Annotated in this window: 40 protein-coding genes and 2 pseudogenes; 28 read left to right on the forward strand and 14 right to left on the reverse strand. The window is 68.0% G+C overall.

What is annotated here, in order from left to right; translation table 11 throughout:
- Positions 1–26 precede the first annotated feature (26 nt).
- From ACK4IU_RS14270 to ACK4IU_RS14335, 14 genes and pseudogenes are all read left to right on the forward strand, one after another.
- Entirely contained in the window at positions 27–1196 is a 1170-nt protein-coding gene (locus ACK4IU_RS14270) for an MFS transporter (protein ID WP_409736438.1), read from the forward strand.
- Between the two features lie 91 nt (positions 1197–1287).
- Positions 1288–2310: an aspartate-semialdehyde dehydrogenase gene (locus ACK4IU_RS14275; RefSeq protein ID WP_409736363.1), complete on the forward strand. Its 1023-nt coding sequence runs from the start codon at positions 1288–1290 to the stop codon at positions 2308–2310.
- A 36-nt stretch (positions 2311–2346) separates the two neighbouring features.
- Entirely contained in the window at positions 2347–2781 is a 435-nt protein-coding gene (locus ACK4IU_RS14280; RefSeq protein WP_409736365.1) for a hypothetical protein, read from the forward strand.
- Between the two features lie 57 nt (positions 2782–2838).
- On the forward strand, positions 2839–3663 hold the full coding sequence (locus ACK4IU_RS14285) for an aldo/keto reductase (RefSeq protein WP_409736367.1): 825 nt from the start codon (positions 2839–2841) through the stop codon (positions 3661–3663).
- A 101-nt stretch (positions 3664–3764) separates the two neighbouring features.
- A complete protein-coding gene (locus ACK4IU_RS14290) occupies positions 3765–5396 on the forward strand; it encodes a DUF4139 domain-containing protein (RefSeq protein ID WP_409736369.1) in 1632 nt (543 codons plus the stop codon).
- A gap of 224 nt (positions 5397–5620) precedes the next feature.
- Positions 5621–6010 (forward strand): MerR family transcriptional regulator, encoded by a 390-nt coding sequence (locus ACK4IU_RS14295; RefSeq protein WP_409736440.1) that lies wholly within the window; start codon positions 5621–5623, stop codon positions 6008–6010.
- A 52-nt stretch (positions 6011–6062) separates the two neighbouring features.
- Entirely contained in the window at positions 6063–7835 is a 1773-nt protein-coding gene (locus tag ACK4IU_RS14300; protein ID WP_409736371.1) for an acyl-CoA dehydrogenase C-terminal domain-containing protein, read from the forward strand.
- Between the two features lie 77 nt (positions 7836–7912).
- Positions 7913–8550 (forward strand): annotated as a pseudogene (locus tag ACK4IU_RS14305) (glutathione S-transferase family protein).
- On the forward strand, positions 8547–9758 hold the full coding sequence (locus ACK4IU_RS14310) for an acetyl-CoA C-acetyltransferase (protein WP_409736373.1): 1212 nt from the start codon (positions 8547–8549) through the stop codon (positions 9756–9758). The pseudogene ACK4IU_RS14305 and the gene ACK4IU_RS14310 overlap by 4 nt, the downstream one beginning before the upstream one ends.
- A 159-nt stretch (positions 9759–9917) precedes the next feature.
- A complete protein-coding gene (locus tag ACK4IU_RS14315; protein ID WP_409736375.1) occupies positions 9918–10343 on the forward strand; it encodes a hypothetical protein in 426 nt (141 codons plus the stop codon).
- Between the two features lie 49 nt (positions 10344–10392).
- Positions 10393–10863 carry a cupin domain-containing protein gene (locus ACK4IU_RS14320; protein WP_409736377.1) on the forward strand — a complete coding sequence of 157 codons (471 nt, stop codon included), beginning with the start codon at positions 10393–10395 and terminating at the stop codon, positions 10861–10863.
- Complete coding sequence (locus ACK4IU_RS14325; RefSeq protein WP_409736379.1) at positions 10860–11318, forward strand: hypothetical protein; 459 nt, start codon at positions 10860–10862, stop codon at positions 11316–11318. Before ACK4IU_RS14320 ends, ACK4IU_RS14325 begins: the two co-directional genes overlap by 4 nt.
- Positions 11319–11601: 283 nt before the next feature.
- Positions 11602–12054 carry a hypothetical protein gene (locus ACK4IU_RS14330; protein ID WP_409736381.1) on the forward strand — a complete coding sequence of 151 codons (453 nt, stop codon included), beginning with the start codon at positions 11602–11604 and terminating at the stop codon, positions 12052–12054.
- Complete coding sequence (locus ACK4IU_RS14335; RefSeq protein WP_409736383.1) at positions 12051–14240, forward strand: FAD-dependent oxidoreductase; 2190 nt, start codon at positions 12051–12053, stop codon at positions 14238–14240. Before ACK4IU_RS14330 ends, ACK4IU_RS14335 begins: the two co-directional genes overlap by 4 nt.
- A 54-nt stretch (positions 14241–14294) precedes the next feature.
- Here ACK4IU_RS14335 and ACK4IU_RS14340 read toward each other — a convergent pair whose 3' ends face one another.
- Genes ACK4IU_RS14340 through hmgA form a run of 6 tightly spaced genes read right to left on the reverse strand, consistent with a single transcriptional unit; the run spans position 14295 to position 19832 of the window.
- Positions 14295–14495: a DUF2783 domain-containing protein gene (locus ACK4IU_RS14340; protein ID WP_409736385.1), complete on the reverse strand. Its 201-nt coding sequence runs from the start codon at positions 14493–14495 to the stop codon at positions 14295–14297.
- Positions 14489–16117, reverse strand: coding sequence for an FAD-dependent oxidoreductase (locus ACK4IU_RS14345; protein ID WP_409736387.1), 1629 nt, complete (start codon positions 16115–16117; stop codon positions 14489–14491). The genes ACK4IU_RS14340 and ACK4IU_RS14345 overlap by 7 nt, the downstream gene beginning before the upstream one ends.
- Before the next feature lie 21 nt (positions 16118–16138).
- Positions 16139–17089, reverse strand: a complete 951-nt coding sequence (locus ACK4IU_RS14350) for an MBL fold metallo-hydrolase (protein WP_409736389.1) — start codon at positions 17087–17089, stop codon at positions 16139–16141.
- Positions 17090–17092: 3 nt separating this feature from the next.
- Entirely contained in the window at positions 17093–18349 is a 1257-nt protein-coding gene (fahA, locus tag ACK4IU_RS14355; RefSeq protein WP_409736391.1) for a fumarylacetoacetase, read from the reverse strand.
- Positions 18349–18474: a hypothetical protein gene (locus tag ACK4IU_RS14360; protein WP_409736393.1), complete on the reverse strand. Its 126-nt coding sequence runs from the start codon at positions 18472–18474 to the stop codon at positions 18349–18351. Before ACK4IU_RS14360 ends, fahA begins: the two co-directional genes overlap by 1 nt.
- Positions 18471–19832 (reverse strand): homogentisate 1,2-dioxygenase, encoded by a 1362-nt coding sequence (gene hmgA, locus ACK4IU_RS14365; protein ID WP_409736395.1) that lies wholly within the window; start codon positions 19830–19832, stop codon positions 18471–18473. Before hmgA ends, ACK4IU_RS14360 begins: the two co-directional genes overlap by 4 nt.
- A gap of 100 nt (positions 19833–19932) precedes the next feature.
- On the opposite strand from hmgA, the gene maiA reads away from it, so the two are divergent.
- Positions 19933–20595, forward strand: coding sequence for a maleylacetoacetate isomerase (gene maiA / locus ACK4IU_RS14370; RefSeq protein ID WP_409736397.1), 663 nt, complete (start codon positions 19933–19935; stop codon positions 20593–20595).
- A complete protein-coding gene (locus ACK4IU_RS14375; RefSeq protein ID WP_409736399.1) occupies positions 20592–21056 on the forward strand; it encodes a MarR family winged helix-turn-helix transcriptional regulator in 465 nt (154 codons plus the stop codon). The genes maiA and ACK4IU_RS14375 overlap by 4 nt, the downstream gene beginning before the upstream one ends.
- Before the next feature lie 4 nt (positions 21057–21060).
- Here ACK4IU_RS14375 and ACK4IU_RS14380 read toward each other — a convergent pair whose 3' ends face one another.
- The 4 genes from ACK4IU_RS14380 to ACK4IU_RS14395 all read right to left on the reverse strand — a co-directional run bounded on the left by ACK4IU_RS14380 (position 21061) and on the right by ACK4IU_RS14395 (position 25442).
- The gene (locus tag ACK4IU_RS14380; RefSeq protein ID WP_409736401.1) at positions 21061–22413 is read right to left on the reverse strand and encodes an aminotransferase class III-fold pyridoxal phosphate-dependent enzyme; all 1353 of its coding nucleotides are present in this window, start codon (positions 22411–22413) and stop codon (positions 21061–21063) included.
- Entirely contained in the window at positions 22410–23066 is a 657-nt protein-coding gene (locus ACK4IU_RS14385) for an HAD-IA family hydrolase (protein ID WP_409736403.1), read from the reverse strand. The genes ACK4IU_RS14380 and ACK4IU_RS14385 overlap by 4 nt, the downstream gene beginning before the upstream one ends.
- A complete protein-coding gene (locus tag ACK4IU_RS14390; protein WP_409736405.1) occupies positions 23063–24544 on the reverse strand; it encodes an aldehyde dehydrogenase family protein in 1482 nt (493 codons plus the stop codon). The genes ACK4IU_RS14385 and ACK4IU_RS14390 overlap by 4 nt, the downstream gene beginning before the upstream one ends.
- Positions 24545–24650: 106 nt before the next feature.
- Positions 24651–25442 (reverse strand): IclR family transcriptional regulator, encoded by a 792-nt coding sequence (locus ACK4IU_RS14395; protein ID WP_409736407.1) that lies wholly within the window; start codon positions 25440–25442, stop codon positions 24651–24653.
- Positions 25443–25559: 117 nt separating this feature from the next.
- On the opposite strand from ACK4IU_RS14395, the gene ACK4IU_RS14400 reads away from it, so the two are divergent.
- From ACK4IU_RS14400 to ACK4IU_RS14430, 7 genes are read left to right on the forward strand one after another with little or no spacing between them, the layout of a single operon-like run.
- A complete protein-coding gene (locus tag ACK4IU_RS14400; RefSeq protein WP_409736409.1) occupies positions 25560–26495 on the forward strand; it encodes a tripartite tricarboxylate transporter substrate-binding protein in 936 nt (311 codons plus the stop codon).
- 21 nt (positions 26496–26516) lie between these two features.
- On the forward strand, positions 26517–27056 hold the full coding sequence (locus tag ACK4IU_RS14405) for a tripartite tricarboxylate transporter TctB family protein (protein ID WP_409736411.1): 540 nt from the start codon (positions 26517–26519) through the stop codon (positions 27054–27056).
- A 7-nt stretch (positions 27057–27063) separates the two neighbouring features.
- On the forward strand, positions 27064–28554 hold the full coding sequence (locus ACK4IU_RS14410; protein ID WP_409736413.1) for a tripartite tricarboxylate transporter permease: 1491 nt from the start codon (positions 27064–27066) through the stop codon (positions 28552–28554).
- Entirely contained in the window at positions 28547–29824 is a 1278-nt protein-coding gene (locus tag ACK4IU_RS14415; RefSeq protein ID WP_409736415.1) for an aspartate aminotransferase family protein, read from the forward strand. Before ACK4IU_RS14410 ends, ACK4IU_RS14415 begins: the two co-directional genes overlap by 8 nt.
- Positions 29821–30780 (forward strand): phosphotransferase enzyme family protein, encoded by a 960-nt coding sequence (locus ACK4IU_RS14420; protein ID WP_409736417.1) that lies wholly within the window; start codon positions 29821–29823, stop codon positions 30778–30780. Before ACK4IU_RS14415 ends, ACK4IU_RS14420 begins: the two co-directional genes overlap by 4 nt.
- Complete coding sequence (locus tag ACK4IU_RS14425) at positions 30777–32021, forward strand: Tm-1-like ATP-binding domain-containing protein (protein ID WP_409736419.1); 1245 nt, start codon at positions 30777–30779, stop codon at positions 32019–32021. Before ACK4IU_RS14420 ends, ACK4IU_RS14425 begins: the two co-directional genes overlap by 4 nt.
- Positions 32018–32809, forward strand: a complete 792-nt coding sequence (locus ACK4IU_RS14430; RefSeq protein WP_409736421.1) for an SDR family NAD(P)-dependent oxidoreductase — start codon at positions 32018–32020, stop codon at positions 32807–32809. Before ACK4IU_RS14425 ends, ACK4IU_RS14430 begins: the two co-directional genes overlap by 4 nt.
- A gap of 14 nt (positions 32810–32823) precedes the next feature.
- Here ACK4IU_RS14430 and ACK4IU_RS14435 read toward each other — a convergent pair whose 3' ends face one another.
- The 3 genes from ACK4IU_RS14435 to dapA form a co-directional block, all read right to left on the reverse strand.
- Positions 32824–33702 (reverse strand): DMT family transporter, encoded by an 879-nt coding sequence (locus tag ACK4IU_RS14435; protein WP_409736423.1) that lies wholly within the window; start codon positions 33700–33702, stop codon positions 32824–32826.
- Positions 33703–33743: 41 nt separating this feature from the next.
- Positions 33744–34772, reverse strand: a complete 1029-nt coding sequence (locus ACK4IU_RS14440; RefSeq protein WP_409736425.1) for a trans-3-hydroxy-L-proline dehydratase — start codon at positions 34770–34772, stop codon at positions 33744–33746.
- A gap of 120 nt (positions 34773–34892) precedes the next feature.
- On the reverse strand, positions 34893–35765 hold the full coding sequence (dapA, locus tag ACK4IU_RS14445) for a 4-hydroxy-tetrahydrodipicolinate synthase (RefSeq protein WP_409736427.1): 873 nt from the start codon (positions 35763–35765) through the stop codon (positions 34893–34895).
- A gap of 136 nt (positions 35766–35901) precedes the next feature.
- On the opposite strand from dapA, the gene ACK4IU_RS14450 reads away from it, so the two are divergent.
- A complete protein-coding gene (locus ACK4IU_RS14450) occupies positions 35902–37836 on the forward strand; it encodes a transglycosylase SLT domain-containing protein (RefSeq protein ID WP_409736429.1) in 1935 nt (644 codons plus the stop codon).
- Positions 37837–37849: 13 nt separating this feature from the next.
- On the opposite strand, the gene ACK4IU_RS14455 is transcribed toward ACK4IU_RS14450, so the two are convergent.
- A complete protein-coding gene (locus tag ACK4IU_RS14455) occupies positions 37850–38290 on the reverse strand; it encodes a potassium channel family protein (RefSeq protein ID WP_409736431.1) in 441 nt (146 codons plus the stop codon).
- A 49-nt stretch (positions 38291–38339) separates the two neighbouring features.
- Here ACK4IU_RS14455 and smpB point away from each other — a divergent pair, with 49 nt between their 5' ends.
- The 4 genes and pseudogenes from smpB to ACK4IU_RS14475 form a co-directional block, all read left to right on the forward strand.
- A complete protein-coding gene (gene smpB / locus ACK4IU_RS14460) occupies positions 38340–38819 on the forward strand; it encodes an SsrA-binding protein SmpB (RefSeq protein WP_409736433.1) in 480 nt (159 codons plus the stop codon).
- A 132-nt stretch (positions 38820–38951) separates the two neighbouring features.
- Positions 38952–39248 carry a hypothetical protein gene (locus ACK4IU_RS14465; RefSeq protein ID WP_149589265.1) on the forward strand — a complete coding sequence of 99 codons (297 nt, stop codon included), beginning with the start codon at positions 38952–38954 and terminating at the stop codon, positions 39246–39248.
- 92 nt (positions 39249–39340) lie between these two features.
- Entirely contained in the window at positions 39341–40204 is an 864-nt protein-coding gene (gene sseA, locus ACK4IU_RS14470) for a 3-mercaptopyruvate sulfurtransferase (RefSeq protein ID WP_409736436.1), read from the forward strand.
- A 63-nt stretch (positions 40205–40267) separates the two neighbouring features.
- A pseudogene (locus ACK4IU_RS14475) lies at positions 40268–40401 on the forward strand (aromatic amino acid aminotransferase); the annotation flags it as partial.

Genomic DNA, 40401 nt, shown 5'->3' on the forward strand with positions numbered 1-40401 from the left:
GCGCTGGACGCACCGAAAGTTCCGCCATGCGCATCGGCATCGCCGCCCTGATCCTCGCCTATGTCCTGAGCCAGTTCTACCGCGCCTTCCTCGCGGTGCTGTCGCCGGTCCTGACGCGGGAACTGGGGGTGACGGCGGCCGAGCTGGCCTCGGCCTCGGGCTGGTGGTTCCTGGCCTTTGCGGCGATGCAGATCCCGATCGGCGCCTGGCTGGACCGGGTGGGGCCGCGGCTGACCTCGGGCCTCTTGATGGCGGTGGGGGCCGGGGGCGCGGTGCTGTTTTCCCAGGCGACGGGGGCAGGGCAGATCAAGATCGCCATGGCGCTGATCGGGGTGGGCTGCGCGCCAGTCCTGATGGCGAGCTATTTCATCTTCGCCCGCCAGTTCGCGCCCGCTGCCTTCGGCACGCTGGCGGCGCTGACCCTGGCGGTCGGGACGCTGGGCAACGTTGCCTCGTCGCTGCCCCTGTCCTGGGCGGTCACGGCCTTCGGCTGGCGCGCGACGGTGCTGGGTCTGGCGGCAGTCACCGGGGCCGTGGCGCTGGCGATCCTGGTCCTGGTGCGCGATCCCGAACGGCTGGCGGGCGCGCGCGACGGCTCTCTCCTGGAGCTTCTGCGGATGCCGCTGCTCTGGCCCGTCCTGATCATGATGACGGTCTGCTATGCGCCGATCGCCGGGCTGCGGGGGCTGTGGATCGGGCCCTATTTCGCCGATGTCCACGGCGCGGACCAGCTGGAGATCGGGCGGATCAGCCTGTGGATGGGGCTGGCCATGGTAGCGGGCAACTTCGCCTACGGGCCGCTCGACCGCTGGTTTCCCAGCCGCAAGCTGCTGGTCATCCTCGGCAATACGGCGATGCTGGTCTGCCTCTTCGGCCTCTGGTGGTTCGCCGCCGCGCCGCCGATGGTGGCGGTGGTGCTGCTGCTTGCCGCGGGCTTCTTCGGGGCGAGCTTTCCCATCGTGCTGGCGCATGGCCGGACCTTCGTGCCGGCACATCTGACCGGGCGGGGGGTGACGCTTCTGAACCTGTTCGGCATCGCGCCGATCGGCATCGCCCAGATCGTGACCGGCCGCATCCATGCCGCGACCGAGCCTGTCACCCCGGCCGCGCCATACGCGGCGGTGTTCCTGTTCTTCGCGCTGGCCACCGCGATCGGTCTGGTTGTCTATCTCCTGTCACGGGACCGCGCCGACTGAACCGGGGCGGACGAATCCGCTTTTCCGTAGCGCGGCCTTGCGCTATGGCCCGCCCGTCCCCGAAGGGCGGGGGCGGACAAGGAGAACCCCGATGGGCTACAAGGTCGTCGTCGCGGGTGCCACGGGCAACGTGGGCCGCGAAATGCTGAACATCCTCGCCGAGCGCGAGTTCCCGGTTGACGAGATCGCCGCGCTGGCGTCGCGCAAATCTCTGGGCACTGAAGTCAGCTTCGGCGACAAGACTATCAAGACCAAGGATCTGGACACCTTCGACTTTACCGGCTGGGACATCGCGCTGTTCGCCGTGGGGTCCGAGGCGACCAAGGTCTATGCGCCCAAGGCGGCGGCGGCGGGCTGCGTGGTGATCGACAACTCGTCGCTCTATCGCTACGACCCCGAGATCCCGCTGATCGTGCCGGAAGTGAACGCCGATGCGATCCATGCCTACAAGAACAGGAACATCATCGCGAACCCCAACTGCTCGACCGCGCAGATGGTGGTGGCGCTGAAGCCCCTGCATGACCGGGCCAGGATCAAGCGGGTGGTGGTGGCGACCTACCAGTCCGTCTCGGGTGCCGGGAAGGAGGGGATGGACGAGCTCTGGAACCAGACCAAGGCCATCTATAACCCGGTCGATGACGTGCCGCCGAAGAAGTTCTCGAAGCAGATCGCCTTCAACGTGATCCCGCATATCGACGTCTTCATGGACTCGGGCGAGACCAAGGAAGAATGGAAGATGGTGGCCGAGACGAAGAAGATCCTCGACCCCTCGATCAAGGTCACCGCGACCTGCGTGCGGGTGCCGGTCTTCGTCGGCCATTCCGAGGCGATCAACATCGAGACCGAGGAGTTCCTGGACTGGCAGGAGGCGCAGGACATCCTGCGCGAGGCGCCCGGTGTCATGCTGATCGACAAGCGCGAACCGGGTGGCTACATCACGCCGATCGAATGCGTGGGCGAGTTCGCGACCTATGTCAGCCGCGTGCGCCAGGATTCGACCATCGAGAACGGGCTGAACCTGTGGTGCGTCAGCGACAACCTTCGCAAGGGCGCGGCGCTGAACGCGGTGCAGATCGCCGAGCTGCTGGGCCAGAAGGTCCTGAAGAAGGGCTAAGGGTTTCTTAACCCTGATGCGGGAGGGTCTTGGCTTATGGCCGAGACCCTTTTTCATTGCGATGACCTCTTGTGGCGACGATTCGCGGCGCTGTGCCAGGAGCGGGACGAGACACCCGGTGCGGTGTTGCGGGATCTTGTCCGGCTGGAGGTTCAGCGTTGCGAGCGCCACAAAGCGAGGAGTGACGAAGTCATCGACGAGCGGCTCCTCGTGCGCCTTCGGCTTCTCGTCGCCGAGGCCCTGGCGGGTTCGGAGACTTGGGGGCAGTTGCAGAAGCTGCTTGCCGAACGGGGATTGAGGTTCGTTCCTTCCGGCGGCGGGCTTGTGCTCGTCGAGACCGCAACCGGAAAGGCCATCGCGAAGTCCAGTCAGGTCGGCCCAGCGTATCTCGACCTCGTCCGCCGCTTCGGAGCCGGGTTCCCCGGACATCCACGGCCGGGTCTCGCCGTCCAGGCGCTTGCCCGTCCCTGACGCCTTGCACCTGCCCGCCGCACGGGCTTTCCTGTCCACCCCGACAGGAGACCCGCGATGACCCCGATGCTTTCCCTCAATGACGGCCGGCAGATGCCGCAGCTGGGCTTCGGCCTCTGGCAGGTCCCTGCCGCCATCACGGCCGAGACCACGGCCACCGCCCTGCGGCTGGGTTATCGGCTGGTCGATGGCGCGGCGATCTACGGCAACGAGGAAGGCCAGGGCGAGGGTATCCGGCGGTCGGGCCTGCCGCGAGAGGACATCTTTGTCACGACGAAGGTCTGGAACAGCGAACAGGGCTTCGACAAGGCGATCCGCGCGGCCGAGGCCAGCCTGAAGCGTCTTGGCCTGGCCCATGTCGACCTGGTTCTGATCCATTGGCCCTGCCCGGCGCAGGGCCTCTATCTCGACACCTGGCGCGCGCTGATCCGGCTGCGCGAAGAGGGCAAGGCGCGATCCATCGGCGTCTCGAACTTTCAGGAGCCGCATCTGGAGCGCATCATCGGCGAAACCGGGGTCACCCCGGTCCTGAACCAGGTGGAGATCAACCCGCGCCTGCAGCAGCCCGCCCTGCGCGCCTTCCATGCGGCGCACGGAATCGTCACGCAAAGCTGGACGCCGCTTGGCCAGGGCCGCAGTTTCGACGCCGCCCCGGTGCAGGCCGTCGCGCGCCGCACCGGCAAGAGCCCGGCCCAGGTGATCCTGCGCTGGCACCTCCAGATCGGAGCCTCGGTCATCCCCAGATCCACCCGCGAGGCCGGGCTGCGCGAAAACCTGGACCTCTTCGACTTCGCGCTGACCGACGCCGAGATGGCTGCCATGGCCAGCCTGGACGAAGGTGCGCGCTGCGGGCCCGATCCGGCGCGGTTCGAAATGATGTGACGCCGGCCGGCAGCTGATCCTTGGGAAGGGTTTTGCCGCCTTGCCCGCCCGGGCAGGGCCGCCCTAACCTGCGGGCGCATGTCAACCGAAAGGCATCGTCCATGCGCGCCCTGATCGTCGCCCTGCTCGTCACCACCGCCCCGCCCGCCTGTGCCGACACCATCGCGGCGACCAGCCGGATCACCGCCGTCACCGTCTATCCCGATGGCGCCCGACTGACGCGCGAGGTCAGCTTCACCGCCCCCGAGGCCGGACCCCATGAGCTTCTGGTGACAGACATGCCGCTGGACAGCGATCCCGGCCTGATCCGGTTGGTCGGCTCGAAGGGGTTGCAGGTCGGCGCCTTCGCGCTGCGCGCCGACCGCCTGCCCCCGCGCGAAACGCCGCTGACCGACGCCCAGCGCGCCGCGAAGGCCGACGTGGAGGCGGCCGAAGCCGAAGCCGTCCGCGCCCAGCTGGCCCTGGAGGCGATTCAGGCGAAGGTCGAGGCCGCCGAGGCGCAGGTGCGGTTCCTCGCCTCCTTTTCGGGCGCGCTGCCCGACGGGGCCACGCCCGAGACCATCAAGGCGATGGCCGGGATGATCGGCGCCGAGACGCTCGCCGCGCGGCAGGCTGCGCTGGCCGCGCGGGCAGAGCTTCCGCCCGCCGAGAAATCCGTGGCCGAGGCGCAGGAAAGGCTGGCCAAGGCGCAGGCGGCCCGTGATGCGCTTCCCTCCGCCGACATGGACTATACCGCGCTGTCGGTCGCCGTGACGGCGGGTGCCGCCGGCGCGCAGACCCTCACGGTCACCCAGTATCTCGGCAATGCCAGCTGGCAACCGGTCTATGACCTGAACCTGACCCGGCAGGGTGGCGACCGGCTGACGCTGGACCGATCGGTCCTCGTGACGCAGCACACCGGCGAGGACTGGGACGGCGTGGCGCTGACCCTGTCCTCGTCGCGCCCTTCGGAACAGGCGGCGCCGTCGCAGCTCTGGCCCGAACTGCGCAGCATCGGGCCGGAGGTCGAACCCGAGGCCTTGGCGCGGAAGTCGCTGGGCGGGGCGGACATGGCGATGCAGGACGCGCCGGTGGCCGAGGCCGCGCCCGCCCCGGTCACCGCCGGCATGGCGCTGGAGGGCGACACGGTCGTCTACAACTATCCCGAGCCGGTGACCGTGGCGACGGGGGCCGAGAACCTGCGGCTTGCACTGGACAGCCTGGACTTCACGCCGGTGGTGAAGGCGGTGGCCGTGCCCCGGCTGGACCGGACCGCCTTCGTGACCGCCCGCTTCACCAACGGCAGCGACGAACCCTTGTTGCCCGGCCAGGCGATGCTGTTCCGTGAGGGCGTGCTGGTCGGGCAGACCTGGCTGGACGTGATCGCGCCGGGGGTCGAGACGGATGTGGGCTTCGGGGCGCTCGAGACGCTGCGGGTCAAGCGCGAGATGCCGAAGCGCGCCGGGGGCGAGACCGGGATCTTCGTCAGCGCCAACCGGCAGAGCGAAAGCGCGCTGATCACCGTCGAGAACACCGGGCCCGAGGCCTGGCCCGTGCGGATCCTGGACCAGGTGCCCTACAGCGAGCAGGACGATCTGGAGATCGCATTCGCGGCCAGCCCGAAACCTTCGGAAACCGATGTTGACGGCCAGCGCGGCATCCTGGCCTGGGAGTTCGATCTGCCTGCCGGGGGCAAGCAGACGATCACCCTCGAACAGACCCTGACCTGGCCGGAAGGCATGGTCCTGCGCTGATCGCTCTGCCCCGCACGGGCGCCGCGGGCCGGGTCGGCGAGGCCCGGCCCTTGCCGTTGCGTCACCCGCGCGCCGCGTCCGCGCCGATCTGACTTCACGTCAGGCGCGATTCTGACGTGACGTCACAGTGACGTTAACGTCAACTGCTCTGGTAATCCTGTCTGCGGGTTCGCATCTGCGCCGGCAGTGATGCCTTTATGACGAGTGCGACCATGACGACCGAGATATCGAGTGACGTGATGACCATCCGCGAGATGTGCGAGACCTACGACGTGACCCCGCGCACCTTGCGGTTCTACGAGGCCAAGGAACTGCTGACCCCGATCCGCGTGGGGACCAAGCGGCTGTTCACCCGGCGCGACCGGGCGCGGCTGGCGCTGATCCTGCGCGGCAAGCGGTTCGGCTTCAGCCTGGAGGACATCCGGCAGACGCTGGACCTTTACGACCGCGAGGGCGGGCTGACCGCCCAGCGCCGCAGGGCCTATGAGCTGGCCGTGAAGCGGCTGGCCGAGATGGAGGCCCAGCGCGCCGAGCTGGACCTGGCCATCGCCGAGCTGCGCGCCGAGTTGCGCGAGGCCGAGGCGAAGGGGCTGGTGCCGCAGAAGGCCGCCTGAAGACCCGCGCCCCTGGCGGGCGCGGCACAGCATGTGGGAAGAGGAGACGACCATGCCGAGCTATACCGCCCCCGTGAAAGACATGCAGTTCCTGCTGCACGATCTTCTGAAGATCAGCGAGGCGGACATTCCCGGCTACTCCGACCTTGACCGCAGCTTCACCGAGGCGGTCTTCGACGAGGCGGCCAAGGTCGCGCAGGACATCCTGGCTCCGCTGAACGTGGTCGGCGACGTCGAAGGCTGCAAGCTGGAAAACGGCGTCGTCCGCACTCCGAAAGGGTTCAAGGAGGCGTTCCGTACCCTGTCCGAAGGCGGCTGGATGTCGCTGGATGCCGCCCCGGAATACGGTGGTCAGGGCCTGCCCTACCTGATGCACACCGCGGTGAACGAGACCTTCGTCTCGGCCAACATGGCCTTCAACATGTACCAGGGCCTGACCCATGGCGCCTATTCCGCGATCCTCGTCCACGGGACCGAGGAGCAGAAGCGGAAATGGCTGCCGAAGCTGGTCACCTGCGACTGGACCGGCACGATGAATCTGACCGAGCCGCATTGCGGCACCGACCTTGGCCTCTTGCGCACCAGGGCCGAGCCGCAGGCGGATGGCAGCTACAAGATCACCGGGCAGAAGATCTTCATCTCGGCCGGCGATCACGACATGGCCGAGAACATCGTCCATCTGGTACTGGCCAAGGCCCCGGGCGGCGGCGAGGGAACGAAGGGGATCAGCCTCTTCATCGTGCCGAAGTTCCTCGTGAACGACGACGGCTCGCTGGGGGCGCGGAACGCCGTGTCCGTGGGCAAGGTCGAGGAAAAGATGGGCATCCACGGCAACGCGACCTGCGTGATGAACTACGACGGCGCGACCGGCTGGCTTCTGGGCGAGTTGCACAAGGGCATGCGCGCCATGTTCACGATGATGAACGAGGCGCGGCTGGGCGTGGCTTTGCAGGGCTATGCGGTGGCCGAGGCGGCGTATCAGAACGCGCTGGCCTATGCGAAGGACCGCCTGCAGGGCCGCGACGTGACGGGGGCGAAGAACCCGAACGGTCCGGCTGACCCGCTGATCGTCCACCCCGACATCCGCCGCAATCTGATGGAGCAGAAAAGCTTCGTCGAGGGCGCCCGGGCGCTGACCTACTGGGGCGCGACGCTGATCGACCGGGCTCACAACGGTGACGCGGCGGCGGACGGGCTGGTGGGCCTTCTGACCCCGGTCCTCAAGGGGTTCCAGACCGACAAGGGTTTCGAGATGGCGGTGCAGGCCCAGCAGGTCTATGGCGGTCATGGCTATATCGAGGAATGGGGCATGTCGCAGTTCGCCCGCGATGCCCGGATCGCGATGATCTACGAAGGCGCGAACGGGGTGCAGGCCCTGGACCTGGTGGGCCGCAAGCTGGCCCAGGATGGCGGCAAGCATGTGATGGCCTTCTTCGAGATGGTGAAGGCCGAGTGCAAGGCGCATGACGGCGACGAGCGGATGACGGGCTTCGTCGAGCCGCTGAAGGCCGCGTCGAAGCAGTTGCAGCAGGCGGGCATGTTCTTCATGCAGAATGGCATGAAGAACCCCAACGCGGCGCTGGCGGGCTCCTACGATTTCATGCACATGATGGGGCATGTCTGCCTAGGCCTGATGTGGACCCGGATGGCCAAGGCCGCCTACGCGGCGCTGGACGCGGGCGCGACCGACCGCGACTTCTACGAGGCCAAGATCGCGACGGGCCGGTTCTACATGGCCCGTCAGCTGCCCGCCTGTTCTATGCACCTCATGCGCATCGAAAGTGGTGCAGATACCGTCATGGCGCTTGCCGCCGAGGCGTTCTAGGCTTCGATCCTGGACGGACCCGGCGGGGAAACGCCCCGCGGGTCCGGTCCGTGGCACTGGCTTTCGGGGAGGAAGGCATGAAGCTCTACTGTTTCGGCGAAAGCGGCAACGCCTACAAATGCGCGCTGGCGCTGGAGCTGGCCGGTCTTGAGTGGGAGCCGGTGCATGTCGATTTCTTCAAGGGAGAGGCGCGGAGCCCGGAGTTCAGGAAGATCAACGAGATGGCTGAAGTCCCGGTTCTGATCGACGGCGACACCACACTGACGCAGTCAGGGGTGATTCTGGACTACATCAGCTCCAAGACCGGCAAGCTGGGCGGGAGGTCGGCGGCCGAAAGGCGCGAGGTGTTGCGCTGGCTGTTCTGGGACAACCACAAGCTTTCGACCACCATCGGCACCTGCCGCTTCCTGATGAACTTCCTGCCGCCCGAGAAACGCCCCGAAGGCGTGGTCCCCTTCCTGCAGGCTCGCCTCAAGGCCGCCTACACGGTGCTGAACGACCACCTCGCCGCCCGCGACTGGATCGTCGGGGAGGCACCCACGGTCGCCGACCTCAGCTGCTGCGGCTATCTCTACTATCCCGAGCCCTTCGGCTTTGCCCGCGCCGACTGGCCTCACATCAACCGCTGGCTTGACCGCATCGCCGCCCTGCCGGGCTGGCAACATCCCTACGACCTGATGAGCCGGGCCTTCCCGGCGTAAGGAGACCACCATGACCGACGCCTACATCTACGACGCAGTCCGCAGCCCGCGCGGCAAGGGCCGGCCGGACGGGTCCCTGCACGAACTGACCTCGGTCGCACTGTCGGCCAAGGTGCTGAACGCGATCAAGGAGCGGAACGGGCTGGAGGGCCATGCGGTCGAGGACGTGATCTGGGGCAATGTCACCCAGGTCGGCGAACAGGGCGGATGCCTTGCGCGGTCGGCGGTGCTGGCCTCGGACCTTGACGAACGCATTCCGGGCCTTGCGATCAACCGCTTCTGCGCGTCCGGCATGGAGGCGGTGAACCTGGCCGCGAACCAGGTGAAGGGCGGCGCGGGCCACGCCTATATCGCCGGCGGGGTCGAGATGATGGGGCGCGTCCCCATGGGCTCGGACGGGGCGGCGATCGCTGTCGATCCGGGTCTGGCGATGAAGACCTATTTCGTGCCGCAGGGCATTTCGGCCGACATCATCGCCACCGAATACGGCTTTACCCGCGACCAGGCAGATGCGCTGGCGATGGAATCCCAGCGCCGGGCGGCGGTGGCCTGGGCCGAGGGCCGCTTTGCGAAGTCCATCCTGACCATCAAGGACCAGAACGGCCTGACCATCCTCGACCGCGACGAATACATGCGCCCCGGCACCGACATGCAGGCGCTTGGCGCGCTGAAGCCCGCCTTCAAGGACATGGGCGAGGTGATGCCGGGCTTCGACAAGGTGGCAATGATGAAGTATCCGCATCTGGAGCGGATCAACCACATCCACCATGCCGGGAACTCGTCCGGCATCGTGGACGGGGCGGCGGCGGTGCTGGTCGGCAACGCCGAGTTCGGCCGCGCGCATGACCTGAAACCGCGCGCCCGTATCCGCGCCACGGCGAAGGTCGGCACCGACCCCACGATCATGCTGACCGGGCCGGTGCCGGCGACGCAGAAGATCCTGAAGGACTCGGGCCTGTCGATCCGCGACATCGACCTGTTCGAGGTCAACGAGGCCTTCGCCAGCGTCGTCCTGCGCTTCCAGCAGGCTTTCGACGTGGAGCCCGCGGTGGTCAACGTCAACGGCGGGGCCATCGCCATGGGCCACCCGCTGGGCGCGACCGGCGCCATCATCATCGGCACGCTGCTGGACGAGCTGGAGCGGCAGGACAAGGAACTGGGCCTTGCCACGCTGTGCATCGCCTCGGGCATGGGCGCGGCCACGATCATCGAGCGGGTCTGACAGGGATGCAGGACCCCACGGTCGCAGAAGGCTTGCGCGCGTTGCAACGCCGCGTCGATGTCGCATCTGGCGCATCACATGTCGCAATCCTACGTCGCGGTCGGGGTGATTCTCCCAAGATGGTCGCTTCTTCAAATCGGTTTGAGAGGCGATCCCGCCATGCATTCGCAGATCGAAGCGCATTTCCGTTTCCGGGGCAACCTGCTTGTCTCGGGTCGTATCGACGAGCTTCTGGACAGCTATGTCTTTCCGCTGCCCATATTCCTGCCGAGCGAGCGCCTGCTTCTGTCCGGCCCGCAGGAGGCTCGGGTGCTTTTCGCACTCATGCGGGAGGCGCTGATCAAGGACCGGATCGTCGCGCTGCGGCCGGAGGTGAGGGCGGTCGAACTGCCGCGCGCCGGACGCTTCCGGGTCTGGGTCACCTGGCACGAGGTGCCGATGCAGGGCGGGGTGCCGCGGTCGTCCTCGGCGATCTACTTCTGCCGCGTGACCTCCCTTGGCCCGCGCGTCGAGATGGTGAACTATACCCAGGTGTCGATGCCCGAACTGGCACAGCAGTACGAGGCACTGGCCTTGTCCGCCTGACGCAGGGGCAACTCCGGCCGGGCGGTTTGCACCCGGAAGGAGACCCCGAATGCCCGTGATCGACCCCGCGAAAGTTCCGGTGAAGACCGGCTCGATCTACCCCGAACCCTATGCCAGCATGATGAAGGGGCGGTCGTCCCTGCGGCTTGGCGATGCGGGCGGGCTGACCCAGTTCGGCGTGAACCTGGTGACGCTGGAACCGGGGGCGCTGTCCAGCCTGCGGCACTGGCACCTGAACGAGGACGAGTTCGTGATGGTGACCGAGGGCGAATGCACCCTGGTCCAGGACTCGGGCGAGACGGTGATGCGCCCCGGCGATTGCGCGGCCTTCCCGGCGGGCAGCACGGACGGGCACCACTTCATCAATCGCACCGACCGGGTGGCGCGCTTTCTGGTCGTCGGCACCAAGGCCCCGCGCGAGGTGGCGACCTATTCCGACGTGGACCTTCGCGTCGAGATCGAGGGCGGCAAGGCCCGCTTCACCTACAAGGATGGCAGCGACTGGACGGGGCCGCGATGACGGCGCTGACGATCTATCAGGACGCCCTGAACCTCGTGTCGGCTGCCGTGCTGGCGGGAGACTTCGACGCCTATGCCGACCGGATCGACCTGCCCTACCTGATCCACACGTCGAACGCCCGCCTGCTGGTCGACAGCCGCGAGGCGCTGCGACCGACTTTCGACGCGCTGCATGACGTTCTGAAATCCGAAGGGGTGACCCATTACGAAAGGGTCGCGCGCGCGGCCGAGTTCGTCGGTCAGGACCGGATCGAGGGCTGGCACCACACGCATCTGATCGCGAACGGCCAGTCGATCAAGTACCCCCATGTCTCGCGGCATGCCATCGTGCGGCGAGGCCGGGACTGGCTGTTCTCGGAAGCGCATTACCAGATCAAAGCCGACCGCTGGCCGGTGACGCGGGAGATGCTGCTGGACCAGTTCGGCCTTGCCGAGGCCAGGGGAGACATCGAGTGATCTTCCTGCATTACGTCCGCCGGAACGGCCTGCGCGCCCGGTTGCAAAAGGACGGAACGCCCTGTCCGGGCTGGCCGCGCGAGGTCGTCCGATGATCGTTCAGAAAGTTGCCCTGCCCGCCTCACTTGCGTCTGGAACATGGCAGACTTCGCGCTATGTTGACTCAACCACGGCTTGTAATGTGATAGTGCTCCGCTCGTTAAGCGTTCATTTCAGTGAAATTTTCGGTGATTTCGGTGGGTTGCAGGTTCAGACGGCCGGAGCGCACTGGGTCCAGGGGATTATGACAGCATCGGAAACGCTACAGCGATTTCTCGACGACGTGGCCCTTGCCCTGACCCTGGGCAATTTCGAGGCCTATCGTGCCTGCGTCGAGTTGCCGCTCTCGATCGTGACCTCGGCGGCAAGACTGCTGGTGCGGACCGAGGACGAGCTTGCCGAGGGCTTTGACGAGCTTTGTGACATGCTGTGCTGTCGCGGCGCCACGGACGTCCGGCTGAACGTGCTTCAGGCCAGATTCGATGGGTCCGATCGGCTGATCGGCGTCTATGAATCGCGTTACCTGGGCGATGGCAGGCCTCTCGTGCCGACCTTCTACAGCCGGATCTGGCTGGAGCGCCGCGACGGCGCGTGGAAGGCCACAAAGGTTCACAACACGACCAGCGAGACCCGCTGGCCGATCCTGCTGACCAGGATCGAGACCGATCACCGATTGCCGATGGAGTTCATGCAATGACCGACTTCACCATGACCACCGATGCCGAGGGCGTCGCAACCATCACGTGGGACGTGACGTCCAAGTCCATGAACGTGATGTCCACCGAGGCCTTCGCGCTGTTGTCCGACCTTGTCGATCAGGCGCTGGCCGACGCGGGGGTGAAGGGGATCATCATCACCTCGGGCAAGAAGGATTTCGCCGGTGGGATGGACCTGAACGTCATCGCGCGGATGCGGGCGGGCGGGGCGCAGGCGATCTTCGATGGCGTGATGCAGATGCACCAGGTCCTGCGCAAGATCGAACGCGCGGGGATGGACCCGAAGACGCTGAAAGGCGGCAAGCCGATCGTCGCGGCGCTGCCTGGCACGGCGCTGGGGATCGGGCTGGAACTGCCGCTCGCCTGCCACCGGATCATCGCCGCCGACAACCCGAAGGCCAAGATCGGCCTGCCCGAGATCATGGTCGGCATCTTCCCCGGTGCCGGCGGCACCACCCGCCTGTCGCGCAAGCTGGGCGCGATGATGGCCGCGCCCTTCCTTCTGGAGGGCAAGCTCTCCGACCCGAAATCGGCCAAGGCCGCCGGGCTGATCGACGAGGTCGTGGCGCCGGAAGACCTTCTGAAACGCGCGAAGGAATGGGTGCTGTCGGCCACCGATGCCGATCTGGTGAAACCCTGGGACGCCAAGGGTTACAAGATGCCGGGCGGGGCCCCCTATCACCCGGCCGGGTTCCCGACCTTCGTCGGTGCCAGCGCGATGGTGCACAGCAAGACGATGGGCGTCTATCCGGCGGCGAAGGCGCTTCTGGCGGCGGTGTATGAAGGCGCGCTGGTGCCCTTCGACACGGCGCTGCGGATCGAGGCGCGGCATTTCACCAGCGTGCTGATGAACCCCTCGTCCAGCGCGATGATCCGCAGCCTCTTCATCAACAAGGAGGCGCTGGAGAAGGGCGCGAACCGGCCCAGGGTCGAGGATCAGGCGGTGCGGAAGCTCGGCGTGATCGGTGCGGGCATGATGGGCGCGGGCATCGCCTATGTGGCGGCGAATGCCGGGATCGAGGTCGTGCTGATCGACGCGACGCAAGAAGCCGCCGACCGCGGCAAGGCGCATTCCGAGGGGCTGCTGGACAAGGGCATGAAGCGCGGCAAGGTGACGGCGGAGAAGAAGGCCGAGGTTCTGGGCCGCATCACCGCCACCACCGATTACGCGGCGCTCGCTGGCGCCGATCTGGTGGTGGAGGCGGTCTTCGAGGATCCGAAGGTCAAGCACGAGGTGACGGCCAAGGTCGAGGCGGCGGTGGGGCCGGACTGCATCTATGCCACCAACACCTCGACCCTACCGATCACCGGCCTTGCCGCCGCCAGCCAGCGGCCGGACCAGTTCATCGGCATCCACTTCTTCAGCCCGGTGGACAAGATGAACCTGGTCGAGATCATCCGGGGCAGGAAGACCGGGGACCGCGCCGTCGCCAAGGCGCTGGATTTCGTGCGCCAGATCCGCAAGACCCCGATCGTCGTCAACGACGCCCGCTTCTTCTACGCCAACCGCTGCATCATCCCCTACATCAACGAAGGCATCCGCATGGTCGCCGAAGGGGTGGAGCCGGCGCTGATCGAGAACGCGGCAAAGCTCGTGGGCATGCCGCTGGGCCCGCTGCAACTGGTGGACGAGACCTCGATCGACCTTGGCGTGAAGATCGCCAAGGCCACCAAGGAAGCCATGGGCAAGGACTACCCCGACGAGGCGGTGGACCATGTGCTGTTCTGGATGGCCGATCAGGGGCGTCTGGGCCGCAAGGCGAAGGCCGGCTTCTATGCCTATGACGACAAGGGCGAGCGTCTGGGCCTGTGGGAGGGCCTCGCGCACAAGTATCCCTTGGACAAGATGCAGCCCTCGCTGGCCGATGTGCAGCACCGGATGCTCTTTGCCCAGGTGCTCGAGGCGGTGCGGGCGCTGGAAGAGGGTGTCCTGACCGACATCCGCGAGGGCGACGTGGGCGCGATCCTGGGCTGGGGCTTTGCGCCCTGGTCGGGCGGGCCGTTCAGCTGGCTCGACATGATCGGCGCCGCGCGGGCGGTGGAGATCTGCCGCGGCCTTACGGCCCAGTTCGGCCCGCGCTTCCATGCGCCGGCGCTGCTGCGTGAGATGGCAGAGAAGGGCGAAACCTTCTACGGCCGGTTCGGGGGCGAGAAGGCAGCCGCCTGACGCGACCGCGCCAAAATTCTTCGGCGAAGAATTTTGGCGCCCCCTTGGCTGTCGTCAGGCCGGGGCGGCAGCTGGGTCGCGGGCCAGCTTCAGGGCCTCGGCCAGGACGGCATGGTCGCCGACCTGGTTCATCAGGATCAGGATCAGCCGCGCGTTCAGAGCGTGGCTTTCCGCCTCGCTCAAGCCCTCATGGGCGGCGATCAGGGCGGCATAGCTGTCGTCCGGCCGGGTCAGGTTCGGGGTGGTGATCAGCATGGGGCTCCCTCCTTGCCGATGGCGCGGGCCAGCGCGGCGCTGACGGCGGCCTCGTCATAGCCCTCCCAGCGCGCGGCGACGTGCTGGTCGGGGCGGATCAGATAGACCGCAGACCGCGCCGCGCCCAGGTAGCGAGCGGTCAGTTCGGGCGTGGCCGCGAGCGCGAGGCGCGGCACGGTCAGGCCATGGGCGGTCAGCCGCTCCGGCGCCTCGGCGTCGATCGTCATCAGCGTGAAGCCGCGCCCGAGTTGGGCCAGAAGCCAGCCGCCCGCGGCCGGCGCATCCGGGCAGGGGCTGCCGGGGCGGGTGCGGGCCGGCATCAGGGCGTGATCCGGCCCGTTCAGCGCCGAGCCGTCATGGGTGCAGGGCACCGACAGCCGGCCCGAGTTCACCAGGGTCCGGGCGAAGGGCAGGTGTTCGGCCAGTTGCAGGACGGCGTTGCGGAACAGCTTCGACACCGGCGACTTCGGCGTGATGAAATCGGTCGCCCGTGTGGAGTTCAGGATGTTTTCGTCCGCGGCCTGCACCCGTTCGGCGTCATAGCTGTCCAGCAGGGCTTCCGGTGCGGTCCCCTCGACCACCAGCGCCAGTTTCCAGGCCAGGTTGTCCACGTCCTGGATGCCGGAATTCGCCCCGCGCGCGCCGAAGGGCGACACCTGATGCGCCGAATCGCCCGCAAAGAGCACCCGGCCATGCCGGAACCGCTCCATTCGCCGGCACTGGAAGGTGTAGATCGAGCACCAGTCGAGCTCATATTCCACCCCCGGCCCCAGCATGGCATCGACGCGGGCGCGGATGCGGGCCGGTTCCAGTTCCCGCGCGCGGTCGATGTTCCAGCCCAGCTGGAAGTCGATGCGCCAGATGTCGTCGGGCTGCTTGTGCAGCAGGGCCGAGTCGCCGGACTTGAAATGCGGCTCGAACCAGAACCAGCGTTCGGTCGGGAAGTCGGCCTTCATCTTCACGTCGGCGATCAGGAAGTTGTCCTCGAACACCCGGCCGTCGAAGGCGAGGCCCAGCATCCCGCGCAAGGGGCTTCGGGCGCCGTCGCAGGCGATCAGCCAGTCGGCCTGAAGCCGGTAGGGGCCGTCCGGGGTCGTCACCTCCAGCGTCACATGGTCGGCCCCGGGCGTCACGGCATCGACGCGGTTGCGCCCGCGCAGCTCGATCGGCGCGCCTTCGGCCTGGGCGGTAAGGATCGCGTCGTGCAGGAACTTCTCGAACCAGGGCTGTTGCAGGTTGATGAAGGCGGGGAAGGCATGGCCGCCTTCGGGCAGGAGGTTGAACTCGTAAAGCAGTCGGTCGTCGTGGAACACCTTGCCCAGGTTCCACTGCACGCCCTTGGCCAGCATCGGCCCCGCGGCACCCAGACGGTCGCAGATCTCCAGCGTGCGCTTGGCAAAGCAGAGCGCCCGGCTGCCCAGCCCCGCGCCCTCGTGATCGTCGAGGAGCAGCACCGGAACCCCGCGTCGTCCGAGGTCCAGCGCTATGGCCAGGCCGATGGGACCGCCGCCCACCACGATCACCTTGTGGCGGACCGGCGCCGGGGCGTCCTGGTCCGGCGAGCGGGCATAGGGATAGAGGCGGAAGGCGACCTTGTAGCGGTCCTGGACAAGTTCGGTCATCGGCTTCCCCCGTTTGCCCATTCAGCCCTGCAAGGCCGCCCACATTTCCAGATCGCGCTGGGCGGTCCAGATCCGGGGGTGATGGATGCCGCGCGCCTCGTCATAGGCGCGGGCGACGTTGAAGGGCAGGCAGTGCTCGTAGATCGCGTAGTCCTTGAACTTCGGGTCGCATTCGGCGCGACAGGCATCCCAGGCCTCTTTCAGCGTCCCGTTGCGCGCGGCGACGCGGGAGACCGGCTTGTAGGTCGACTCCACGAAGTCCTTCGTCCGGTCCAGCGCCCCGTTCACCGCCGCGTGCCCCACCACCGCGTCGCCCCGGCCCGGCGCGATGGCGTCGAGGTCGTAGGCCCGGATCGCCTCGAGCGTCGGGCCCCAGTCGGCGAAATGGCCGTCGCCGCAGTAGCAGGCGGAATGGGCCTCGACGATGTCGCCGGTGAACATCACGTTCTGGTCCGGCACATGGATCACCGCATCCCCCGCCGTGTGCGCCCGGCCAAGCTGGAGGATGTCCACCCGCCGCCGGCCGAGCCAGACGGTCATCTTTCCGTTGAAGGTCGTCGTGGGCCAGGTCAGGCCGGGGATCGACTCGTGCCCCTGGAACAGGCGCGGGAACCGCTGGAATTCGCTGTCCCAGTCCTCTTGCCCCCGCTCGGCCACCATGTTGCGGGCGGCTTCGGACATGATGATCTGCGGCGCCCTGAAGGCCGAGGCGCCGAGGACGCGCACCGCGTGGTAATGTGTCAGGACCACATGGCTGATCGGCTTGTCGGTGACGGTCCGGATGCAGTCGATCACCTTCTGCGCAAGGCGCGGGGTCGCCTGCGCCTCGACCACCATCACGGAGTCGCAGCCGATGATGACGCCGGAATTCGGGTCGCCCTCGGCGGTGAAGGCGTAAAGGCCTTCGCCGATCTCGGTGAAGCTGATCTTCTTCTCGGTCAGGTCGCCCTGCGATGCGAAGGCCTTGGCCATGGGTCAGCTCCTTGCGTAGGGCTCGGCCAGCGCGGCCAGCACCTTGCCGGTGCAGTCGCCGAAGCCGATGGTGTAGCCGTCGCCCCGGGCCTGGCCGCGCAGCGTGAGGGTGTCGTTGTCCTCGATGAAGCTGCGGCTGCCGCCGGCGATGGCGACCGGTTCCTTGCCGCCCCAGCTCAACTCCAGCAAGCTTCCGCGGCTGTCGGGGGTCGGACCTGAGATCGTGCCGGACCCGAGGAGATCGCCCGCGTTCATCGGGCAGCCCGAGGTCGTGTGATGCGCCAGCTGCTGGGCGGCGGAATAGTACATCTCGCGGTAGTTGGTGCGGGAGATGACGGTCTCCGGCCCGCCCTCGGGGGCCAGCGCGACCTCGAGCGCGATGTCGTAGAGCATCGGCCCAGGCTCGGCCAGGTAGGGCAGAAGCGGCACCTCGCGCGGCGGGGTGGGGACGCGGAAGGGCTCCAGCGCAGCCTTCATGACGACCCAGGGGCTGATCGTGGTCGCCGTCGCCTTGGCCTGGAAGGGGCCGAGCGGCTGGTATTCCCAGGCCTGGATGTCGCGCGCCGACCAGTCGTTGAGAAGGACATAGCCGAAGATCATCGCGTCAGCTTCGGCCACCGTGACCGGCCCGGAAGAGGGCAGGCCCACGACCGCGCCCAGTTCCAGTTCGAAGTCGAACCGGCGCGAGGGCTGGAAGGCGGGCATGGCGTGATCGGGTCCCTTCACCTGCCCCCAGGGCCGGCGGACCGGCGTGCCCGACACCACCACCGAGGAGGCCCGCCCGTTGTAGCCGATCGGGATGTGCAGCCAGTTCGGCGGCAGGGCGTTCTCGGGCCCGCGGAACATGCTGCCCACGTTGAAGGCGTGATAGCGACCCGCGTAGAAATCGGTGTATTCGCTGACGAGGAAGGGCATGTGCAGCGTCACGTCCGCCAGCGGATGCAGGAAGGGCTGCACGGCCTCGCGCTCTGCCGCACCGTCCGACAGGACCGCGGTCAGCCTGGCGCGGAGGGCGGCCCAGACCTCGGGCCCGGCCTCCATCAGGTCGTTCCAGAACGGCACGTCGAGCCAGGGGCCGCCGGGCAGGTGCAGAAGCCCCGCCTCCTCCAGCCCCGCGACATCCAGCACCCGGTCGCCGATGGCGACACCGCAGCGCGGCTCCTCGCCTTTGCGCGAAAAGACGCCGCAGGGCAGGTTGTTCAGCGGAAATGGGCAATCCGGCGCATTGGCGCTGGCAAGCCAGGAACGGATCAGGGGCATCAGTCGCCGTCCTCTTCCTCGTCGGGCCGGGTCAGGCCGCGCTCGATGGATCCGGCCAGCCTGAACCCCCAGAGGATCAGCCCGGCGATGACCGCACCCATGACCAGGGTGAAGGCCAGTGTCATTTCACCCCCGGCGTGCCGTCGAACTTCTTCTCGAGGCTGCCCCAGCAGTCGATGTAATCCTCCTGCAGATGGCCGGCGGTCGCGGCCCAGGGGGTCAGGTGCTGCGGGAAACGGGTCTCGAACATGAAGGACATGGTGTCGTCCAGCTTCTCGGGCTTGAGGTCCGCGTTCGAGGCGCCCTCGAAGGCCTGCTTGTCCGGCCCGTGCGGCAGCATGCAGTTGTGCAGGCTCATGCCGCCGGGGACGAAGCCCTTGGGCTTGGCGTCGTAGATGCCGTAGATGTTGCCCATCAGCTCCGACATGACGTTCCTGTGGTACCACGGTGGGCGGAAGGTGTTTTCGGCCACCATCCAGCGTTCGCGGAACAGGACGAAGTCGATGTTCGCGGTCCCCTCGACGCCCGAAGGCGCGGTGAGCACGGTGAAGATCGACGGGTCGGGATGGTCGAAGAGGATCGCGCCGACCGGGCAATAGGTGCGCAGGTCGTATTTGCAGGGCGCATAGTTGCCGTGCCAGGCCACCACGTCCAGCGGCGAGTGGCCGATCTCGGTCACATGGAACTGGCCGCACCACTTGACGGTGACGGTCGAAGGCGCCTCGCGGTCCTCGAAGGCGGCGACGGGCGTCTTGAAGTCGCGCCGGTTGGCCATGCAGTTCGCCCCGATCGGGCCACGGCCCGGCAGCTGGAACTTCTGGCCGTAGTTCTCGCAGACGAAGCCGCGGGCGGGGCCTTCCAGCACCTCGACCCGATAGACGAGCCCGCGCGGCAGGATGGCGATCTCGCGCGGCTCGAGGTCGATGATGCCAAGCTCGGTGCAGAAGCGCAGCCGGCCCTCCTGCGGGACGACGAGCAGCTCGCCATCGGCCGAGAAGAAGTATTCGTCCCGCATCGACGAGTTGACCAGATACATGTGGCTGGCCATGCCGGTCTGGGTGTTCACATCCCCCGCCGTGGTCATGGTGCGCATGCCGGTGATCCATGTCAGGGGTTCCGCCGGGACGGGGACGGGATCCCAGCGATACTGGCCGAGGCTGATGATGTCGGGGTCGATGCAGGGGGCCGAGCGCCAGAGCGGCACCTGGATCTTGCGGAAGCGGTGCGTGTGCTTGACCGAGGGGCGGATGCGGTAGCACCAGGTGCGTTCGTTCTGGTGGCTGGGCGCGGTGAAGGCGGTGCCGGACAGCTGCTCGCCGTAAAGCCTGTAATTGCATTTCTGCGGGCTGTTCATGCCCTGCGGCAGGGCGCCCGGCAGGGCCTCGGTCTCGAAATCGTTGCCGAAGCCCGGCATGTAGCCTTCGTGCGGGCCGGCGATGGACGCGGCGCGGATCATGCCCTTGGGAAGGGAATGGCTGGTCATCGGCACCTCCTGAGGTCGGGGCAGAGGGTCGGGGATCGGATCCGCCCTTGCCCGGGCGGTGCTTTTGGTCTTGTATAGTTGCTAATGCAACCAAGTCAACATGAAGTTGCATCTGCAACGAACTGGAGAGGCGATGCCCGAGACGGTGCTTCATGATTACTGGCGGTCCTCGGCCGCCTACCGGGTGCGGATCGGGCTGCACCTGCTGGGCCTGCCGTTCCGCTCGATCCCGGTGGATCTGACGGCGGGAGAGCAGACGGGGCCGGAGAACCTGGCGCTGAACCCGCAGGGCCTGGTGCCGACGCTGGAGATCGACGGGATCCGCCTGACGCAGTCGCTGGCGATCCTGGAATATCTGGACGAGACGCGGGGCGCGGGCTGGCTGCCCGGGGATGCGGCTGGGCGGGCCGAGGTGCGGGCGATGGCCTATGCCGTGGCGATGGACACTCATCCGGTCTGCAACCTGCGCGTGGCGCAGCATGCCGTCAGCCTCGGGGCAACGATGGAGGGCTGGATGCAGCATTTCATTCCCCTTGGCCTTGCGGGGCTGGAGGGGCTGTTTCAGCGCGCGCCCTTCGGGCGGTTCTGCCGGGGCGATGCGGTGACGCTGGCCGACATCTGCCTGCTGCCGCAGGTCTACAACGCCCGTCGCTGGGGGGTGGACCTTGCCCCCTTTCCGCGCATCGCCGCCATTGCCGCGGCGCTGGAGCCCCTGCCCGCCTTCCAGGCCGCGCATCCCGACCGGGCGAGGCCCCCGGCATGACCGACCCGACCGGCGATTTCGATTTGCAGGATTTCCTGCCCTACCTCCTGAACCAGGCGGCCGAGGCGACCTCGCGCGGGTTTCAGGCCGCCTACCGCGACCGCTACGGCTTTACCCGCACGCAATGGCGGGTGCTGGCCAACCTGGGCAAGTTCGGCGCGATGACCGCGCGCGACATCTGCGCGATCAGCCATATCGAGAAGACCAAGGTCAGCCGCGCCGTGGCTGCGCTGGAACAGGCCGGGATGCTGGCCCGCGCGCAAAGCCCGACCGATGGCCGGGCCGAGCTTCTGTCGCTGACCGACAGGGGTCGGGTGGTCTTTGCCGATCTGGGCAGGCTTGCGCTCGCCTTCGACCGCCAGTTGCGCGCGCTGCTGGGCGAGGCCGATGCGGGGCAGCTGGTCGCGCTGCTGCGTCGGCTGGCCGAGGCCGCCCCGCCCGGCGAGGCGGCAGGGGACTGAAGCCCTACAGCGCCGAGAACCCGGCCTCTAGCGCCGAGAGGATCTTCGACACATCGGCCTCGGACACCACCAGGGGCGGGGACAGGATGATGTTGTTGCCCGAGACGCGGATCATCACCCCAGCCTCGTAGGTGGCGCGATGCACCCTGGCGATGACCTTCTTGTCGATGGGCGCCTTGGTGGCGCGGTCCGAGACCAGTTCCAGCGCGCACATCAGCCCGTGCCCGCCGCGCACGTCGCCGATCACCGTGTGCCTCGCCATCAGCGCCTGAAGCCCGGCGAACAGCTGCGCGCCCCGGGCGGCGGCGTTGCGGTGGATCTGCAACCGCTCGGTTTCCTTCAGGCAGGCGATGGCGGCGGCGGCGCCGACCGGGTGGCCGGAATAGGTGTAGCCCGAACCGATCGCCCCCTTGCCGCTGGTGTCTTTCTCGAACACCTCGGCCACGGCTTCCGAGATCATCACCGCGCCGAAGGGGAAATAGCCGTTGGTGATCGCCTTGGCCGAAACCAGAAGGTCCGGCTGCACCCCCCAGTGGCGCGAGCCCGTCCAGCCGCTGGTGCGGCCGAAGGCGGTGATGACCTCGTCGGCGATCAGCAGGATCCCGTATTTCGAGCACAGCGCCCGCACCCCCGGCATGAAGCTTTCGTGCGGCGGGATCACCCCGCCCGCGCCGAGGACCGGCTCCATGATGAAGGCGGCGATGGTGGAGGCGTCCTGGAACCTAATCTCGTCCTCGATCGCGGCAAGGCAGAGCTGCGCCAGCCGCGCCGGGTCGGTCTCGTTGAACGGATTGCGGTAGGTGTAGGGCGCGGGCGTGTGGAAGCAGCCCGGCATCAGGGGTTCATACTGGGTGCGGAAATTGGCGTTGCCGTTGACCGAGGCGCCCAGGGTATGCGTGCCGTGATAGCCCTTCTTGAGACTGAGGAACTTGACCCGCCCGCCCTCGCCCCGGATCTTGTGATACTGCCGCGCCAGCCGCAGCGCGACCTCCACCCCGTCCGACCCACCGCTAGTGTAGAAGGCGCGGGACAGCCCGTCGGGGGCGAAGAAGGCGGCCAGCATTTCGGCCAGTTCGATGACGTTGTCGTTCGTGGTGCCGCGGAAGATCGAGTAGTAGGGCAGCCGGTTCAGCTGCGCTGTGATCGCGTCCTTCACCGGCTGGCAGGAATAGCCGAGGTTGACGTTCCACAGCCCCCCCACCGCGTCGATGGTGCGGTAGCCGTCCACGTCGATGATCTCGACCCCTTCCGCCTCGCAGATGATGTCGGGCGGGTTGGCCAGGCTGTCGGCCGGATGCGCCATCGGGTGCCAGAGGTGCCGGGCGTTGTGTTCCTTGAGGAAGTTGGAATCCTTCATCGGGCGGTCTCCTGTTCCAGAAGCGCAAGCGCGCGGGCGTAGCCGTCGCCGGGGCGGGTGACATCGAAATGGACGAAGGGCATGCCGACGGCCTCGGCGCCCTTCAGGTTCCTCGCCTGGTCGTCCACGAAGACGCAGGCCGCGGGCGGCAGGCCCAGACCCTCGGTGACCATGAGGAAGGCGCGGGGGTCGGGTTTCAGGATGCCGGTATGGGTGGCGTCCACGATCAGGTCGAAATCGGCAAGGAAGGGCAGCTTCGCCCGGAAGTCGGCGCCGTAGAAGAGGTCGAGTTCGTTCGAGAGGATCGCCAGCCGGTGCCCCGCGGCCCTTGCCTCTGCGATTGCCGCCAGCGCCTCGGGCCGGATCACCGCCGCCGGGTCCGCGCCCCGGACCCGGCCGACGAACTGGGGAAATTCGGACCAGGCCTCGCCCACCAGCGCGCCCGTTTCGCGCATGCGTAGCGCCCAGTAGTCGCGTTCCGTCATCTCGCCCGCCTGCATCGCCCGCCACGGCGCGTCCGAGGCCGGATCGAAGGGCCCCCGCCAGGTCAACGCGCCGGGGGGCAGGCCCAGCGCGGCCTCGGAGAGTGCATGGGTTTCAAACAGCGTCTTCGAGATCACCCCGCCGAAGTCGAGGACGAGGGCGCGGTTCACAGCTTCACCCAGGCGGTCTTGAGGTTCAGGAACTTGTCGAGGGCATGCAGCGACTTGTCGTGCCCGTTGCCGGACTGGCCGACCCCGCCCAGCGGCACGGTCAGGTCGGACCCGCCGTAGGTGTTGACATGCACCAGCCCTGCGCGGATCGCCCGGACCATGCGATGCGCGCGCGACAGATTCGCGGTCCAGACGGCGGCGGCCAGGCCGTAGTCGGTGCCATTGGCCAGCGCCACCGCCTCGGCCTCGGTGTCGAAGGGGGTGACGGTGACGACCGGGCCGAAGACCTCGTGCCGGAACACGCGGTCTTCGGGCGCGGCATCGGCAACGATGGCGGGGGACATGTAGAAGCCGCCCGTGCCTTCCAGGATCCGCGCGCCGCCGATCACCTGCCGGCCGGCCGCCCGCGCCTCCTCGACGAAGGCGAGGTTCTGGCGCAGCTGGCGATCCGAGTTCACCGCGCCGGCCTGGGTGGCGAGGTCCAATGGGTCGCCCACCTTCATCGCGGCGGCATGGGCGGCGAGCTTCTCGACAAAGGCCGCATGGATGCTGCGCTCCACGAGAAGGCGCGAGCCGGCGATGCAGACCTGGCCCGAGTTGCGGAAGATGCCGTGGGCCGCGACCTTCGCCGCCTCGTCCAGGTCCGGGGCATCGGCAAACACCACATTCGGCGACTTGCCGCCCAGTTCCAGATAGACCCGCTTCAGGTTCGACCGCGCCGAGGCCTCCATCAGCCGCCGCCCCGTGGCGCCCGAGCCGGTGAAGACCAGCACATCCACCTGCATCGACCCGGCAATCGCCGCGCCGACCACCGCGCCCTCGCCGGTGACGACGTTGAAGACGCCGGGGGGCAGGCCGGCCTCGATGCCCAGTTCCGCGATGCGCAGCAGCGTCAGACAGGCGGTCTCGGCCGGTTTCAGCACCATCGTGCAGCCGGCAGCCAGCGCCGGGGCGAATTTCCAGGCGCCGATCATCAGCGGGAAGTTCCAGGGCACGATGGCACCCACCACGCCCACCGGTTCGCGGTGGACAAGGCCCAGGAAGGCGGGATCGGTCGGCGCGATCTCTCCCGCCAGCTTGTCGATGGCTTCCGCGTAATAGCGCAAGGTGGCTACGGCCGAAGCTGGTTCGGCCTTCAGCGCCATTCCGATCTCGGTCCCGTTCTCGCGCACGCCGAGGACGGCGAGTTCCAGCGCCCGGGCCTCGATCAGATCGGCCCATCTCAGCAGCACCTTCTTGCGCGCGGCGGGGGCCATGCCCGACCAGCGGCCATCGTCGAAGGCCCGGCGCGCGGCGTCGATGGCGGCCTCGGCATCGGCCCGCGTGCCCCGGGCGCAGGTGGTCAGCTGCCGGCCGTCGATGGGCGAGACGACGGGCATCGTGCCCCCGTCCGAGGCAGCGACCCGGCGGCCGTCCACGACATGCAGGGCGGGCTCCACGGGCAGGACACGCAGGCGGTCGATCTCGGCTTGGGTCATATCGGTTCGTTATTTACACCAGCGGTTCATATGATGCGCCGTTTGCCGATGCCGGTCAATCCGGCAATCTCGCAGCGCCCGAGGGTCTCAGGAAACCGACAGCCGGTCAGGCGGAGGCAAAGCGGCTTGCGGCAGCGCGGAACTCGGCCGAGGGGTGGCCGCCGATGCCGGCGGTCAGCTTGCCGGATTCGGCGAAAAGCGCAGTGATGATCTGGCGGCGCAGATCGTTCGTCATCCGGTGGGCCGGCACGGCGACAGCGACCGCCCCGGCCGGGGTGCCGTCGGTATCGAAGACCGGCATGGCGATGCCATAGACATCATCCTCGTTGGTCTGGTCGGCCTCGGCATAGCCGGTCAGGCGCACCTCTTGCAGCCGGGCGCGGATCACGTCCGGATCGGTCGGCGTGCGCGAGGTCCGCGCCGTCAGCGGCTCGGCCAGCACGCGGTCCACGACCTCGGGACGCGAAAAGGCCAGCACCGCAAGGCCGGAGGCAGTGCTGTGGAACGGCAGGATCTCGCCCGCCACCAGCGAGACGCGGCTGCCCCGGCTGGCCTCGCTGACTCCGATGGTGGCCAGCGCCCGGCCCGAAACCAGCGAGGCATGCGCCGTCTCGCCGATCTGCGCCGACAACGCGTCGAGCGACTGCTGGAACACGGCAGAGACCGGAAAGGCGGTCTCGCGCACCCGCGCCAGGCGCAGCACCCCCGCCCCCAGCCGGTAAAGCCGCGCATCGCCGCGCTTTTCCAGCAGGCCGTGGTCGCACATCACCGAAAGCATCCGGTGCACCGTCGCCTTGTCCACGCCCGAACGGCGCGCAAGTTCGGACAGGCCGATCTCGGGTTCGGAGTCCGAAAAGTAGTCCAGCAGGGACAGGGCCTTTGCAACCGTGCTTGACATGATCCCCCCGAAGGCGCCCCGGCCGACCGGCCCGACGGCAAAAACGTTGACGCAACCGTGGATGCCGAGCTATATTTGAACCATCATTGATAATAATGAACCGATGGGAGGTCGTCAATGCCGAAGTTCACCTCTGCCCTCTTTGCCCTGCTTGCCGCGGGCGTCGCCGGTCCGGCCCTGGCCGAATACCCCGACCGGCCCGTCAGCTTTGTCGTGCCCTTCCCGCCCGGCGACCTTGAGGACGTGCTGACCCGCATGATCGCCGAGGACTTCCAGGCGAAATACGGGGTCGCGGCGGCGGTGGTGAACAAGCCGTCCGAAGGCGGCCCCTTCCCCGGCGCGGCCGAAGTCGCCGCCGCTCCGGCCGACGGCTACACCATCGGCTCCTTCGTGGTGGATATCCCCGTGGTCGGTCCCGAGGTCGGCGTGCCCGGCCTTAACCCCGACCCGTTCGAGCCGCTGGGCATCTTCCTGACCTATCCCTTCGTGATCGCCACCTCGGCCGACAAGCCCTATTCGACCATGGCGGAACTGGCCGAACACTCGAAGACCGAGCCGCAGCTCCTGGGCCATTTCGGCGCCTTCCTGTTGCCGACGCAGGCCACCTTCGCCGCCGCCAAGGAACTGGGCTTCGAATGGGGCGGCGAGGCCTCGGCCGGGGCGCTGGACTGCAACTCGCTGGCCTCGGGCGATTTCGACGTGATCAACACCACGATCCAGCAGATGCTGCCCTGCCTCGACAGCGTGAAGATCCTGGCCACGGTGACCGACGGGCCGATCTCGGTCGTGCCGGATGCGCCGACGCTGGCCTCGGTCGCGCCGGACCTTAACATCTCGCTGTGGAACGGGCTGTTCGTCCACAAGGACACGCCGGCCGACGTGCGCGAGAAGATCATCGCTTCGGCGAAGGAGACCATGGCGTCGGCCCGCGCGCAGGAGCTGGCGGCGCAGACGGGTGCGATCGTCTACTGGATGGATGCCGAGGAGGCAAAGGCGCGCATCGCCTCGGACATCGAGGTGTCGGGTCGCATCGCCGCGATGCTGGGCGAATAGGCCCGAGGAAAGGCCGGCCGGATGCGCGAGGGGCCCGAGGATCAGCCGCATGTCTTTCCCCACGGCCGCCGGCCGGGAGAGATGCTGTTCGTCACGATCACGATGACGGTGGCCGTGGCGCTTCTGGCGGCGCTGCCCTGGCAGACGACATGGCTGCCGGGCAAGGGGCTGGCGGCGCAGCCGCGCTTCTGGCCGGCGGTTTCGCTCGGCGGGGTGGTGCTGTTCGGCCTCTTGAACGCGCTCACGCGGCTGCGCGTGCCCCGCACGCCGGGCCGTTGGCAGGAAGCCGCGGTCTGGCTTCGGTCGCTGGAGTTCATCGGCTGGTACATGCTCTATGTCCTGGCGATCCCGGTGATCGGCTATCTGGCCGCGACGCTGGCCTTCTGCACCGGGCTTGCCCTGCGCACCGGCTATCGCGGGCGGGCGGTCTGGATTGCAGCCGCTTTCGGCCTGCTCGTCGTCCTGGTCTTCAAGACCGGGATGAACGTGAAGATCCCCTCGGGCGCGATCTACGACCATGCGCCCGAGGGCCTGCGCTACCTGCTGATGCGGTATTTCTGAGGGGCCGATGGACAGCTTCCTTTCCGGTCTCGAACTGCTCGCCCGCTGGGACGTGATCGCCGCCCTTCTGGTCGGATCGATCGGCGGCGTGCTGGTCGGCGCCATGCCCGGCGTCGGGGCGGCGGTGGCCATCGCCATCGTCCTGCCCGTCACCTTTTCGCTGGAGCCCATCGTCGGGCTGACGCTCCTCCTCGGGATCTACGGCTCGTCGATGTTCGGCGGCGCGATCCCGGCGATCCTGGTCAACACACCCGGCACGCCGGTCAACGCGCTGACCACCTATGACGGCTATCCGATGACGAAACGCGGCGAGTCGCGCCGGGCGCTGAGCCTGGCCTATTCGGCCTCGTTCTACGGCGCGGTGGTCTCGATCCTGGCGCTGATGCTGCTGGCGCCGGTGCTGGCGAAGGTCGCCCCCCTGTTCGGCGCGCGCGAGATCTTCCTCGCCGCCTTTCTGGGCATCGTGCTGGTCGTCGTCACCCATCGCGGCCAGGTGCTGCCGGCGGCGATCCTGGCCTGTCTGGGCATCTTCCTTGCCACCATCGGGATCGAGCCCTCGGCCTATACCCAGCGCTACACCTTCGGCCTGTCATGGCTGCAATCCGGCGTCGATCTGATCGTGGTGGTCCTGGGCCTGTTCGCGATCAGCCAGGCGCTGGTGCTGCTGATAGGCCTGGACAAGCCCGTCGATCTACCAAGGGTCGAAAAGACCGGGTTCTTCCGGCAGATGCGCGAACTGTGGGTCTATCGGCGCATCGCCACCGTCGCCTCCTCGCTGGGCGTGGTCTGCGGCATGATCCCCGGCGTGGGCGAGTTCATGTCGCAATTCATGTCCTACAGCTATGCCCAGCGCACGTCGAAGACGCCCGAACTGTTCGGAAAGGGCAATCCGGAAGGCATCGTCGCCTCCGAGGCCGCAAACAACTCGGTGCCGGCGGCGGCAATGATCCCGCTTCTGGCCCTGGGCATCCCGGGCGAGGAACTGACGGCGATGATGCTGGCGGTGTTCTATGTGCACAACGTGGTGCCGGGGCCGCGGCTGTTCGCCGAGCAGATGGATTTCATCTATGCGCTCTACATCAGCCTGTTCCTTCTGAACGTCATCGTCGTGGTGTTCCTGTTCTTCGCCACCCGGACGCTGATGAAGGTCATGCTGATCCCCAGCCGGTTCCTGGGGATGATGATCCTGACCTTCAGCCTGATCGGCATCTACACGCTGCGCAATTCGCTGACCGACATCGCCATCGCTTCGGCCTTCGGGCTGTTCGGCTTTGTCCTGAAACGGCTGGAGCTGCCGACCTCGCCGATCATCCTGGGCATCGTGCTGGGCAAGCTGATGGAGGACCGGCTGCGCACCGCCATGGCGCGGGTGCGGGAGCCGTGGGACTTCATCGACCGGCCGATCGCCTTTGTCCTGTTCCTGATGATCCTTGCCGCCCTGGGCGCGCAGGTCTGGACCGTGGTGAAGGCGCGGCGCGAAGGGGGCTCGCATGACTGACCTGATGGCCCGGCGCCGGGCGCTTCTGGGGCCGAACGTTTCCACCTTCTACGACGACCCGGTGCATCTGGTGCGGGGCGAGGGCGTCTGGCTCTGGGATGCCGAGGGGCGGCGTTATCTGGACTGCTACAACAACGTGGCCCATGTGGGTCATTGCAACCCGCGCGTGGTGCGGGCGATCTGCGATCAGGCGGCGACGCTCAACACCCATACCCGCTATCTGCACGAAGGCATTCTCGATTATGTCGAACGGCTGACGGCGACCTTCGCGGATCCGCTCAAGACCGCGATCCTGACCTGCACCGGGTCCGAGGCGAACGACATCGCGCTGCGCATGGCCGAGGCGATGACGGGCAAGCGCGGGATCGTGGCCACCGACGCGACCTATCACGGCAACACGGCGCTGGTCAGCCATCTGTCGCGGTCGAACGTGCCCGGGGTCGGCTTCGGCCTTGGCCAGTATCTGCGCCATGTCGAGGCGCCGGACAGCTATCGCATCCCCGACCCCGACGGCCAGCGCTTTGCCGCAGGGGTCGAGGCCGCCATCGCCGATCTGGAACGCTCGGGCGCGGGTTTCGCCGCGCTGATCGTCTGCCCGCTGTTCCTGAACGAAGGCTTTCCGACGCTAGCCGAGGGCTGGCTGCGCCCGGCGGCCGAGGCCGTGCGCCGCGCGGGTGGCCTGCTGATCTGCGACGAGGTGCAGTCCGGTTTCGGCCGGTCGGGCAGCCATTTCTGGGCGCATCAGCGGCAGGGCGTGGTGCCGGACGTGGTGACGATGGGCAAGCCGATGGGCAACGGCCACCCGGTCGCGGGCCTGGTGACCAGCGCCGAGATCATGGCGCGGTTCCGCGGGGCCTTCCGCTATTTCAACACCTTCGGCGGCAATCCTGTATCCTGCGCAGCGGCCATGGCGGTGCTGGACGAGTTGCAGGAGCGGAACCTGCAAGCCAATGCCGCCCGCATCGGCCTACTGGCGCAGCGGCGGCTGGGCGAACTGGCCGCGAAATACCCGGTGATCGGCGATGTGCGGCAATCGGGCATGGTGTTCGGCGCGGAGTTCGTGCTGGACCGGCGGACCAGGGCCCCGGCCTCGGCCTATGCCGACCGGGTGGTGAACCGGCTGCGCCAGCGCGGGATCCTGCTGTCGAAGCTCGGGCGGCACAGGAACACGCTGAAGATCCGCCCGCCGATGCCCTTCGGAGAAGAGCATCTGGACCTGTTGATCGCCACGCTGGACGAGATTCTGGCCGAAACCCCGGTGGCGGCATGAGCGGGTCCCTGGCCGAGGCGCTGGCGCTCTGGGGCCTTCCGGCCGGTGACTGCACCTTTGTCGCCGGGCGCGAGAACCGGGTGTGGCGGGTCGAGACGCCACAAGGCGCCTACGCGCTGCGGCTGCGCCGGCCGGGCTATCGCAGCGAGGTCGAGCTTCGGTCGGAACTCGACTGGCTGGCGGCGCTGGACCGGGCGGGAATGCAGGTGCCGCGCCCCCTGCCCTCGCGCCACGGGCGGCTGCTGGAACGGCTGGGCGAGGGCTTTGCCGATGTCGTGGCCTGGCTACCCGGCCGACCCATGGGGCAAAGCCGCAGGCCGCTGGAGCTGGCGGACCGGGCAGGCACCTTCCACGCGCTCGGGGCAAGGATCGCGGACCTGCACCTGGCCTGCGACGCCTGGACGCCGCCGCCCGGCTTTCGCCGCTGCCGCTGGGACGCCGAGGGGCTGGTGGGCGAGGCCCCGGTCTGGGGCCGGTTCTGGGACAACCCGACGCTCGACACCCCCACCCGCGACCTGTTCCTGCACCTGCGCGACGCAGCGCGGGAGAGGCTAGCCGGGGCCGCGCCGGATTTCGGCCTGATCCATGCCGATCTGGTGCGGGAGAACCTGCTGCTGGACGGCGCCACGATCCGCCTGATCGACTTCGACGACGGCGGTTACGGCTATCGGCTGTTCGACCTGGCCACGGTCCTGCTCAAATCCATGGACGAGCCCGACTATCCATCTTTAAGCGCGGCCCTGATCGCGGGCTATCAGGGGCGGCGGCCGCTTGACCTGTCGCATCTGGACCTGTTCATCGCCCTGCGCGCGCTGACCTATGTCGGCTGGATCGTGCCGCGCATGGCCGAGCCGGGCGGGGCCGAGCGCAACGCGCGTTTCGTGGCCGAGGCGCGGGCGCTGTGCGCGGGCTGGCTACGGGACCACAGGGCTTTCACGGGGGGAGGCGAGGCATGACGAAATGCATCCTGGTCATCGGCACGTTCGACACCAAGGCGGACGAGCTCGACTATCTGATCGGCCGGATCCGCGCACAGGGCGGCGCCGTCCTGGCGATGGATGTCAGCATCCTCGGCGAGGCGAGGATCCCGGTCGATGTCGGCAAGCACGAGGTCGCGGCTGCGGCGGGCGAGACGATCGAGGGCCTGATCGCGCTGGGCGAGGAAGGCGAGGCCTTCGCCCGGATGAGCGCGGGCGCGGCCACCCTGACCCGGCGGCTTTACGACGCGGGGCGCTTTCACGGCATGATCGCGCTGGGGGGCACGATGGGCACCGACCTCGCGCTCGACTGCGCGCAGGCGCTGCCGCTGGGGGTGCCGAAATACATCGTCTCGACGGTGGCCGGCTCTCCGCTGATCGCGCCGGACCGGATGGCGGCGGATGTGCAGTTCATCCTTTGGGCCGGGGGGTTGTATGGGCTGAACCCGCTGTGCAGGTCCTCGCTCAGCCAGGCGGCGGGGGCGGTGCTGGGGGCGGCACAGGCGGTGGAGCCGCCCGCCTTCGACCGGCCCCTGATCGGGATGACCTCGCTCGGCTCGTCCTGCCTGAAATACATGAAACGCCTGCACCCTGAACTCACCCGGCGCGGCTATGACATCGCGGTGTTCCACACCACCGGCATGGGCGGCATGGCCTTCGAGCGGCTGGCGGCCGAGGGGCATTTTGCCTGCGTGATGGATTTCTCGGTGCAGGAGTTCGTGAACGCCCAGGGCGGCTCGCTGGTCAGCGCCGGGGCCGACCGGCTGACCGGCGCGGGCCGCAGCGGCACGCCGCAGATGGTGGCGCCGGGGGCAGCCGACATCCTGGACTTCGCCGGCTGGCAGGACTTTCCCGAACGGTTCCGCGACCGTCCGTTCCACGTCCACAACCGCCTGATCAAGAGCGTGGCCTTCACCCCCGAGGAACGCCGCGACCTGGCCCTTGCGATTGCCGAGAGGCTCGCCGGGGCGAAGGGGCCGACGCACGTCTTCCTGCCGAAGGGCGGGATCGAGGAATGGGACAAGCCCGGCGAGGCCGCGCATGACCCCGAGGGTCTGGCCGCCTTCACCGAGGCCGCCGAGGCCGCCCTGCGCGGGCGGGTAGATCTGACCGTGCTCGACTGCCACATCAACGACGCCGCCTTCTGCGATGCGGTGCTGGCGCAACTGGATGCCTGGGTGGCGGCGGGCATCGTGCCGCCCGGAAAGGCCGCGGCATGACCGGGCGTTTTGCGGGCAAGGTGGCGCTGGTCTCGGGCGGCGGCACCGGAATCGGGGCGGCGACCGCCCGGCGTCTGGCCGGCGAGGGCGCGCGGGTCGTGCTGATGGGGCGCAGGCAGGCGCAGCTGGAGGCCGTCGCTGGCCCGATCGGCGCTGCGGTCTGCGTGGGCGACGCCGCCGATCCGGCCGGGGCAGAGACGGCGGTGGCAGTTGCCCGCGAGCGGTTCGGCGGGCTGGATGTCGTCGTCGCCAATGCCGGCGGGCACGGCTTTGCCACTCTCTCCGAGACGACGGACGCCGACTGGGACGCCGCGCGCCGGGCCAATCTGGACACGGCGGTGATCCTCTTGCGCGCGGCGCTGCCGGAGCTGGTCCGCCGCCGGGGCGCGATCGCCGTCACGGCCTCGATCGCCAGCCTCGCCGCCCCGGCCGGCGCCTTCGGCTATACCGTCGCCAAGCACGCCCAGATCGGTCTGGTCCGCTCCATCGCGCGGGATTTCGGGCGGCAGGGGGTGCGCTGCAATGCCGTCTGCCCCGGCTGGGTCACGACCGAGATGGCCGATGCCGAAATGGACGAGCTTTGCGCCCGGCAGGGTCTGGCCAGCCGCGAGGCCGCCTACGCGCTGGTCACGCGCGACGTGCCCATGGGCCGCCCGGCCCATCCTGACGAGGTGGCGGCGGCGATCGCCTTCCTCTGCTCCTCCGATGCGGCGATGATCACCGGTGCGGTGCTGACGGTGGACGGCGGCTCGACCATCGTCGATGTGCCGACGCTGGCCTTCGGCTGAGGGCGAAAGCCCCGTTATCTCCGGGTCAGCGCAAAGACGCCCGACCCCACGACCAGCGCCGCGCCGATCCAGGTGGCCAGGTCGGGGCGTTCGCCGAACAGGGCCATGGCCAGCCCCATGGCGAAGAGCAGCCGCGTATAGCGGAACGGGGTGACGGCCGAGACCTCTCCGGTCCGCATGGCATAGGTCAGGGCGTGATAGCCCGCCATGCCGAAGACGGTCCCGGCGGCGAGACGGGCGAGATCGGCGAGGTCCGGCAGCCGTGCCCCGCCGCTGACCGCCAGCAGGATCGCCCCGGCGACGGCGAGCATGGCAAAGCCAAGCGCGCCAAGCTGGCGGTTCGACAGGCCCTTCGGCGCTGCGCGGGTCGCCAGATCCCGCCCGGCAAAGCCCAGAAGTCCGATCACGGCCAGCAGCGACAGCGCCGAGAAATCCGCTCCCGGCCGCAGGATGACCAGCACGCCTGCAAAGCCCACCATGACCGCCAGCCAGCGGAAAAGGCCGACCCTTTCGCCAAAGACCAGCGCCGCCCCGGCGACGACGACCAGCGGCGTGGCTTGCAGGATCGCCGAGGTCGTGGACAGCGCGGTCAGCGTGATCGCCAGGCCATAGAACAGCCGCCCGGTGATCTCGAACCCGCTGCGGATCAGCATGGGCCGCGACAGGAAGGCGGCGGGCAGCACCGCCTCGCCCTGACGCACGGCCATGGCGGCAAAGACCAGCATGCCCGCCAGCCCGATGGACATCAGGACCTGTCCCAGGGGCAGGCTCTGGGCGGCGGCCTTGACGAAAACGTCCTCGACGGCGAAGCCCGCCATCGAGACGGTCATGTATGCCGCGCCGCGCTGGTTGTCGGTCAGGGCCAAGCGTCCCTCCCCGAGCCCTTCGGGCATTCGTCGGGGGGCTGCGAGGTTCCCGAAGGGATCGACGAGCCTCACCGCGCGCCCCAGGTGTCGGACAGCCGATAACCCTCGGGCCAGGGATCGGCGGGGTCCAGCATGTGCTGGTGCGTGCCTGTGATCCAGGCGCGGCCCGAAATCTCGGGCAGGATCGCGTCAAGATCGCCCACCTTCGCCGCCCCGACGATCCGGCCCTCGAACTGCCCGCCGATCAGCGAGCGCGCGCGCAAGACCTCTCCCGCCCCGATCTGCCCGCGCGCGGCCAGGATCGCCAGCCGCGCCGAAACCGCCGTCCCGGTGGGCGAGCGGTCGATCTTGCCCGGCCGGATCGAGACGGCATGCCGCGTCTCCCAGCCGTCGGCGACTCGGGTCAGGGGCCCGGCGAACAGGCAAAAGGAGAAATGCCGCCAGTCCGGGTTCTCGGGGTGGCAGAAGCCCAGCTGTTCGTCGGCGGCCCGGGTGATCTGGACCCCCAGTCTCGCCATGGCATGGGCCTCCTCGGGCGCAAGGGAAAAGTCCAGGGCGGCCGCGTCCACCACGACGAAACTGTCGCCGCCATAGGCCACGTCCACCGTCAGCCGGCCCAGTCCCGGAACCTCCAGCGGCACGCCCAGCCGATCGGCAAAGCTGGGCAGGTTGCGCACATGGATCCGCTCGGCCTTGCCGTCCCGGCAGTCGGCGCGGACCTTGACGAGGCCGCCCGGCGCCTCCAGCACCAGTTCGGTCACGGGTTCGGTCATCGGCAGGATGCCGCCGTCCAGAAGCACCGTGGCCACGCAGATCGAGTTCGAGCCGGACATCGGCGGGTTGTCCTCGGGCTCCATGATGATGAAGCCCATCTGCGCGCGGGGGTCCTTGGGCGGGACCAGCAGGTTGACGTGCCGGAAGACACCGCCGCGAGGTTCGTTCAGAAGGAAATTGCGCAGGGTCTGGTCGCGCCAAAGCGCCTCGCGCATCTCCCACAGGGTCGCGCCCGAAGGCGGGGCGACACCGCCGACGATCACGTCGCCGACCTCGCCTTCGGCGTGGGCGGACATGACGTGGATGGTCTTCGATGTGCGCATTGGGGCCTCCCGTGCGGGCAAGGTGCGCTGGCGATGCAGAAATGACAAGCGCCCCGCCAAGTCGGCCGGGGCGCGAATCTTTTCGAAAAGATTTGCAAATTCCTTCGAAGGAATTTGGTCTCAGATCAGCCCGGCGTGCTTCATCGCGGCCTTGATCTTCGCCTTGGTGCCATCGGTCAGCCCGACCAGCGGCAGGCGCACCTCCTCGGAGCAGAGACCCAGAAGCGACAAGCCGTACTTGGCACCTACCAGCCCCGGCTCGATGAAGATCGCCTCGTGCAGCGGCATCAGGCGGTCCTGATACTCCAGCGCCTTGGCATAGTCGCCGCGCAGCGTCGCTTCCTGGAACTCGGCACACAGACGCGGGGCGACGTTCGCGGTCACGCTGATGCAGCCGACCCCGCCATGGGCGTTGAAACCCAGGGCGGTCGCGTCCTCACCCGACAGCTGGATGAAGTCCTTGCCGCAAGAGGCGCGCTGCTGGCTGACGCGCTCGATCTTGCCGGTGGCGTCCTTGACCCCGATGATCCGCGGCAGTTTCGCCAGTTGGCCCATGGTATCGGGTGTCATGTCGATGACCGACCGGCCGGGGATGTTGTAGATGATGATCGGCAGGGTGCAGCAGTCGTGCAGCGCGGTAAAATGCGCGATCAGGCCGGCCTGGGTGGGTTTGTTGTAGTAGGGCGTGACGACCAGCGCCGCATCGGCCCCCACCTTCTCGGCATGGCGGATCAGGCTGATCCCTTCCACCGTGTTGTTCGACCCTGCCCCGGCGATCACCGGCACCCGGCCGGCAGCCGCGGCCACGACCTCTTCGATCACCCGCTGATGCTCGGCATGGCTCAGCGTCGGGCTTTCGCCCGTCGTCCCCACCGGCACCAGGCCGTGCGAGCCTTCGGCGATGTGCCAGTCCACCAGTTTCTTCAGCGTCACCAGATCCAGCTCGCCGTTCTTGAACGGCGTCACCAGGGCAGGAAGGGACCCTCTGATCATGACGCTTCTCCTATGATGGGCGGGATTGCCCGGACAGACCGCGCCTGTCTTAGCCGCTGGCCGGAGCGAAGCCAAGTCTTGCCGCTAACGCAGTCGTGGGTTGTCGACCGGACCTGTGTCAGGCAGATTCGGGCTCATGAGCAGAAAAAAGACGATCCGGGCGCTGGCACTGGCCTTGGCCATGCTCGCGCAACCGACAGCAGCAGATACCACACAATCGATGCGGACGGCGCTCGAGTTGGCCGCGGGCAAGGATTTCGACGGTGCGCTGGCCGTGGCGCCCTCGGGCGTCGGGCGCGACGTGATCGACTGGCAGCGCCTGCGCGCCGGTGAGGGGCGGCTGGGCGACTACGAGGCCTTCCTGCAACGCCGCCCGGACTGGCCCGGTCTCGCGCTTCTGCGCGAGAAGGGCGAGGAGGCGGTGGCGCGCTCCACCGACCCGGACCGGGTGATCGCCTGGTTCGAGGCAGGGCCTCCGAAAACCGGCAAGGGCGCCATCGCCTATGTGCGTGCGCTTCTCGCAGCGGGCCGCGCGGCGGATGCCGAGACCGAGGCGATGCGGGCCTGGTCCAGCCTGCCCTTCTCGCCCGATCAGGAGAAGGAAATGATCGGCCTTTCACCAGAGGGCGTGGGCTTCGTCCACGAGCTGCGCCTGGAGACGCTGCTGTGGGAAGGCCGCACGAAAGAGGCCGAGCGCATGCTGCCCCGGGTGTCGCGCGACCTTCAGGCGCTGGCCCGCGCCCGCCTGGGCCTCCAGTCGGAAAGCAAGGGAGTGACCGGGCTGATCGAGGCGGTGCCCAAGGCCAAGGCCGGCGATGCGGGCCTCGCCTATGACCGTTTCGTCTGGCGGATGAAGAAGGACCTCTACGACGAGGCGGCCGAGCTGATCCTCGATCGGTCCAGGTCCGCCGAAAGCCTCGGTCGCCCGCAGGCCTGGGCGGAACGGCGGGCGCTCCTGGCACGCTGGCTGATGCGGCAGGGCCGCGCGAAAGAGGCCTACCGGGTCGCCGCGAACCACCACCTGCCGACCGACAGCGGCGCCTCGGCCTATGCCGACCTGGAGTTCCTGTCCGGCTTCATTGCTCTGCGCCGGCTGAACGACCCCGCCACAGCGGAAAGGCACTTCAGGCACCTTCTGGCCGGCGTTTCGACCCCGATCAGTCTGGCCCGCGCGCATTACTGGATCGGACGCGCGCAAGAAGCGGGCGGCAAGGACGGAACCGCCAGCTACCAGGCGGCGGCGGCGCATCAGACCGCCTTCTACGGTCTGCTGGCCGCAGAACGGCTGGGGCTTCAGCTGGACGAAGGACTGTTGCGCCAGCCTGCCGCCCCGAACTGGCGCGGGGCGACTTTCACCCAGTCCTCGGTGCTTGCCGCTGTCGAGATCCTGCGCAAGGCGGGCGACAGGACGCTGGCCAAGCGGTTCCTGCTGCATCTCGCCGAGAGCCAGGACACCACGGGCCTGGCGCAGATGGCCGACATGGCGCTGGCCTGGGGCGACCCGCATCTGGCCCTTCTGGTCGCCAAGGCGGGCGCGGAACGCGGGCTGATCCTGCCGCATGCCTATTACCCGATCCCGGATTTCGTGCCCGACGGGTTGAAGGTCAGCCGGGCGCTGGCCCTGTCCATCGCGCGGCGGGAATCCGAGTTCGACCCGGCCGCCCGGTCCTCGGCCGACGCGCGCGGGCTGATGCAGGTGCTGCCGGGGACGGCAAAGCTGATGGCGGGCAAGCTCGGCAAGGAGTTCGACGCCGGCAAGCTGATCTCGGACCCGGCCTACAACGTGACCATGGGCGCGGCCTACCTCGCCGAGATGGCCGCCGAGTTCGGACCCTCGATCGCGCTGATCGCCTCGGGCTACAACGCGGGTCCTGGCCGCCCCCGGCGCTGGATCGGCGAGTTCGGCGATCCCCGTCGCCCGGATGTGGATGTGGTGGACTGGGTGGAAACCATCCCCTTCGCCGAGACGCGGACCTATGTGATGCGGGTGGCGGAAGGCGTGGTGATCTACCGCGCCAAGCTGAAGGGCGCGGTCGGACCGGTCAGGATCACACAGGAGCTGAAGGGCTGACCCCGAAGGGCGCTCACCTGTGACGGCGGTTTTCCAGCTGCGCCAGCCGCACCTGCCGCAACGCCTCGACCAGCAGCGCGGTCAAGAGGCCAAAGCTGAGGAATCCGTTGACCGCCGTCATCACGGCGAGGATGCGCCACTCCCTCGCCGGCACCACATCGCCCAAACCTAGGGTGGTGAAGGCCTCCAGCGCGAAATAGAGGGACTCTTCCCGTGTTGCGAAAGCTCCAAGCCAGTGCAGCGTCGCAGCCCAGCTCCAGACCCCCACGGTCACCACGGCCAGCACCCACATGCCCACACCGATCAGCATGATGAGCAGCTTCGGGCGTTGCGGCTCGGAGAGCAACCAGGGATGCGCCCTGCGGAAGCCGACCTCAAGCAGCAAGGCCGCGACCGCCATGACCATCAGGTTGGCGACAAGCAGCGCCGTGCCAAGTGCGATCTGTGCGAACATCTTCACCCTTCTGGACTAAGCCCTCGGCAAGGCTTATCTCACCGCGATCATGGTGGCAAAGTCCGATCCCAACTCCAGGCTCATCGCCGAGAACCGGCGCGCGCGGTTCGATTACCACATCGAAAGCGATCTCGAGGCCGGGATCATGCTGCTCGGATCGGAGGTCAAGAGCCTCCGGCAGGGCGGAGCGAACATCGCGGAAAGTTATGCGTCGGTCGAAGGCGGCGAGCTTTGGCTCATCAACAGCTACATCGCGCCCTACCTGCAGGCCAAGACCTTCGGGCACGAGGAAAGGCGGCGGCGCAAGCTGCTGGTATCGAAGAAGGAACTCAGCCGCCTGTGGAGCGCGGTGGGGCGCGAGGGCATGACCATCGTGCCGATGAAGATGTATTTCAACGACCGTGGCATCGTGAAGCTGAAGCTCGGCATCGCCAGGGGCAAGAAGCTTGCCGACAAGCGCGAGACCAGCGCCAAGCGCGACTGGGATCGGCAGAAGGCGCGGCTCCTGAAGCAGAACAGCCGCGACTGATCTTGCACAAATCACACATTTCTTGCCGGATTCGCCGCTTTCTGGCACTCTGCCCCATACCGGATAGCAATTCCGGGGATAAAGCCGGGCGAACCCGGTGCGGGAACCGGCGAAAGAGGGAGGGGTTGAGTCATGGGTATGGAACTGATCATCCAGATCATTGCTGGCCTCCTGGGCGGCAATGCGGCGGGTGCCGGGCTGAAGAACCTCAGCCTGGGGACGGCAGGCAACTCGGTCGCGGGAGCGGTCGGTGGCGGGCTTGGCGGCGTCCTGATGGGCATGCTCGGCGGTGACGCAGGGGCAGCGGCCGGGGCGGCGATGGAAGGGCTCGACATCGGCGCCATCATTCAGTCGGTCGCGGGTGGCGGCATCGGTGGTGCCGTGCTGACGGCGATCATCGGAATCCTGAAGAAGGCCCTGGTGAAGTAATCGCCCTGGCGCGGGGGCCGCTGCGCCCCCGCGCCGCTTGCACCGCCCCTTGCGCCATGGGTATATCCCGAGGAACGCTCGGGAGGCCGCTCATGACCCCATCGCCGCAGGACGACCCAAGGACGCTGGTCTCGACCGACTGGCTTGCAAGACACCTGCGCGACCCCGACTTGCGGGTCCTCGACGCAAGCTGGTATCTGCCCGCGCAGAACCGGGACGCTAGGGCCGAATACGCCGCGGCCCACATTCCCGGGGCGCGGTTCTTCGACATCGACGAGATCTCGGACCAGCGGTCGCCGCTGCCGCACATGGCCCCCCCGCCCGAGAAGTTCATCAGCCGGCTGCGGGCGATGGGCGTGGGCGACGGGCATCAGGTCGTGGTCTATGACGGCGCCGGCATCTTCAGCGCCGCGCGGGTCTGGTGGACCTTCCGCCTGATGGGCAAGACCGATGTGGCGGTGCTGGACGGGGGCTTCCCCAAGTGGCAGGCCGAGGGCCGCGAGATCGAGGACATGCCTCCGGTGATCCGCGACCGGCACATGACCGTTTCCCGCCAGAACCACCTGGTGAAGGATGTGACGCAGGTCGCCCATGCCGCCAAGCTGGGCGAGGCCGAGATCCTCGATGCCCGCTCTGCCGCCCGTTTCCGGGGCGAGGAGCCCGAGCCGCGTCCGGGCCTGCGGTCGGGGCATATCCCCGGGTCGAAGAACATTCCGTTCACCGAGGTCCTGAATCCCGACGGGACGATGAAGCCCCCGGCCGATCTGAAGTCCATCTTCGAGGCCGCGGGCGTGGATCTGCGGAAACCGGCGATCACCAGTTGCGGCTCTGGCGTCACGGCGGCGGTGCTGTCGCTGGCGCTGGAACGCATCGGGCACCGCAATCATGCGCTCTACGACGGCTCCTGGGCGGAATGGGGCATGTATGACGATCTGAAGGTGGCGACCGGCCCCTGAGGCTTCTTGCCGAAGCCAATGGCTTGTGGCACTGGGCTGCCGTCCAGAACTCCGGGAACGCCCATGCTAGAAACGCTTCAGCCCCAGCCGCAGGACAAGATCCTGGCCCTCATCGCCATGTTCCGGGACGACCCCCGGACCACCAAGATCGACCTCGGCGTCGGCGTCTACAAGGACGCGACCGGCCTGACCCCGGT

The sequence above is a fragment of the Tabrizicola flagellatus genome, from assembly GCF_046295235.1.
GTDB lineage: Bacteria > Pseudomonadota > Alphaproteobacteria > Rhodobacterales > Rhodobacteraceae > Tabrizicola > Tabrizicola flagellata_A.

What these genes read in the sequence shown, in the direction of transcription:
- ACK4IU_RS14465 (WP_149589265.1), top strand. Translation starts at nt 38,952, where the DNA reads ATGGGTATGGAACTGATCATCCAGATCATTGCTGGCCTCCTGGGCGGC.
- ACK4IU_RS14285 (WP_409736367.1), top strand. Translation starts at nt 2,839, where the DNA reads ATGACCCCGATGCTTTCCCTCAATGACGGCCGGCAGATGCCGCAGCTG.
- hmgA (WP_409736395.1), bottom strand. Translation starts at nt 19,832, where the DNA reads ATGACCAGCCATTCCCTTCCCAAGGGCATGATCCGCGCCGCGTCCATC.
- ACK4IU_RS14410 (WP_409736413.1), top strand. Translation starts at nt 27,064, where the DNA reads ATGGACAGCTTCCTTTCCGGTCTCGAACTGCTCGCCCGCTGGGACGTG.
- ACK4IU_RS14390 (WP_409736405.1), bottom strand. Translation starts at nt 24,544, where the DNA reads ATGACCCAAGCCGAGATCGACCGCCTGCGTGTCCTGCCCGTGGAGCCC.
- ACK4IU_RS14340 (WP_409736385.1), bottom strand. Translation starts at nt 14,495, where the DNA reads ATGCTGATCACCACCCCGAACCTGACCCGGCCGGACGACAGCTATGCC.
- ACK4IU_RS14275 (WP_409736363.1), top strand. Translation starts at nt 1,288, where the DNA reads ATGGGCTACAAGGTCGTCGTCGCGGGTGCCACGGGCAACGTGGGCCGC.
- ACK4IU_RS14320 (WP_409736377.1), top strand. Translation starts at nt 10,393, where the DNA reads ATGCCCGTGATCGACCCCGCGAAAGTTCCGGTGAAGACCGGCTCGATC.
- ACK4IU_RS14360 (WP_409736393.1), bottom strand. Translation starts at nt 18,474, where the DNA reads ATGACACTGGCCTTCACCCTGGTCATGGGTGCGGTCATCGCCGGGCTG.
- ACK4IU_RS14300 (WP_409736371.1), top strand. Translation starts at nt 6,063, where the DNA reads ATGCCGAGCTATACCGCCCCCGTGAAAGACATGCAGTTCCTGCTGCAC.
- ACK4IU_RS14425 (WP_409736419.1), top strand. Translation starts at nt 30,777, where the DNA reads ATGACGAAATGCATCCTGGTCATCGGCACGTTCGACACCAAGGCGGAC.
- fahA (WP_409736391.1), bottom strand. Translation starts at nt 18,349, where the DNA reads ATGCCCCTGATCCGTTCCTGGCTTGCCAGCGCCAATGCGCCGGATTGC.
- ACK4IU_RS14270 (WP_409736438.1), top strand. Translation starts at nt 27, where the DNA reads ATGCGCATCGGCATCGCCGCCCTGATCCTCGCCTATGTCCTGAGCCAG.
- ACK4IU_RS14450 (WP_409736429.1), top strand. Translation starts at nt 35,902, where the DNA reads ATGAGCAGAAAAAAGACGATCCGGGCGCTGGCACTGGCCTTGGCCATG.
- ACK4IU_RS14280 (WP_409736365.1), top strand. Translation starts at nt 2,347, where the DNA reads ATGGCCGAGACCCTTTTTCATTGCGATGACCTCTTGTGGCGACGATTC.
- ACK4IU_RS14350 (WP_409736389.1), bottom strand. Translation starts at nt 17,089, where the DNA reads ATGGCCAAGGCCTTCGCATCGCAGGGCGACCTGACCGAGAAGAAGATC.
- ACK4IU_RS14375 (WP_409736399.1), top strand. Translation starts at nt 20,592, where the DNA reads ATGACCGACCCGACCGGCGATTTCGATTTGCAGGATTTCCTGCCCTAC.
- smpB (WP_409736433.1), top strand. Translation starts at nt 38,340, where the DNA reads ATGGTGGCAAAGTCCGATCCCAACTCCAGGCTCATCGCCGAGAACCGG.
- ACK4IU_RS14440 (WP_409736425.1), bottom strand. Translation starts at nt 34,772, where the DNA reads ATGCGCACATCGAAGACCATCCACGTCATGTCCGCCCACGCCGAAGGC.
- ACK4IU_RS14435 (WP_409736423.1), bottom strand. Translation starts at nt 33,702, where the DNA reads ATGCCCGAAGGGCTCGGGGAGGGACGCTTGGCCCTGACCGACAACCAG.
- ACK4IU_RS14455 (WP_409736431.1), bottom strand. Translation starts at nt 38,290, where the DNA reads ATGTTCGCACAGATCGCACTTGGCACGGCGCTGCTTGTCGCCAACCTG.
- ACK4IU_RS14430 (WP_409736421.1), top strand. Translation starts at nt 32,018, where the DNA reads ATGACCGGGCGTTTTGCGGGCAAGGTGGCGCTGGTCTCGGGCGGCGGC.
- ACK4IU_RS14380 (WP_409736401.1), bottom strand. Translation starts at nt 22,413, where the DNA reads ATGAAGGATTCCAACTTCCTCAAGGAACACAACGCCCGGCACCTCTGG.
- ACK4IU_RS14405 (WP_409736411.1), top strand. Translation starts at nt 26,517, where the DNA reads ATGCGCGAGGGGCCCGAGGATCAGCCGCATGTCTTTCCCCACGGCCGC.
- ACK4IU_RS14325 (WP_409736379.1), top strand. Translation starts at nt 10,860, where the DNA reads ATGACGGCGCTGACGATCTATCAGGACGCCCTGAACCTCGTGTCGGCT.
- ACK4IU_RS14315 (WP_409736375.1), top strand. Translation starts at nt 9,918, where the DNA reads ATGCATTCGCAGATCGAAGCGCATTTCCGTTTCCGGGGCAACCTGCTT.
- ACK4IU_RS14420 (WP_409736417.1), top strand. Translation starts at nt 29,821, where the DNA reads ATGAGCGGGTCCCTGGCCGAGGCGCTGGCGCTCTGGGGCCTTCCGGCC.
- dapA (WP_409736427.1), bottom strand. Translation starts at nt 35,765, where the DNA reads ATGATCAGAGGGTCCCTTCCTGCCCTGGTGACGCCGTTCAAGAACGGC.
- ACK4IU_RS14415 (WP_409736415.1), top strand. Translation starts at nt 28,547, where the DNA reads ATGACTGACCTGATGGCCCGGCGCCGGGCGCTTCTGGGGCCGAACGTT.
- ACK4IU_RS14330 (WP_409736381.1), top strand. Translation starts at nt 11,602, where the DNA reads ATGACAGCATCGGAAACGCTACAGCGATTTCTCGACGACGTGGCCCTT.
- sseA (WP_409736436.1), top strand. Translation starts at nt 39,341, where the DNA reads ATGACCCCATCGCCGCAGGACGACCCAAGGACGCTGGTCTCGACCGAC.
- ACK4IU_RS14400 (WP_409736409.1), top strand. Translation starts at nt 25,560, where the DNA reads ATGCCGAAGTTCACCTCTGCCCTCTTTGCCCTGCTTGCCGCGGGCGTC.
- maiA (WP_409736397.1), top strand. Translation starts at nt 19,933, where the DNA reads ATGAAGTTGCATCTGCAACGAACTGGAGAGGCGATGCCCGAGACGGTG.
- ACK4IU_RS14335 (WP_409736383.1), top strand. Translation starts at nt 12,051, where the DNA reads ATGACCGACTTCACCATGACCACCGATGCCGAGGGCGTCGCAACCATC.
- ACK4IU_RS14345 (WP_409736387.1), bottom strand. Translation starts at nt 16,117, where the DNA reads ATGACCGAACTTGTCCAGGACCGCTACAAGGTCGCCTTCCGCCTCTAT.
- ACK4IU_RS14310 (WP_409736373.1), top strand. Translation starts at nt 8,547, where the DNA reads ATGACCGACGCCTACATCTACGACGCAGTCCGCAGCCCGCGCGGCAAG.
- ACK4IU_RS14395 (WP_409736407.1), bottom strand. Translation starts at nt 25,442, where the DNA reads ATGTCAAGCACGGTTGCAAAGGCCCTGTCCCTGCTGGACTACTTTTCG.
- ACK4IU_RS14290 (WP_409736369.1), top strand. Translation starts at nt 3,765, where the DNA reads ATGCGCGCCCTGATCGTCGCCCTGCTCGTCACCACCGCCCCGCCCGCC.